The organism is Pseudomonas sp. B21-012 (genome assembly GCF_024749305.1).
Taxonomy (GTDB): Bacteria; Pseudomonadota; Gammaproteobacteria; order Pseudomonadales; family Pseudomonadaceae; genus Aquipseudomonas.
The window spans coordinates 55,016-111,014 of the sequence record NZ_CP087197.1 but is presented as its reverse complement, the minus strand read 5'-3'; the positions used below and the strand labels follow the sequence as shown (position 1 = coordinate 111,014).

Below are 55,999 nucleotides of genomic sequence, written 5' to 3'. Positions count from 1 at the left end.
GAGCGGGCGCGAGCGCAACGACGCCAGCGTCGGCAAGGCCAACAACACCCTGCAGCAGATTCTCGCCAACAGCGGCTTTCTCAGCCGCCCGGCCGAACTGCTGGGCAGCAGCGGCTACGGTCTGCCCCAGGCCAGCGAGCGCGAGAAACTGCTGAGCGAAACCCGCCAGCGGCAAAAACAGCTGCAAACCCTCAGTGCCGACCTCGACAAAGAGGTGCGGGCCTTGCTCGGCCCGGACCGCGCCGCGCAAATCAAAGCGGTCGAGGCCAACATCAAGCAGGTCGGCGACCACCTGCGCGCATTGCACAAAGCCGCAGGCGGGCTGCAATTGCCCTGAGCCGGTGGTTGACTTTGTAACTGTCTGTGCCACTATTTCGCCGCTATAAAAATGGCGTTTTGATGCCATTTTGCTAGATGAAGGCCTCGCTTCGGGGCCTCTCGCAAAATCTCTTTCTATCGACGTGACAGCCTGGCTGTGAAGGGCAGGGCTGCGCACGAACGACCGTTGGCATGGTGGGATTATATGGACGTAGTCGGAGACGACCGCGAGTACGAGTGGTCGCTGGATGGGCAACGCTGGTTGCAGGATGCCCACGGCAGGTTCTCCCTGACCCACGTCGCTGGCAAGGCGCTGGAAGGCGATCAGCCTGACCTGGATTTCCTCGTCGGGGCGCAGCAGGCGCCTGACGGGCAGTCCTGGCTGCCGGCCAGCTTCCGCCATTGCCCGCAGACCGGCGCGCCCCTTGAACCTGTTCGTTACGCTCCCCAGCAGCGCTGGTTGCCACCTTATGGCAACGGTAGCGGCCGGCGGGTGGTGGAGGGCAGTTGCAAGCTCGATGCTGCCGAGCAGACTGTCGCCGCCGTGTACCAGCGCCTTGATCGCGCCAGCCCGCGCAACCTCAATGCCGCGCGCAAGTTCGACCAGTTGCCGCGCAGCAACGGTTTGAATTTCCTCGTCGCTAACCTCGGCGGCCATCGCGAAGCGCTGTTTGCGCTGGCGCGCGATGGCAGCCTGTTCCGCTGGCAGCGCAAGGCCGAAGAATGGGTCGGAGTGCTGCCGCACAGCACCCCGATCGGTCGCTGCAGCCTGCAAAGCTGGGCCTGGGGCGTGAGCCTGCGCGAGCAGGGCAGCCAGCAACATCTGCTGCTGGCTTGTGACGAGGGCGCGACTGAAGTGCGCGTCGATCCGCTCGCTGGCCGCTACCACCTGGAGCGCTGCCCTGGCCGCGCTATCGCCGCCCCCGGCGAACTTGAAGAGCAGGTGCTGATTCCCCAGCAGATGCCCGATGGCAGCTTCTGCGTGGTCGCCCGCCAGAATGATCAGTGGCTCGCACACCCGATTGCCCTGGCCAATCCGCAACACCTGCACAATCTCTCGGCGCCGCTGCGCGACCCGGCCTCGCGGCGCCTGCTGTGGATCGGCGCCCACGGCTACTTGAGCGTCAAGCTCGGTGAAAGCCTCGAAGCCCAATGGCTGAGCTGGCCGCCCGGCGCCCAGGCGCGCCCCGAATATGGCCCGCCGTTCGTCAATGGCTACGGCATCTGGCAGCAACTGTTCGAAGGCAGCGAGCAGTACTGTCTGCGCCTGGACTCCGACGAGCGCAAGGAAGTCAAAGGCTCGCGCCTGAGCACCGGGCAGCTGAACTACATGTTCAACGTGCGCCTGGACGCGCCGTGGGGTGAACACGACGTCGACAACAACCCCGCCGACCGCGAAGTGGTGTACCCGTTCATCGAGTTCAGCGACAACCCGCACCTGCTGTCGTGCCGAGTGCGCTGGCCCTCGAGCCTGCAGCAGTTCTTCGGCAATGAGCAGCCCGTCGATACCGAGTACTGCCTTGAGCGCATCGGCCAGCCGGCCTTGAGCCTGCTGCTGAAGGTGGCGCAACCGTGGAACGCGCAGTGGTTCTGCTACGACAACGCCCTGTGGCTGTACATCGATTCGACTGGAGCGCTTTACCGATGGAACGCCTGAACCGCCTGCTACGCCACAGCCTGCTGCTCGTCCTGAGCCTGGTCTGCATAAGCGCCCATGCGGCGCCACTGCGCCAGGTGTTGCTGGTACAGAACTCCGGCTGGATGGAGCCGTTCTACCTCGACCCGGCCTCGGGCTTCAAACCGCTGGTCACGCAACTGGCGGCCAGCGCCGCCGGCAGCGGCGAAGTGGTGATTGGTGCCTTCAACCAGGCCGACAGCAGCCACCCCTCGCCGCAATGGACCTACCGCGGGCCAGGCACCCACGCCAAGCTCGCCGATAGCGTCAATGCCCTGAGCCTGGCCCGCAAGGCCAGCGGCGCCTATGCCGATACCGATTTCAAGGAAGCCTTGCTGGCGGCGATCAACACCGGCCTGGAAGGGCGCGAAGGCATTATCTGGATCGTCACCAACAACAAGAACAGCCCCAACAACAGCAACGAAACCCAGCTCAAGAACCGCGAGTTCTACGACCTGCTGCACAAGGAAGCAGTGATCAGCCGCATCGCCGCCTTCCCGCAGAAAATGCCGGTCAAAAGCAGCAATTTCGAGGCTAACGGCCTGATGATCTACGCCCTGGCCTATGGCGCCAACGCCGGTGCCGCGCTCGAGCAGGTACTGGCCCAGCCGGCCCTGGCAACACTGCTCAAAGACGCTGGGGTGCGCCTCAAGCCACTGACCCAGGCGGCCGTGCGCTTTATTCCGACCGGGGTAAAAGACACCCCGGACGTCAGCGCCGAGCTCGCACCCGACCAGCAAACCGTGGTGCTCAACATCGATGTCGACGGCTCGCCGAAAACCGCGGTGTTGCTGGGCCGCTTCGAGAACCAGTTCAACCCCTACCAGATTCACTCGGCCAAGGTCGCGATGAGCCTCGATATGCCGGGCGAAGCCCTGCAATCGTCGATCTCCCTGGACCGCATCGAAAACCTCGAGCCAGGCGCCCGCTCCGAAGAGCTGTCGATCAGCCTGCAACTGCCGCCGCTGCCTTCGCAGTGGTCCAGCGAAGTGCTGCTGTCCAGCGGCTACCAGCGTGCCGGCGCCATCGAAGTGCGCCTGAGCGAACAGCAGTTGCAGATTTCCCAGCAGTTCATCGAGCGCATGAACGAACTGTTCCCCAACGATGCCTTGCCGGACGTGTTCCTGCCCTCCAGCGAGGCCAGCGCCTCGGCTACCCGCCTGCCGATCGTCTTGCAAATCAGCTACCCGCTGGGCCCGGTGCTGCTGTTGCTGGCTCTGTTCGTGTTCGCGCTGTTCGGCCTGCTGCTGGCCAAGAGCCTGGTCGGCGGCAAGAAGCCGGTCACGGTCATGGTCGAAGGCGTGGCCCAGCAGTACCCGCTCAAGCCGTTCAGCAGCGCCAGCGTCTACGACGCCCGGCAGAACAAAGTCGCGACGGTAAAGCGCGGCCTGTTCGGCGCCACCCTTGAAAAGCTCGCCGCCGACGTCGCCGTGCGCCTCAAATAACCTTAGGACCCTGTCATGACCCAAACCAGCTCCCTGCCAGCCCCAGTAGAAAACGAAGCCGCTCCGGCCACCAGCACCTCCACCCTGAGCGTGCCGACGCCAGTGCTGGACCTGGGCCCGAAAAAAGTCGACAGCCGCGATGCCCTGGTCGGCGTGGCCGTGCTGGTGGTGCTGGCGTTGATCTTCTTCGTGATCAAGAACGCCTACGCCAACTGGCGCGTGCGTGAGCGCGTGGCGCCAAGCCGTGCCAACGCGTCTGGCTGGTTCCTGTTCCTCGGCCTGCTGCTGGTTTCGGCCATGGCGGTGCTGGCAGTAATCAACTCCGGGCAGTTCCTCACCCCGCTGTACCTGGCGCCACTGGCTGGCGTGGCCGGCATTTCGCTGGTGGCCTGGCTGATGACCTTCTCGGCCAAACGCTGAGCCAGGATTGCTGCGCCCGCGTCAGGCCAGGCCTGACGCTTCAACCGATGATGGATTTAGTACGCCGAGCTGACTCGGCCAGCCCAGCCAGGGCTCATGGAGTTTGAAGATGAACGAGAATGCACAACCTTCCGGCCCGGCGGCGCTGAACGCGGTCAGCGAGAAGATCCACCCGACGCTGTTCATCGCCCTGGGCGGTACCGGCATGAAGGTGAACATCCGCCTGCGCCGGCGCATTCTCAATGCGATCTGGGGCGGCAACAACCAGGTTCAGCAGATTGCCGATTTCCCCCTGGTACAGTTCGTCAACTTCGACCTGGATGCCGGCGAAGTCACTCAGGACGGCAAGTCGATCAAGACCGACGTGCTCGCCGAGCAGGTCGCCTTCACTTCCGAAGAAAAGATCATCGAGCCGCTCAACCTGAGCAAATACACCCACTCGATGGACGAGCTCAACCGTCATCGGGAAGTGGCCGAGTGGTTCCCGCTGACCCCGGACAAGATTCGCGCCCTGGGTATCGACCCGTCCAAGGGTGCCGGGCAGATCCGCGCGCTGTCGCGCCTGTACTTCTACGACAAGTACCCGGTGATCCGCGACAAGCTGCGCGACAAGGTCAACCGCCTGCTGGCCAACATCGGTGGCCATGCCGACAAGCTGAAAAAGCTCGGCCTGGAAATCGACCCGGGCAAGATCCGCATCGTCATCAGCGGTTCGGCCGCCGGCGGCACCGGTTCCGGCTCGTTCCTCGACATGGGTTACCTGGCCAAGGCGATCCTCAAGGAGAACAACATTGCCGGCAAGGTCGACCTGTTCTTCGTCCTCCCCGGCGGCTTCCATGCCTTCAACACCGAGCGCGTGCAGGCCAACGGCTACGCGGCACTGATGGAGCTGGAAACCAGCATGCGCGGCAACCGCCTGGTCAAGCACTGGGACGCAACCGACAACCTGTTCATCGACAGCCGTCCGTACGACGACGTCTACATCGTCGACAACAGCAACGTCGCCCAGGCCAAGACCAGCGACCAGGAAGACATCTACGAGATGCTGTCGGACGTGCTGTTCACCGACTTCACCTCCCAGGACTTCGCCAACAAGAAGCGCTCGATCGCGGTCAACCAGAACCAGCACAAGATCCGCTCCTACACCGTGCGCCTGCCGCAGGACTACGGCGACGATACCGAGCTGCGCTTCCCGTGCTCGTACTCCGCGCTGGGCCAGGCGGTGCTCGACACCCAGATCGATGCACGGCAGAACGTGCGCCTGAGCCGTCAGGTGCAGCAGATGCTCAAGGCCTTCTTCGGCATCGCCAACGCCGCGGCCAACGACAACCGGCCAACCGATCGCGAGCGCGATGACTTTCTGCGCGAGCAACTCAATGTCACTGCGCGCACCTTCACCGAGCTGCCGGACTTCCTTTCCAAGGTCGAGCTGACCCTGGCCACCGGTGAGTTCACCCACTATCAGGTGGCCGACGACCTGCTGCTGGTCGAGGGCGACAACAGCGTCACCGCGCAGATCGAGCAAAAGGTCGAGATGCTCTTCGAGCGCCTGCAAAATGGCGGCGCCGACAAGGACCAGTGGCTGACCCACGTGCGCGAAATCCAGCAGCAGCTGGAGCGCGACACCAAGGGCAGCAACATCGACAGCGCCGAACGCAACCACGAAGTGCGCATCAAGGAAAACCGCCAGCGCCGCCTGGCCGAACTGGTACGCGAAGACGCCCTGCCGGAAAAACTCTTCCGGCGCCTGGACGACGATGAGCGTGGCGGCCTGGATTACACTCTGGCGTTGGTCGAGATGCTCAAGGACCGCCTCGAAAACGAAGGCAGCGGGATCATCCCGGCGCTGGAAAAGAACGCCGCGCGCTTCAAGGAACTGGCCGAGAAGCTGGAGTCCTCGGAGCTGGCTCGCGAGTTCGAACGCCTCAAGGAAACCACCGGTGGCGGCCTGATGGCCCGCCTGAGCGGCAAGGACAAACAGGCCGAGACCGTACTCACCCAGGTCAAGGACACCCTACGCGACAGCCTGCTGTTCTACGTGCGCCATGTCGCTGCCCGTGAAGCGGCGCAACTGCTGCGCGAGCTGTCCGAGTGGCTGGGCCGCAAGGAGTCGGTCGACCACAACGGCCGTGCGGTATGGAACGGCTTCGTTGGCCGCCTGCAGGACGGACGCAATGCGGTTGACCAGCTGTTGCGCCGGATCGAAACCGATATCAGCAAGATCGACGCCAGCATCAAGGAAAAACACGCCACCCTGATCCCGCTGGCACTGGTGCAAAGCAGCGAGGAACAGGTCGTCGATGGCGCCCAGGTGCGCGAGTGGGCCAAAGACGCCTTCAAGGACTTTGGCGGCTCCAAGGTGCTGTTCGGCAAACTGCAGGACGAAGAGGGCCAGGAAGAATTGCTGGGCAAACTGCGCAGCAAGGCCGTGCAGCAGTTGCCCAAGCAAAACCAGGGCATCGACCCGCTGCTCAGCGCCCTGGCCGCGCTGACCCCGGACGAACAGCGGGAAAAATTCCGCCAGCTACTGCAACGGGCCATGCCTTGGGCGCCGCTGAACCTCACCGGCGGCTTCGGCATCGTCAAGGACCGCTACACCTGCCTGGTGGGCGTGCAGGATGCCAACGAATTCAAGCGCACCTACGGCGCCATGCTCGCCCAGTGCCTGCCGCAGGGCACCGGCATGACTGCCGGGCAGATCCAGTTCGTCGAGTCCGGCACCCCGGGCAAGCTGATCTGCTTCACTGAGCTGAGCGGCTTCCCGCTGCCGGCCCTGACCCCGCTGCCGACCTACCTGGCCAGCTACCGCAAGGAAAGCACGACGATTCCGCTGCACAGCCACAAGCGTATCAGCCAGTTCGTACAGCCGATCCAGTTCACCCAGGAGCAGTACCGCCAGTTCGCCGAAGACTTCAAGCTGTACCTGCACGCGGTGGCCGTTGGGGTGTTGCGGCGCAACCCGTCGGAACGTTACGAGCTGATGATCGACCAGGACTACTTCAGCATCGGTGACGAGTTTGCGATCCGTCAGAACGGTCTGAACCAGGTGCAACGCAAAGACATCGAAGACCAGTTGCGCCAGCGTTACGAGCAACTGCGCAGCCCGCAGCAGCTGGCGGCCATGGTCGCGCTGTTCGAAGACCTGCGCCGCGGCGCCTACAAGCCGCAGATGCGCCAGAACGAGCTTGGGGTGTCGTCGCTGTACCAGACCTTCCCGTACAAGATCGCTGAGCTGCTGAAGAACGAGTACGACAACCGCCTCAAGCGCCAGGCCCCGGATACCGCAGAACGCCTGGTAGAGCAGGCGCGAGCGCTGCTGGAGCAATTCGCCGAACCGGTCAACGGCTCACGCGCCGACGTCTATCGCGACGAAGTGCATGACGAGCACAGCGAAAAACGCACCCTGCGCAAGGAGTGCTTCAGCAGCGGCTGGCTCGACGCGCTGTTCCAGCCGGCCGCCAGCGCCGCACCGGCACCGATGCCGGGCATGGCTGCGCCACCGCCAGGTGTTGCCGGTATCGCGCCGCCACCGGTGGCTACGCCGCAGTTCAGCTATCACCTGAGCGTGGCTGGCAGCAACTACGGCCCGTACACCAGCAGCCAGCTGCAACAGTATGTGCAAACCGGCCAGATCACCCGCGACAGCCTGCTGTGGCGCGAAGGCATGGCCGCCTGGCTGAGCGCCGGGCAGATCCTCGAACTTGCCCATCTGTTTGCCCCGGCCCCTGCTGCGGCGCCGCCGGTAGGCACGCCACCGCCCGTCGCGCCGATGGCGCCACCGCCTGTGAACTGAGGAAGGCCTGAGCCCTATGTCCGCATCTGCGAAAAAACCGGCCTTCCCCCTCAACTGCGCCAATGGCGAGTGTGGCAAGGCCCTGTGTGGCCCGGTGCTGTTCTGTCCATATTGCGGTGCCAGCAGCCAGGTGGTGACCAGCGCACCGGTTGCCGCTCCGGCAGCCGTGGCAGCGGCCGTTGTCGCGAGCGAAACGCCGACAGCCCCAGCACCGGTGGCCAAAGCGCCCGAGCCGCCACGGCAGGTGACCATCTCCAGCGCCGAGATCGAGCGCGCCGTGACAGTCGCAGCGCCGCCGCAAGCGCCGGTCGTGGCCCAGGTGAGCAAACCACGCAATGTCGCGCGCCAGGCCGCGCTGGCCATCGCCGTGCTGGTTGCGGTGGGTGGTTATGCGGCCTATCAGATGAACGCTCGCAAGGCCTTGCAGCAGTTCGAGGCAGAACTGGCCGCAGGGCAGGGCTGCCTGCGCCTGAACCAGTACAACTGCGCACTGGAAAAGGCCGAAAGCGCCCTGCGCATCGAAAGCAAGGACCCGCGCGCCATCAGCTTGCTGCAACGCGCACAGGCCGGGCTAGAGGGTCAGCAACGCGATCAGCAGGCCCAAGCCCAGGCCGCCGCCGCTGCCGCAAGCGCTGCAGCAACGCGCAAGGCAGCAGCCGAACAGGCGCAGCGCGAGCAGCAAGCCCGTGAGCTGGCGGCCAAGGAGCAACAGCTTCATGACGAACAGACCCAGCTTGCCAAACGCCAGCAACAACTGGAGCAGCAGGCGCGCTCGGCACCGCCAGTACAGCCGCGGGTGGCACCTGTTGCCCGGCCGGTGCAACGACCGGTGGCGCCGGCAGCCAACGCCGGGTTGGTGGGCCAGCAGCTGAGCCAGGCGCGTAGTGCCCTGGCCCGCCGCGACGGCGCCACCGCGCGCTCACTGGCCAACCGGGTGCTCAGCCAGGATCCGGGCAACCGTCAGGCGCAGATCATCCTGCGCCAGGCCGAACAGCTGCGCGGTCAGTCGTTCAACACTCCCAAGGGCCTGGGCGGGGTGATCATCGAGTAAGCCGCTGAAAGCCTAGAGCGTCTCCCCGGGCTCGCCGGGCAGATGCTCGTCCAGGTGCAACCAGGGTAGGCGGCTATCGATCCAGATATGTCGGTTCGGTGCCGCCAGCTGCGGCTGGTCGAGAGTGGTCACGGTAACATCGATGCTCTGCGGGCTCAGATCGGTGGTCAGCGCCACATGCGCCCCGCACCGGCTGCAGAAATAGCGCACGCAACTGGCAGACGAGTCGTAGCGCTGCGGCGTACCGCTCAACCATTGGAAATCCTCGCAACTCACCGTCAGCCAGGTGATCAGCAAACCACCACTGACCCGTCGGCACACCGAGCAATGGCAGTGGGCAACATCCGTCAACGGACCTTGAATCCGGTAGCGCAGGGCGCCGCAATGGCAGCCGCCTTCGTACGTATCACTCATCGCTCCCTCCTGTTGCCTACAGGCTGATAACCAACAATGCACCTCTCGTCGGCTTTGGGCCAGCGAAAGCTGGCTGAAAGCTTCCCACCTTAGGATTGCCACCACTACCGGCACAAGACCGGTCAGCCAGGGCCCCGTTCGTTGCATGCGGCGCCCGGCCCAATTAACAACAACAATGGTGATACTGATGCTTTCCTACGCCCGCCTCCCTGCAGCAATCCCTCCGTTATTCCACGCGCTGCGCCCTGTGCGCTGATCCGCCCGAATCGTTCTTCCTTCGCCGCGCTACGCCTGGAGTACTCCCATGCTGACCTTCCTCGGCTTTGCCATGGTCATCACCTTCATGTACCTGATCATGACCAAGCGCCTGTCGGCCTTGATCGCGCTGATCCTGGTACCGATCCTGTTCGCCCTGTTCGGTGGTTTTTCCGCCAAGATCGGCCCGATGATGCTCGAAGGCATCAGCAAACTGGCGCCGACCGGGGTCATGCTGATGTTTGCGATTCTGTATTTCGCCCTGATGATCGACTCCGGCCTGTTTGACCCGGCCGTGCGCAAGATCCTCAAGCTGGTCAAGGGCGACCCGCTGAAAGTCTCGGTCGGCACCGCGGTGCTGGCCCTGGTGGTGTCGCTGGATGGCGACGGCGCCACCACTTACATGATCTGCGTGGCCGCCATGCTGCCGCTGTACAGCCGCCTGGGCATGAGCCCGCGGATCATGGCCGGCCTGATCATCCTTGCCGGCGGCATCATGAACATGACCCCCTGGGGTGGCCCGACCGCGCGCGCCGCCAGCGCCCTGCATGTCGACCCCTCGGATATCTTCGTACCGATGATTCCGGCGATGCTCGCCGGTGTAGTGGCGCTGCTGGTTATCGCCTATATGTACGGCAAGCGTGAACGCGCACGTCTGGGTGAACTGCACCTGCCGGGCGATGAAATCGATCACAGCGAGATCAGCGTTTCACAGTTTCCGGACGCCCGTCGCCCGAAACTGCTGTGGTTCAACGGCGCGCTGACCGCCGTGCTGATGGTTTCTCTGATCATGGGCCTGCTGCCGCTGCCGGTGCTGTTCATGATCGCCTTCAGTATCGCCATGATCGTCAACTATCCGTGCCTGCAACAGCAGAAGGACCGCATCGCCGCCCATTCGGGCAGCGTGCTGGCGGTGACCGGGCTGATTTTTGCCGCCGGTATCTTCACCGGCATCCTCTCCGGCACCGGCATGGTCGATGCCATGTCCAAGAGCCTGCTGGCGGTCATTCCTGATGCGCTGGGCCCTTACCTGGCGGTGATTACCGCAGTCGTAAGCATGCCGTTCACCTTCTTCATGTCCAACGACGCCTTCTACTACGGGGTGTTGCCGGTACTCTCGGAAGCGGCCAGCCACTATGGCATCTCGCCGGTGGAAATGGCCCGCGCGTCGATCGTCGGCCAACCCGTGCATCTGCTCAGCCCGCTGGTACCCTCTACCTACCTGTTGGTGGCCCTGGCCGGCATCGAGTTCGGCGATCATCAGCGCTTCACCCTGAAGTGGGCAGTGCTGATCTGCCTGTGCATAATGCTCGCCGCGCTGCTCATGGGAATTTTCCCCCTGTTCAGTAGCCTATAAGACAACAGAATCACCTAACCGCTGCCGCGCCCCATCGCCTGGGGCGTTGTGCTTACATCGTTCGAAGGAATACACATGGAATGGCTGACCAGCCCAGAGATCTGGGTTGCCTTTTTTACTCTGACGGCGCTTGAGATCGTTCTCGGTATCGACAACATCATCATGATCTCGATCCTGGTCAGCCGCATGCCCAAGCACATGCAGCAGCGCACCCGGATCTTCGGCCTGGCGCTGGCCATGGTCACCCGCATCCTCCTGCTGCTGTCGATCACCTGGGTCATGCGCCTGACCGCCGACCTGTTCGTGGTGTTCGGCCAGGGTATTTCCGGGCGCGACCTGATTTTGTTCTTCGGCGGCCTGTTCCTGTTGTGGAAAAGCTCCCAGGAGATCTACCACGGCCTGGAAGGTGAAGACGAAACCAGCGACGAGCCAAGCGGCGCCGGCGGCAAGTTCTTCTACACCATCATCCAGATCGCCATCATCGACATCGTCTTCTCCCTGGACTCGGTGATTACCGCGGTGGGCATGGTTTCCCACGTACCGGTGATGATCGCCGCGATCGTCGTCGCCGTGCTGGTGATGATGCTCTGCGCCGGCGCCATCAGTAACTTCATCGACAAGCACCCGTCGCTGAAGATGCTCGCCCTGTCGTTCCTGATTGTGGTCGGTACCGTGCTGATTGCCGAGTCCTTCGACGTTCACGTACCCAAAGGCTACGTCTACTTCGCCATGGCGTTCTCGCTGGCGGTCGAGGCGATCAACATCAAGATGCGCACGGCCATGGCCAAGAAGAAGCAACAGAGCGATCCGGTGAAACTTCGCAAGGACATCCCGGGTCAGTAATCCCGGTGCTGGTGAAAAGGGCCCTGCGCAGGGCCCTTTTTTTCATCTTGCGTCATGACAGTTTTGTTTCAAAGGCTGGCGTGGCTATGCGATGCTGGCGCCACGGCCATTGGCCGACTACAGCTTAAGTGAGCACTGGGAAAAACCGCCTGGCAGCAGGACAGGCTCACGGCATCATCCATTTTGCCCCGCTGGGGCGCATAACAGGGGGCCTTTTCAATGCTGACCCTGCTCAATCTGCTTTCCGCCGTGGCGTTGCTGATCTGGGGCACGCACATCGTGCGTACCGGTATCCTGCGGGTGTACGGCTCGAACCTGCGCCGGGTACTGAGCCAGAACATGTCCAAGCGCCCGCTTGCGTTTATCGCCGGCATCCTGGTGACGGCGATGGTGCAAAGCAGCAACGCCACGGCGATGCTGGTGACCTCGTTCGTCGGCCAGAGCCTGATGGGCCTGACCCCGGCGCTGGCGATCATGCTCGGCGCCGATGTCGGTACCGCGCTGATGGCGCGGGTGCTGACCTTTGACCTGTCATGGCTGTCGCCGCTGCTGATCTTTCTCGGGGTAATCTTCTTTCTTTCCCGCAAGCAAACCCGCGCCGGGCAACTGGGCCGCGTCGGTATCGGCCTGGGACTGATCATCCTCGCCCTGCAGCTGATCGTCGAAGCGGCGGCGCCGATCACCCATGCCCAGGGGGTGAAGGTACTGTTCGCCTCGCTGACCGGCGATATCCTCCTCGATGCCCTGGTCGGTGCCCTGTTTGCTCTGATTTCCTACTCCAGCCTTGCCGCCGTGCTGCTCACCGCCACCCTGGCCGGCGCCGAGCTGATCAGCCTGCCGGTGGCCATCGGCCTGGTCATTGGCGCCAACATCGGCAGCGGCCTGCTGGCCTTTCTCAGCACCAGCATGCAAAACGCCGCCGGCCGCCAGGTGGCACTGGGCAGCTTGCTGTACAAGCTGATCGGCCTGGTGCTGATCATTCCCGTGCTGCATCCGCTGGTGGCGTGGATGGACAGCCTGAGTTTCAGCCCCCAGGAGCTGGTGATCGGCTTTCACCTGCTCTACAACACCCTGCGCTGCCTGATCCTGTTGCCGACGGTGACGCCCATGGGCCGCCTGTGCAGATGGTTGCTGCCCGAGCGCGAAGAAGCCAACGGCCGCGCCCGTGCGCGTCACCTCGACGCGACCGCACTGACCACGCCAAGCCTGGCCCTGGCCAACGCGGTGCGCGAAACCCTGCGCATGGGCGACCTGGTCGACAGCATGCTCGATGCCATGCTCAACGTGCTGCGCGGTACCCAGACCGCCATGACCCAGCAGATGCGCGGCCTGGGCGAAGACGTCGAGGCGCTATACAACGCCATCAAACTGTACCTGGCGCAAATGCCCCGCGAAGACCTCAGCGAGCAGGACAGCCGGCGCTGGGCCGAGATCATTGAGCTGGCAATCAACCTCAAGCTGGCTGCCGACCTCATCGAGCGCATGCTGCGCAAGGTCCAGCAGCAGAAGACTTCGCAGCGCCGCGAGTTTTCCGAGGTGGGCCTGGAAGAACTTACCGGCCTGCACAGCCAGTTGCTGGCCAATCTGCGCCTGGGCCTGTCGGTGTTTCTCAGCGCCGACCCGGAAAGCGCCCGCCAGCTGCTGCGGGAAAAACGCCGCTTCCGCGCCCAGGAGCGGCGCCTGGCCCATGCCCATGTCAGCCGGTTGCAACGTAAAGTGGTGCAAAGTATCGAGACCAGTTCGTTGCACCTGGAGCTGATCGCCGACATGAAACGATTGAACTCCTTGTTCTGCAGCAGTGCCTATGTGGTATTGGGCGGCGCCGATACTGGCGGCCTGCTGCTCGACAGCGTGCCGGACGACGCTCATTCACCGTGATCGCGACACCCCAAGAACTCCCGCAAGGAAGCTCGCCATGCGTTGCCTGATGTTCATTTGCCTGCTGCTGGGCTGCGCGCCCGGCTTTGCCCTCGACCGCTCCCAGGTCGAGGGCTACCTGCTGCCCAACGGTCTGCAGGTGGTGCTCAAGTCAGGTTACGAACGCAACCATGTGTCGATTCGCCTGGTGGTCGGCGTTGGCTTCGATGATTTTCCCTGCGAGCGCCAGGAGCTGCCACACCTGCTCGAACACCTGCTGTTCAGCGGTATCGACGAGAGCGGTGAGGGCGGCCTGGAAGAGCGCATGCAAGCCCTGGGCGGGGAGTGGAACGCCTATACCAGCAGCGCCGATACCACCTTCGTCATCGAGGCGCCGGCACGCAACCAGCGCAAGGTGCTCGACCTGCTGCTGGCGGTGATCAACGACACCCAGATCGATGAAAAAGCCCTGCAGCTGTCCAAGCGCATCGTCGAGCGCGAAGACGGCGGCCATTACTCGCACCTGCAGCGCTGGCTCGATCGCCAGGACCTCGGCCATCGCGCCAGCGACCAGCTGGCCGTGGAGTTGGGGCTCAAATGCGCCGAACGTTCGTCGATCGAGGACATGACCCTGGAGCAGGTCAACGACCTGCGCCAGCACTGGTACGCGGCCAACAACATGACCCTGATCGTGGTTGGCGGCCTCGACCGCCTGCTGCCGGCTTATCTGGAACGCACCTATGGCGAGCTGCCAGCGGTCGAACCAGGCGAGCGCCGGGTACTGGACGGCGTCACCCACAAAGCCGAGGCACGCCGGGAGTTGATTCGCGGCTGGCTGGGCGACAGCGCCCGCCTGCACTGGCTGTTTCTCGAACCGGTGCTGAACAACGACCACAGCCAGACCTGGGACCTGCTGCAGCGCTACCTGGATTGGGCGCTGTACGACGAATTGCGGCTCAAGCACGGGTTTTCCTACGGCCCGTTCAGCCAACGCGAGAGCTTCGGCGATACCGGGCTAATGGTACTCAACGCCGACCTCGACCGCGCCGATGTCGATGCCGCCGAGCAAGCCCTGGCGGCCATGCTCGAGCGCCTGCGCAAAAACGGCCTGGACCCGGCGACCTTCCAGCGCATCAAGCAGGCTGCCATCGACCGCGAAGCCTGGTCGACCCAGGGCAACAGCGCCCTGGCCGATTACTACTGGGGCGCCTTGAACGACTTTGACGAAGGGCGCTTTGCCGATCCGGCGCGGGCCTTGCGCCGGATCAGCCTGGAAGATGCCAACCAGGCCCTGCAGCAGTTGCTGGCCGAGCCCGGCTATGTGCGGATCGAGAAGCCACTGCTCAGCTACGACGAGCTATATGGCTGGGTGGCGCTGGCGGTGGGGGTGTTGTTGGCCGGGGTGCTTATCTGGGGGCGGCGGCGTTCGCGCTGAAATCATCGCGGGGCAAGCCCGCTCCTACAGAGTATCCTGTGCAGGTTTTTACCTGACCTTGCGAACACCTTCATGCCTCTTTACCTCCAGCGCTTGATCGAGCTGATCAAGCGCTACCCCGGGGTCATCGCCCTCGGCGGTTTCATCTCCGGTGTCGGCAGCTTCATCCTGGTCGATCGCCAGGAAAGCCTGGCCAGCTGGATTGCCATCGTCATGCTCATCAGCTGGATCTGGCTGATGCTCGAGAACACCTTCACCAAGGTCTTCGCCAAAGTCTTCAAGCGCGAAATCCCCCAGCCGCTGTTGCGCTACGCGACGCAGATGATTCACCAGGAAAGCCTGTTCTTCGTCCTGCCGTTTTTCTTCGTCACCACCACCTGGAACAGCGGCCAACTGGTGTTCACCGGCATTCTCGCCGCCGCCGGGCTGATCTCGATCATCGACCCGCTGTACTACAAGTGGCTGGCCCCGCGGCGCTGGCTGTACCTGGCGCTGCATACCCTGACGCTGTTTGCCGCGCTGCTCACCGCGCTGCCGATCATCCTTCACCTGACCACCTCGCAGAGCTTCAAGCTGGCCCTGGGCATCGCCATGCTGCTGTCGTTCCCAAGCCTTGCCAGCAGCTTCCCGATCAGCCACTGGCGCCGGGGGATCATGCTGGTGGTGATGACCCTGACCGTCGGCGCCGGCGGCTGGATGCTGCGTTCCTGGGTGCCGCCGGCAACCCTGTGGATGACCGAAGTGGCAGTCAGCACCCAGGTCGAGAACCGCACCCCGGGCAAGAGCCTGGAGCAGATCAAAGCCAGTGAAATACGCGCAGGCCTCTATGCCTTCACCGCGATCAACGCCCCACGCGGGCTGAACGAGCGGATTTACCACGTCTGGCAATTCGAGGGCAAAGAGGTTGACCGCATTGCCCTGGACATCCATGGCGGGCGCAAGGAAGGCTACCGCGCCTGGACCCACAAGCAGAACTTCCCCGGCAACCCGGTGGGGCGCTGGCAGGTGCGGGTGCTCACCGAAGACGGCCAGGTCATCGGTGTGCTGCGCTTCAAGGTGGTTGACGATGGTCAAGCACCCGCGGCCGAGTAACGCTATGCTCTGAGGCTGCGAACCGTTGGTCGGACTGCATGGAGCCTATGACTACACACGCCAGCGCCACCCTGGACACTGCAAGCAGCCCGCCACGGCTGCGGATCGTCGGTGACTGGACCCTGGCCAACTACACCAGCCTCAAGCGCAGCAGCGACAGCCTGGCCGGCCAGTACGACGCCTCTACCGAGGTCGACCTCGACCAGCTCGGCAAGCTCGACACCGCCGGTGCGGCGTTGCTGGTCGAGCTGCTGGGCGCCGAACGCCTGGCGCGGCTGACCGAAACCGCCACGCACTTGCCCGCCGCCAGCCAGGCGCTGCTCAAGACCGTGTATTGCTCGGTGCAAGACTTCTGCATCCCGGAAAAACAACCCGAGCGCTCGGTACTGATCCAGCTGCTCACCCGCATCGGCCGCGCAGTTGACACCCTGTGGCAAGACACCCTGCAGATCCTCGGCTTCGTCGGCCTGATCCTGCAAACCCTGTTCCTGCGCCTGTTCCAGCCCAAGCGCTGGCGGGTCACCTCGGTGGTTGCGCATATCGAGCAGACTGGCCTGGACGCCGCGCCCATTGTTGCCTTGCTGACCTTTCTGGTGGGGGCGGTGGTGGCCTTTCTTGGCGCCACGGTGCTGGCCAGCTTTGGCGCGAGCATCTTTACCGTCGATCTGGTGGCATTCTCGTTCCTGCGGGAATTCGGCGTGCTGCTGACCGCCATCCTGATGGCCGGGCGCACCGCCAGTGCCTTCACCGCGCAAATTGGCTCGATGAAGGCCAACGAAGAGATCGACGCCATCCGCACCCTGGGCCTCGACCCGGTTGAATTGCTGGTGGTGCCGCGGGTGCTTGCACTGCTGATCGCACTGCCGTTGCTGACCTTTGTCGCCATGCTCTGCGGCATTATCGGCGGCGCGGTGGTCTGCGCGCTGTCACTGGGTATCTCGCCGGCGATGTTCCTGTCGCTGCTGCAAAGCGATATCGGCGTGCAGCACTTTCTGGTCGGCCTGGTCAAAGCCCCGTTCTTCGCCTTCCTGATCGCCGCCATCGGCTGCCTTGAGGGCTTCAAGGTCAGTGGCAGTGCCGAATCGGTCGGTGCCCACACCACCTCCAGCGTGGTCCAGTCAATCTTCGTGGTCATAGTCCTGGATGCCGTGGCGGCGCTGTTCTTCATGGAGATGGGCTGGTGAGCGAGATCCACACAAAGCCACGTGAAGCGGTGATCGAGGCCCGCGGCATCTGCAACCGCTTCGGTACCCAGAGCGTGCACGAGCAGCTCGACCTGGACCTGTACCGCGGCGAGATCCTCGCCGTGGTCGGTGGCTCGGGCAGCGGCAAGTCGGTTTTGCTGCGCAGCATCGTCGGCCTGCGCCGACCCAACGAAGGCCAGGTGCGGGTGTTCGGCCAGGACTTGAGCAGCGCCAGCGACGAGCAACGCTCGCTGGTCGAGCGGCGTTTCGGCGTGCTGTTCCAGAAGGGCGCGTTGTTCTCGTCGCTGACTGTCACCGAGAACGTCGCCTTGCCGCTGATCGAACACGCAGGCCTGAGCCGCGCCGATGCCGAGCACCTGGCCGGGGTCAAGCTGGCGCTGGCCGGCTTGCCGATTTCGGCGGCAGACAAATACCCCTCGTCGCTGTCCGGCGGCATGATCAAGCGCGCGGCCCTGGCCCGGGCGCTGGCGCTGGATCCGGACATCCTGTTCCTCGACGAACCCACCGCCGGCCTCGACCCGATTGGCGCAGCGGCCTTCGACCAGTTGATCCTGACCCTGCGCGACGCCCTGGGCCTGAGCGTGTTCCTGATCACCCACGACCTCGATACGCTCTACACCATCACCGACCGCGTCGCCGTACTGTCGCAGAAGAAGGTGCTGGTGGCCGGGCCTATCGCCGAGGTTGAAGACACCGACGACACCTGGATTCACGATTATTTTCATGGCCCGCGTGGCCGCGCGGCGTATCAGGCCGCTACAGCGCCCAAGGAGCTCTGAGATGGAAACCCGTGCACATCATGTCCTGATCGGCCTGGTCACCGTGCTGGTGGTGGCCGGCGCCATGCTGTTCGGCCTGTGGCTGACCAAGTCGAGTGTCGACAGCACCTTCAAGGACTACCAGGTGGTATTCAACGAGGCCGTGTCCGGTTTGTCCCGGGGCAGCTCGGTGCAGTACAGCGGTATCAAGGTCGGCGACGTCACCAGCCTGCGCCTGGACCCCAACGACCCGCGCCGGGTCCTGGCCCAGGTGCGCCTGAGCGCCGATACGCCGGTCAAGGAAGACACCCTGGCCAAGCTGACCCTGACCGGCATCACCGGCACCTCGTTCATCCAGCTCAGTGGCGGCACGCCGCAAAGCCCGGAGCTCAAGGGCAAGGACGGCAAGTTGCCAGTGATCGTCGCCTCACCGTCGCCGATTGCCCGCCTGCTGGACGACAGCAGCGACCTGATGACCAACATCAACGCCTTGGTGCACAACGCCAACCAGCTGTTCTCCGAAGACAACGTCACCCGCCTGAGCAACACCCTGAGCAACCTCGAACAGACCACCGGCGCCTTCAACGACCAGCGTGGTGACATCCGCGAGGGTATCCAGCAACTGGCCCAGGTCGGCAAGCAGGCTGGCGCCATGCTCGAACAGACCAGCGAACTGATGCGCAACGCCAATGGCCTGCTCAGCAGCCAGGGCAAGCAGATGTTCGGCAGTGCCGAACAAGCCATGCAGTCGCTGGCGCAAAGCACCGAAACCATCAACAAGCTGCTCAATGACAACCGCGAAGCCATCGATGGCGGCGCCCAGGGCTTCAACCAGCTGGCGCCGGCCATCCGCGAGCTGCGCGACACCCTGACCTCGCTCAAGGGCATTTCCCAGCGCCTGGAAGCCAACCCCAGCGGCTACCTGCTGGGCCGTGACAAAAACAAGGAGTTCGAGCCATGAGCCGTACCTGTCGCTACCTGGCCCTGGCCACTGCACTGAGCCTGGGCAGCGCCTGCTCGATCCTGCCCCAGGCCGAGCCTGCCGATGTTTATCGCCTGCCTTCGGCGCAAAGCACCCGCTCGCTGACACAGAGCGCGCCGTGGTCGCTGCGGATCAACAAGCCAATCGCCAGTGATGCCCTGAACAGCCCGCGCATCGCCGTGGTGCCGCAGGGCAACCTCATCAGCAGCTACAAGGGCGCGCGCTGGAGCGACCCGGCGCCGACGTTGCTGCGCAACCGCATGCTCGATGCCTTCCAGCGTGACGGCCGCGTGCAGCGCCTGAGCGCCGACGACAGCAACCTGCAAAGCGATTATGAAATTGCCGGCGAACTGCAGGCCTTCCAGAGCGAGTACAGCGCCGACGGCCTGGCCGTGGTGATCCGCTACGACGCCCGCCTGGTGCAGGGCCGTAGCCAGCGCATCCTTGCCAGCCAGCGCTTCGAAGTACGCCAGCCGTTGAGCGACAAGCAGGTAGCCGCGGTAGTCAGCGGCTTCGGCTCAGCCAGCGACCAGTTGATGAAGCAACTGGTCGACTGGACGGTAAACCAGGCCGATCAGCTTCAGGCGAAGAACCAGTAGCAGACGAAGATCGCCGCGATCACCCCGGACAGCTCGGCCAGCAGCGCACAACCCACCGCATGGCGGGCGCGCTGGATGCCGACGGCGCCGAAATACACCGCCAGCACATAGAACGTGGTTTCGGTGCTGCCCTGGATGGTCGCTGCCACCAGGGCCGGGAAGCTGTCGACGCCGTGGGTCTGCATGGTTTCGATCAGCATTGCTCGCGCCGCACTGCCGGAGAACGGCTTGACCAGCGCGGTGGGCAGGCCCTCGACAAAGCGCGTGTCCCAGCCCAGCCACGCGACTGCATGACGGATACCATCCAGAGCCAGCTCCAGGGCCCCTGAGGCGCGCAGCACGCCGACGGCGCAGAGCATGGCAACCAGGTAGGGCAACAGGCTTTTGGCGACGTCAAAGCCCTCCTTGGCGCCTTCCACGAAGGTTTCATAGACCTTCACCCGCTTCAGCGCGCCGACCACCAAAAACAGGATGATCAGGCCGAACAGGGTCAGGTTGCCGAGAATCGACGACAGCCCCGCCAGCGCGGTAGCCGACAGGGTGCCGAGAAACGCCATGAAACCGCCCAGCAGCAACGCACCGGGAATCAGGTACGCCAGCACCACCGGGTCCCACAGGCGCAGGCGCTGCATTACCGCCACCGACAGCAGGCCGACCAGGGTCGAGGCGCTGGTGGCGAGCAGGATCGGCAGGAACACCAGGGTCGGGTCCATCGCCCCCTGCTGGGCGCGGTACATGAAGATGGTCACCGGCAGCAGGGTCAGCGACGAGGCGTTGAGCACCAGGAAGAGGATCTGCGCGTTGCTGGCCGTGGTCGAGCTGGGGTTGAGCTCCTGCAGCGCGCGCATGGCCTTGAGGCCGATGGGCGTGGCGGCGTTGTCCAGGCCCAGGCCGTTGGCGGCGAAGTTGAGGGTGATCAGGCCCAGGGCCGGGTGGCCGGGCGGGACTTCCGGCATCAACCGGGCAAACAATGGGCCGAGGACCTTGGCCAGCCATTCGACGATGCCGGCTTTTTCGGCAATCTTCAAAAAGCCCAGCCACAGGGTCAGGGTGCCGAACAGCAGGACCATGACCTCGACCGAAAGCTTGGCCATGGCAAAGATGCTTTCGACCATTGCCGCGAAGATCCCGGCGTTACCGCCCACCAGCCATTGGGCCATGGCCGAAATGGCCGCGACAATGAAAAAACCAAGCCAAAGGCCGTTGAGCATCCGTTGTTCCCCCCAAAGATGGCGCAAATGATAGCGGGCCGGGTTGGCTTCGCGCCATAAACGTCGACTTACCCACGACAGACCCACAAAAAAGCCCCGACCAGGTCGGGGCTTTTCGTACAGCCAGGTTAGCGCTTACTTGCTGGCAGGCTTGCCAGCCGGTACGGCTTCCTTGCTGCGCCAGTGCGGCAGCGAGTTCCAGTAGCGCTGGCCTTTGGCATCGTCGTACATGCCTTCCCAACGAGCGATAACCAGAACCGCCAGGGCGTTGCCGATTACGTTCAGGGCCGTACGGGCCATGTCCATGATGCGGTCGACACCGGCGATGAAGGCCAGGCCTTCCAGCGGGATACCGACGCTGCCCAGGGTGGCCAGCAGGACCACGAAGGACACGCCCGGTACACCGGCGATGCCTTTGGAGGTGACCATCAGGGTCAGCACCAGCAGCAGCTGCTGGCTCAGCGACAGGTCGATGCCGTACAGCTGGGCGATGAAGATCGCCGCGATGCTCTGGTACAGGGTCGAACCGTCAAGGTTGAACGAGTAGCCGGTCGGTACCACGAAGCTGCAGATGGCTTTCGGCGCACCGTAGGCTTCCATCTTCTCGATCACGCGCGGCAGCACGGTCTCGGAGCTGGCGGTGGAGTAGGCCAGGACCAGTTCGTCCTTGAAGATGCGCATCAGCTTGATCACCGAGAAGCCGAACAGGCGGGCGATCAGGCCAAGGACCATGAAGGCGAAGAAGGCGATGGCGAAGTACACCAGCAGCACCAGCTTGGCCAGCGGCAGCAGCGAGGCGAAGCCGAAGTTGGCGACGGTCACCGCGATCAGCGCGAACACACCGATTGGCGCGTAGTTCATGATCATGTGAGTGACCTTGAACATGGCTTCGGAGACGCCCTGGAAGGTTTTCACCAGCGGGTCGCGGATGTCTGCCTGCAGGCTCGACAGGCCCAGGCCGAACAGCACCGAGAAGAAGATGATCGGCAGCATCTCACCGCGCATCAGCGCTGCGAAGATGTTCGACGGGATCAGGTTGAGGATGGTTTCGATGAACGCATGCTCATGCTGAACCTCGGCCGCCGTGGCCTGGTACTTGGAGATATCGACGGTACCCAGGGTACTCATGTCGATGCCGGCGCCCGGGTGGAACAGGTTGGCCAGGACCAGGCCGACGACGATGGCGATGGTGGTCACCACCTCGAAGTAGATAATGGTCTTGAGGCCGATACTGCCGAGTTTTTTCGCATCGCCAACCCCGGCGATACCCACGATCAGCGACGAAATCACGATCGGGATGACGATCATCTTGATCAGGCGAATGAAGATGTCACCGGCAGGTTGCAGGACGTTACTGATCCACCATGCCTTTTCTGCACTGAAATGGTTCAGTAAAGCGCCGATTGCAATCCCCAGTACCAGACCGATGAGGATCTGCCAGGCGAGGCTTAGCTTTGCCTTCTTCATGTCGTTACCTTTTCTTCAAGTGGAAACGGCCACCAGGCGGATAACCGCGACCCAGAGCTGTTGCCAGCAATCCGTATCGTTTCTTGTTATCTACCGATGGCACCGTAAAAGGTCACCGCAAGCGAGCGTAGGAACGCTCAGGCCAGCGAAAAAAGGCGCAACTATTCCCACGTGGGGGGGCTCCGTCTAATGCCGTAAACGACTACCCCATGCCGAATCGGCATGAGGTTTATCGGCCAAAACGTACGTCACAATGGGTTATTCGCCTACCGTTCGGAAATCCGACGATGGCCAAAGCGCCATAATCCGGCCGATATAGAGGTATGCGCCCGAGTGACAAAGGGCGTTGTTCGACAATCCGAATGGGTGAAATCGCCGCGACTTTGCCAGGACGGCGGGGCGAAAAAATATCGATGTACGGTCGGGCAAAAATATGCGTCGACAGCTTCGGTAGGAAAAACGAATTTGTTGCGGGGGAAAAAGCGATCGCCGTAAAGAGCGCTACGGAAGTCCGGTCGGACAGCTCTGCCTGAGGGCAGTTGTCCGACCCGCAACTTCCGCCACCGCTTCACCTGACCCGGCCCTCATCGGAGGTACTCCCTGTACCCCTAGGCCCCTCCGATCCTGAAACAATCAGAGCAGCCCGGCCCCCTGGTCATGCGCCTGCCTTCCTCGGGCGGCGCAGCATAGAAGCCTGAAATGAAAAAAGGTTCAGCTTCTATATATGTACAGAAGTGTGAGCAACACCTCAGTACCAGTTCGGATCACGCTTGAGCTGCTCCTTGAGCAGGGCCTGCATGCCTTCGTCCGGCTTGCCCAGCCAACGGTAGTCGGCGTGGCGTGTGGGCGACTTGTCGGACGGCAGGCCTTCGGGCACTTCTACCAGCATTCCGTAGGCTTCGTCTTTGTCCCAACTGAAGGCGACAATCAGACGCTTGTTCAGGCACTTCTGCTCGGATTCGCACAACGGTCCGACCAGATACTTGTCGCCATCTTCCTCAACCGCCGACATCTGTTGCTCGGAAGTACCACTCAGGTTGAGGACCCATTCGGGCAAGCGTTCTTCGTTTTTGACCACGTCCTGCCAGGTTTCCCGGTATTCGGGGTCCGAGCCAAGAATCTGGTTGGCCCGGACCTGGCCGTCATTGGCCGCCATTGCCGCTGCGCTGCCGCCCATGATCAGGACGGCAACCAGGGCTCTGCCTAGCGTTGTGCTCATACTCAGCCCCTACCGCGGCGACCAAAGAAGAAGGACACCACGAACAGCACCAGGAAGATAATGAACAGAATCTTCGCGATACCGGTAGCGGCGCCGGCGATACCACCGAAGCCCAGCACGGCAGCGACAATGGCGATAATCAGGAAGGTGATGGCCCAACTCAACATGGTGATTCTCCTTACCGTTTTTGGAAGAGGTCCTTGGGTGCTCGGTTAAAACACCCAGCGATCACGTGGTGCAGCAGTGTCGACAACGGCAGGAGTGGTCACCGGCGTAGACAGTGCGACCCTGGCCTGCAGCGCAGCTACCGGGCGTTGTGCCTGAACCTGCGCCACCAGCGCGGCCTGGGCAGCCAGCTGCTCGGCACTGCGCGCGGTTTCCCAGCTGTTGTAGAGCTGGCCGGCAATCAGGGTCAGCAGCAGCGCCAGGCTGAAAAACAGACCCTGGCGCAGCTGAAGCGAAGAAACCTGCACTAGGGTGGCGGTTTGGCGGTTCATGCCGTGCTCCTCCTGCTGCATTTATTGTTGACTTGATGTAGTCATTGCAGCCTGCATGCCAGCCTTTGAAACTATTATTTATCCTTATAATTCAATAGCTTATGCATACACATCGATTCAACCTAAAACGTATCCTGCACGATCGGGCTCATACGTTCGTGCGTTTTGCATGATCAGCCCTGCACCTTGGTTGCTACCTTGAGCATGTCGGCATCCACCCCGCGCACGCCGCGAATCTGCCGGGCGACCTCGATGGCGATGGTCTTCTGCTCGCTGCTGACCACCTCGCCGGACAACCGCACCACGCCATCCTGGGTCGCCACTTTGATGTTCGGGCCATCGAGGTTGCGGCTGTACATGAAGCTGGTCTGCACCTTGGCATTGATCCAGGCGTCGCTGAGCTGCGGATCGGTCACCTGTTGCTGGCGCTCTTCGCGCTGCCTTGCCAGATCGGCCGCACTCAGGCTGATGAGGTTGTTGACCAGGTAAACGCCCTCGGTGGAGCTGGCCAGTACCCCCGCCAGTTCCTTGGCTTCGACGCTGCTGACCTGGCCGCGCAGGGTCACCACGCCCTCACGGCTGTCGACTTCTATAGATGCTGCCTGGGTGTGGGTGCTCCACAGCAGACGCGCGCGAAGGATCGAGGCGAGGGTCGCGTCTTCCAGGCGTTGGGCATAGGCGCGCCGCTCCAAAGGTTGCTCGACCAGTTCGGCATTGACCTTGAGGTCGTTCTGCACCCCTTCGATGCCGCGGGTGGCCAGAGCAACGGCTTCGGCCAGCTGGCGCTCGACCTGGTTTTCAACCTCGCCGCGCAAATGCGCCGTACTGCCCTCGACCCTGACCTCGATCTTGTATGGGTTGAGCAAGCGGTTAAGCGCCAGCGCCGTTTGCAAGGCGCCTTCCTGGCGTGCCTGCTGCACGCTGGAAGCCGGTGATTCGGCGGCGCTGCTGGCCATCGGCAGCAGCAGGAACAGGGCAGTGGCGACTGCCAACGGATAGGGCGCGAACATGAGAAAACCTCCGAGGGCTCAGAGTCTTTTGTCTTCGCAGTACTCGTGCCAGTTCCTTGCGGATAAACAACCGCTGATTTTTCAGTGAGTTAGATAAGTGTTGGGCGAACGGCTACCATGCAGGCAACGGAATGAATCAGAATGAACCATGCAACTTGCCCGATTTTTCCGACACTAACCTAGATCATTCTCAAAGGAGCGTAGGAAATGGAGTCAGCCCAGGAACATCAAGGCCGTATTCTGCTGGTCGACGATGAGTCCGCCATCCTGCGAACCTTTCGTTACTGTCTTGAAGATGAAGGCTACAGCGTTGCCACCGCCAACAGCGCGGCGCAGGCCGAAACCCTGCTGCAACGGCAAGTCTTCGACTTGTGTTTCCTCGACCTGCGCCTGGGCGAAGACAACGGCCTGGATGTTTTGGCGCAGATGCGTATCCAGGCGCCATGGATGCGCGTGGTGATCGTCACCGCGCATTCGGCGGTCGACACAGCGGTCGATGCGATCCAGGCCGGCGCCGCCGATTACCTGGTCAAGCCCTGCAGCCCGGACCAGTTGCGCCTGGCCACCGCCAAGCAACTGGAAGTCCGTCAGCTCTCGGCGCGCCTCGAAGCGCTGGAAGGCGAAGTGCGTAAGCCCAAGGACGGCCTCGACTCACACAGCCCGGCCATGATGGTGGTGCTGGAAACCGCCCGCCAGGTCGCCACCACCGACGCCAACATCCTCATTCTCGGTGAGTCCGGTACCGGTAAAGGCGAACTGGCCCGCGCCATTCACGGCTGGAGCAAACGCGCGCGCAAAGCCTGCGTGACCATCAACTGCCCGTCGCTGACTGCCGAGCTGATGGAAAGCGAGCTGTTCGGCCACAGCCGCGGGGCCTTTACCGGTGCCAGCGAAAGCACCCTGGGGCGGGTCAACCAGGCTGACGGCGGGACCTTGTTCCTCGATGAAATCGGCGATTTCCCGCTGACCCTGCAGCCCAAGCTGCTGCGTTTTATCCAGGACAAGGAATACGAGCGCGTCGGCGACCCGGTGACCCGCCGCGCCGACGTGCGAATTCTGGCCGCGACCAACCTCAACCTCGAGGACATGGTCCGCGAAGGGCGCTTTCGCGAAGACCTGCTGTACCGCCTGAACGTCATCACCCTGCACCTGCCGCCCCTGCGCGAGCGCAGTGAAGATATCCTCACCCTGGCCGATCGCTTCCTTGCCCGCTTCGTCAAGGAATACTCGCGCCCGGCCCGCGCCTTCAGCGAGGAGGCCCGCGCCGCGCTGCTCAACTACCGCTGGCCGGGCAACATCCGCGAACTGCGCAACGTGGTCGAGCGGGCGAGCATCATCTGTGCCCAGGAGCGCGTCGAAATCAGCCACCTGGGCATGGCCGAACAACCGGCCAGCAATGCCCCGCGCATTGGCGCGGCGCTGAGCCTGGATGAACTGGAACGCGCCCATATCGGTGCGGTGCTGGCCACCAGCGAAACCCTCGACCAGGCCGCCAAGACCCTCGGAATCGACGCCTCGACCCTGTACCGCAAGCGCAAGCAGTACAACTTATGAAACTGGCGATGAAGCTGCGCACGCGGCTTTTCCTCAGCATTTCGGCGCTGATCACCGTCGCCCTGTTCGGCTTGCTGCTGGGCCTGGTCAGCGTGCTGCAGATGGCCAGCGCGCAACAGGCGCTGGTGCGGGAAAACTCGGTAACCCTCGACCTGGGCCTGAAGCTGCGGCAGAACCTGGGCGAGCAGTTGACCCTGCTGCTGGATGACGCCCCGGACAGGCCAGCCCTCGAAACCTTGCAACGCCAGTTCCAGCAACTACTGGACGAAGGCATCAACCATGACGACGAAAGCCCGGGCGACCAGGGTTTTGCCAAGGCCAACCTCGACTACCAGGCCTTTTTGCAGGCTTACCGCAACAGCGCTGAAACCTCGAAAAGCCTGGGCGCCGACCAGCCCCTGGGCCATGCCTTCAACCTGTTGCGCAGCGACCTGGTCGAATCGCACAAGCGCGCCTTGCAGCACATTAATGAAAGCGAGCAGAAAGCCCATGACCGCGCCCTGCTGATTGGCGGTTTGCTCGGCCTGGTGGGCCTGACAGTATTGATTCTCGGTTTTGTCACCGCCCATGGTATCGCCCGCCGGGTCGGCCAGCCGATCGAAGCATTGGCCAAGGCGGCCGACCAGATCGGCCAAGGCAACTTCGAGGTCACCCTGCCGGTGTCCCACGCCCTGGAGCTGAACCAGCTGACCCGCCGCTTTGGCCTGATGGCCGAGGCTTTGCGCAAGCATCAGGCAACCAACATCGACGAAGTGCTGGCCGGCCAGCAGCGCTTGCAGGCGGTGCTCGACAGTATCGACGACGGCCTGCTGATCATCGATCGCCAGGGTCATCTGGAGCATCTCAACCCGGTCGCCCAGCGCCAACTGGGCTGGGAAGATACGCGTCTGGGCACAGGCCTTGGCGATGCCCTGCAACGCCCGGAGCTGGACGAGCAACTGCGCCTGGTACTGCGCGGCGGCACCCTCGACCGCGTGCCTGACGACCTCAGCCTGGAAATAGATGAAGAAACCCGGCTGCTTTCCTACAGCCTGACGCCGGTATGCCACCCACAAGGGCAAATCCTCGGCGCGGTGATGGTACTGCACGATGTCACCGAGCAACGTGCCTTCGAACGGGTACGCAGCGAGTTCGTCCTGCGCGCGTCTCATGAACTGCGCACGCCAGTGACCGGCATGCACATGGCCTTCGGCCTGCTGCGCGAACGTCTGAAGTTTGCCCCCGGCTCGCGGGAAGCCGATCTGTCCGACACCATCGGCGAAGAGATGCAGCGCCTGAACCAGCTGATCAACGACCTGCTGAACTTCTCTCGTTACCAGAGCGGCCTGCAAAAACTCGACCTGACCCCCTGCGCCATCGACGAACTGCTCGGCCGGGCCTGCGAACGCTTTGCCGCCGCGGCCAACGACAAACAGATCGAGCTGCAGGTCGAGCTGACTGCGCCGCTACCGCGTATCCAGGCCGATCCGGCGCAATTGGACCGGGTCATGGACAACCTGCTCGACAACGCCGTGCGCCATACGCCAACCGCCGGGCGCATCCGCTTGCATGCACGCCGCCACGCCGAGCGGGTGATTATCAGCATCGAAGACAACGGCGAGGGCATTGCCTACGGCCAGCAGGGCAGAATCTTCGAACCTTTCGTCCAGGTCGGACGCAAAAAGGGCGGTGCCGGCCTGGGCCTGGCGCTGTGCAAGGAGATTGTCCAGTTGCACGGCGGGCGCATGGGTGTGTACTCGCGGCCCGGGCAAGGCACTCAGTTCTATATGGCCTTGCCAGTCTGAATCGCCTGCGGCTCAGGCTTCGTCGTCGATGCGCCGGGGCCCGAGCCGCCGGCCGCGGGTGATCAGCTCGATGAACTGGCGTGCATTGAGCGGATGGGCGAACAACCAGCCCTGGCCATAATTGACCCCTTCGCTATTGAGCAGCAGGGCCTGGTCTTCGTACTCGATGCCTTCGGCAATCACCCTTAGCTGCAGGGCATGGGCCATGCGGATGATGTGCGGGGCCACGCCGCTGCTGGCTGCGTCATGGCCCAGAGCATCGATAAAGGCCTTGTCGATCTTCAGGCAGTCGACCGGCAAGGTTTGCAGGTAGGCCAGGCTGCAGTAGCCAGTACCAAAATCATCGATCAACACCTGGTGCCCGACCGCGCGCAAGGCTTGCAGGTTGTCCCGGGCCACCACCACATCGATCAACCCACGCTCGGTAACCTCGAAGGCAATCTGGCTGGCCGCCACGTGGTGCATGGCCAGCAGGCGTGCCGCCACCCGGCCGATTCTCGGCACCATCACATCGCAAGCGGCAAGGTTGACCGAGATGTACAGCTGGCGGTTGGCGCGCAGCAACTGACCGAGTTGCTCGAGCACCCGCTGCAGGACGAAATCGGTGATCTGGCGGATCTGCCCGGTGTTCTCCGCCAACGGGATGAACAGGTCCGGGCTGGTTAGCGTGCCATCCGAGCGACGCCAGCGCACCAGTGCTTCGGCTCCGACACAGCGGCGGCTGTTGAGCTCGAAAATAGGCTGGTAAAGCACCTGCAATTCGCCCCGGCGCAGCGCGCCCTGCAGCTCCGAACTCATCGAGCGACGTTGGCGAATCAGCTGTAACACCAGCCAGCCAATGCACCAGGCCAGTACCAGGCTACCGGGGAACAACAGCCAGAGAATGCCGTTCATCTTCAGCGGCATGCTGGCCCTGGGCGCGATCAGCACCAGTTGATAGTCCGGTGACTTGGTCGGCATGCGGTAGATCAGCCGATCCGGGAGCTCCAGCAGCGAACCACTTGAGGCCGGCGGCCAATCGGCGGACGGCGGCCAGACCTGCGGCGGGCCCAGCACCGGTACCGCCCGTGTGCCGTTGTCGAGCACCACCAGCAGGCTGCCTTCGGGCGGCAGGTCAACCACGTCGGTGATGTGCCCGCGTGAGGTGGCGACCAGGAACTTGCCCCGGCCCAGCATCAGCGCCGCCAGGTTGTCATCCGGCTCGGTGGTAGTGTTAAGCCAGTAGCTATAGGTCGGGCCCTGGATATCCGCAGGCCGCAGCGGGTTGATGGTGCGCTCGCCAACCCGGTTGGAACAGGCAACATTACCATCGACGTAAGCGGCTTCGTAGACGAAGCGATAATTGAAGGCGACCTGCTGCAAAGCCGTCAGCATGCTGGCATCGCACCCGCGCACGGGTTGCGACTGCAATTGATCGACGCCTTCGCGCAGCTGACCGAAGATCTGCTCCAGGCGCACCAGAAAGCGCTCGCCCTTGGCGTTCATCTGCTCGATTTCGCTTTGCTGCATCTGGTGCATGGCCACACCGACGCTGGCCATGAGCAGCAGGATCGCGCTGGCCGTAGCCGCGAGTGTGGCCAGTAACCAGGGACGATAGAGCAAATGGCGCAACACCGAGAGGGCAGCTGACATCAATAATTATCCAGTTGAATACCAAGAGGTATAGCAACTGCCAGTCAAGTCAGCCTGCCCGTTGGGCGGTGGGGGCTCAACGACGGCTGTTGAGCACCTGCAACATGGCCGCCGTCTGGGCATCCGGCACGCCATCGAAACGCTGCGGGCGAAAGCGCATCTGGAAGGCTGCCAGCACGTGCTTGGTGCTGACATCATTCTCGCCGGTTTGCTCGATGGCGTAGCCGAAGCGCTTCAACTGCTGCTGATACCAGCTGATGCTCGGTGGATTGACGCTGAAGTACGCCTGCTGCTGGGCCACGGCCTGGGCATTCGGCCAGACCCCAAGGCCTGCGTCCGCCAGGCGCTTCCAGGGGAACATCGGGCCCGGGTCGAGCTTGCGCAGCGGGGCGATGTCGCTGTGGCCGATGATGTAGCGCGGCTTGATGTTGTTGCGCTTGACGATGTCCTTGAGCAGGACGATCAGCGCCTGGACCTGCGCCTCGGTGTAGGGGTGCCAGACCCGCCCGGTCGGCGTGTCGGTATAGCCGGGGTTGACGATCTCGATGCCGATCGAGGTGGAGTTGAGCCAGGTGCGGCCATCCCACTGGCTGTCACCGGCGTGCCAGGCACGACGGCTCTCGTCCACCAGCTGGTAGACATTGGCCGGCGAGTCGCCGATCAGGTAGTGGCTGCTGACTTCGCCGTGGGTGAGCAAGTTCAGCGAACGCTCCAGCGAAGCATTGGTGTAATGCAGGACGACGAACTGGATGCGTTCGTCCTGGTTGACCGAAGTATGGCTGCGGTCGATCCGCAAACCGCTGGTGCAACCTGCCAGCGTCAGCAGCAGGAGGGCGGTGAAAAACGCTTTCATGAAGAGGGCACTGTGATGAGAGTCTGCAAAGCGTAAGCTTAACGTATCCTCGCCCTTGCCACTCAGCCCTGTTCGACGCGATTTCGACCAAGATGTTTCGCCCGGTACAGCGCTTCGTCTGCCCGCTTGAGCACCACCTCGCTGCGCTCACCGCTGCGAAACGCGCTGATGCCGATCGACAGGGTAATGGTCACCCGCTCGCCCTTGAAGTGGAACGGGCAGGCTTCAATGGCTGCCCGCAGAGCTTCCGCCAGCTGACAGCCAGCTGGCAGCGAGGTTTGCGGGATCAGCAAAACAAACTCCTCACCACCAAAGCGGGCGATGAAATCCTGGCTGCGCAGGCGCTTGCGCAGCACGCTGGCGACAATTTTCAAAACCTTGTCACCGGCCAGGTGGCCGTAGCTGTCGTTGATACGCTTGAAATGATCGAGGTCGAGGATCGCCATCAACAGATGGCCGCCGCTTTCCTGCCATTGCAGTACTTCCTGATCGACCCGCTCCGACCAGGCGGCGCGGTTGGGCAGCCCGGTGAGTGGATCGATCAGGGCTTTCTGGCGCTGCTCTTCAAGGTGCTCGCGGTAGCCCAGGGCTTCCTGCTCCATGCTCGCCACCCGCTCGGCCAGGCCTTGCAGACGGCTGGCCATGTCCTGCTCGCGCTGGTCACGCTGCTGCTGGTGCTCGTCCATGGTGCCGAGCAAGCCTTCGAGGCGGTTTTCCAGGATGTGCTTGAGGCTGCCCAGGTCGGCCGCGCCCTGCACACTGCTTTGCAGCCCATCGACCTGTTCGCGCAGCTGGCTGTCGAGGTCGCGGGCGGCCGAGGTGTTGTCGGCATGGCCTGCGCTGGCTTCGTGCAGGTGGCTCTGGAATGACTCCAGGCGTTCGTTGAGTTGCTGCAGGTAGGCTTCGAACTCGTGCTGGCCGCTGTCGTTGATTGCCAGCATCAGCACCGCCAGGTCATCCAGCACCGGCAGCAGCTCGTACCAGTTCAGGCCGTGCTCCAGGCGCTCGCGCATCGACTGCGCCTGGGCCTTGTGGCGTTCGGGCAGGGTCAGGTCGTCGAGCAGGCCGAGCAGGGTGTCTTCGATATGCGCCGCGACCGAGCTATAGGTGGGCTCGGTGCCGTCGGGCAGGGCGTACTGGGCCTCTTCGTCATCTACCGGCTCTGCTTCTGCCAGGTCAGCCTGCGGCTCGTCCGGGCTGTGCTCGAGCAAGGCCAGTACATCCTGCTCGGAGTCCAGTGTGACCGGCTCGGCTAGCGCTGGCAGTTCAACTTCAGCTGCTGGCTCGATTGGCAGCTCGGCAACCGGCTCAGGCTCGGATGTACCTTCAAACTGCGGCTGCGCGCTGGCTTGAGGCTCCACGGCTGCAGACTCATACGCCTCGGCAACGACCTCTGCAGCAACCGGCAAGGGCTGCAGCTCATCAACATCGACAGCGGCGGGTTCGGGCGCCACGGCCACGGGCTGTTCTCTGACCTCAGTAGCCGCCGGTACCGCAACGGCGAGAGCCGGTTGCAGGGCTTCTTCCGGCTCGCCGTCGCGATTACCGAACAGGCGCTGCAACAAACCCGGGCGTTGCGCTTCTTCAGGCCGCTCCAGCGCCGACAGCGCCTGGCCCTGCAAGCCGCTCAACTCTCCCAGCAGCAGGGGCATCTCGCGCGACTGGCTGGCGCGGGCCTCGACCTGCTTGGCGAACTTTTTCAGCGGCCGGCTGACGTCGCTGGGCAAGGGCAGGGTTTGCAGTTGGCTGACCAGTGAGGTGAGGGCGGTGGTGACCTGGGCGATTCGGGTTTCCCGGCGCTGCTCGGAATCGAGCACGGCCTTTTCCAGGCGCGGGATCAAGCCTGCAAGGGCGGCGTCCATGTTGTCGGTGCGGATCACCTCGCGCATTTCCTTCATGCACTGGTCCACCGCGCGGTCACTGCCTTCGGCGGCCAGCGTGCTGCGCACCAGACCACGGCGCAACAGGTCGAGACGAGCCTCCCAACGGCGCTCCAGCTTCTCTTGCTGTTCGATACTCTTGAGGTATTTTTCTTTCCAGCGCTGGGCTTCGTCGGTCATGCCTGGGTCCGCAGAGGGTAATGGCAATTAGCTCAAAGCGGGCAGCGTATCCACAGCAAGGGCATCAGGCAAACGAATCTCAACCGCGACCGGTAGATGATCGGAAATAGGCTGGGCCAGAACCTCGACCCGCTCCAGGGTCAGGCTCGGGCTGAGCAGAATATGATCAAGGCAGCGTTGCGGCCGCCAACTGGGGAAGGTGGCTTGAACCTGGGGCGCGATCAGGCCCAGGTCGCGCAGCGGCGAGTGCTCTAGCAGGTCGGTGGCATGGGTGTTCATGTCGCCCATCAAAACCTGATGGCGGTAGCCGCCGATCAGTTCGCGAATGTAGGCAAGCTGCCGGGCGCGGGTCTTGGAACCCAGGGCCAGGTGCATCATTACCACCACCAGGGCGTCTTCACCCTCGCCGAAACGCACCAGGATCGCCCCGCGGCCAGCCGGGCCGGGTAGCGGGTGGTCTTCAAGCAGTTGCGGCTTCAGGCGGCTGAGCACACCGTTGCTGTGCTGGGCCAGGCGCCCGAGGTTGCGGTTGAGCTGCTGGTACCAGTAAGGGAAGGCGCCGAGCTGGGCCAGGTGCTCAACCTGGTTGACGTAGCCTGAGCGCAGGCTGCCGCCATCGGCCTCCTGCAGGGCAACCAGGTCGAAGTCGGCGAGCAGGTCGCCGATTTTCTGCAGGTTGCCGGCCCGCCCGGTGTGCGGCAACAGGTGCTGCCAGCCACGGGTCAGGTAATGGCGGTAACGCTCGGTGCTGATGCCGACCTGGATGTTGAAACTGAGCAGCCGCAGCCGGCCGTCCTCTGGCAGGCCGTTAGCCTGCAGGTGATGTTCATTGACCTGCGGATCACACAGGCCAACGCCTCGCTCGGTTCTCCAGCGGCGCATGGCTGGCGCCGCTTACTTAGCGGCGCGCTCCTTGGCGATCAGGTAGTCAGCGACATTCAGCACGCCCTGCGGACCTTTGGCGGTGCCCAGGTCAAAGCGGTACTTGCCGTTGACGACCATGCTCGGTACGCCGGTGATGCCGTACTTCTTCGCCAGGTCCTTGGCCTGCCTCACCTGGCCCTTGATGGCAAAAGAGTTGAAGGTGGCGAGGAACTTGGCGCGATCAACGCCTTGGGTTTCGAGGAAGTCAGCCATCTCTTCCGGCTTGGTCAGGCGCTTGCGCTGAACCTGGATCGCCTCGAACACGGCAGCATGAACCTTGTGTTCGACACCCATGGCTTCGAGAGTCAGGAACATCTGCCCGTGAGCATCCCAAGGGCCGCCGAACATGGCCGGAATGCGCTTGAAGTTGACGTCTTTCGGCAGCTTCTCGACCCACGGGTTGACCACTGGCTCGAAGCTGTAGCAGTGCGGGCAGCCATACCAGAACAGCTCGACCACCTCGATTTTGCCAGGGACCGACACCGGAACCGGGTTGCTCAGCTCGGTATACTGGTCGAAGGCTACCGGTTCGGCGGCCTGGGCAGTCATGCCGAAGAGGCTGGCGGTGACCAGCGCGGCGCCGAGAATCAGATTACGCATGCTTTACTCCTGAGCAGTCTATTGAGTCGCCTTGGCGCGACCGGTCGTAGGACAGGCCGAGGCTGGCCCGAGTTCGTTAGTGTAACGGCAGCGGGCACAAAAAAGGGCGGCCGAAGCCACCCTTTTCATCTTTGCGCCGCAGTATTAACCCAGCGTTAAAGCACGGATCAATGCAGACCCTGGATGTAGCTGGACAGTGCTTCGATGTCCTTGTTGCTCAGCTTGGCGGCGATGGTGCGCATGGTCGTGGCGTCGCCATCGTTGGTGCGGTTGCCTTCGCGGAAGTCGGTCAGCTGCTTGGCTACGTAGCTGGAGTGCTGGCCACCCAGGTGCGGGAAACCGGCCAGGGCGATGCCTGCACCATTAGGCGAATGGCAGCCGGTGCAGGCCGGCAGGCCTTTTTCGACGTCGCCGCCATTGAACAGCGCGCGACCGCGCTCGACCAGCTTCGGATCAGCCGCGCCAACGCTGCCTTTCTGGCTGGAGAAGTAGGCGGCGATGTCGGCCAGGTCCTGGTCGCTGAAGGCGGCCAGCATGCCGGTCATTTCCAGCACGGTGCGCTTGCCCGACTTGATGTCGTGCAATTGTTTTTCCAGGTACTTCTCACCCTGGCCTGCAAGTTTCGGGAAGTTCGGCGCCAGGCTATTGCCGTCCGGATTGTGACAAGCGCCACATACAGCAGTTTTGGCCTGACCAGCAGCGGCATCCCCTTTGATAGGCTCTGCGGCATTGGCTGCACCGGTGATGCCCAAGGTCAACAGCAGACTCACGAGTAGTTTGTTCATCAGCTAATCCAACTACGGCTAAGGGTGAAAGAGTTATGTATCGGGACTCCGGCTCATCCACTGGATGATCGCCTGGTAGTCCTCGGCACTGCAGTCCATGCACAATCCACGCATTGGCATAGCCTTGAAACCCTGGGTGACATGCACCACCAGTATCTCCATACCCTTCGCCAGTCTTGGCTCCCAAGCCGCACGATCACCCGCTTTCGGTGCCTGTGGCAGCTGCCCGGCGTGACAAGCCGCACACGTGCGGTTGTACAACGCCTCGGGATCCTGTGTAGCCTGAGCGCTGAATAACGGTATCAAGACACCGACAACAAGCAGCCATTTCGTCATGCGAACGACCTTTCAGGGTTGGGGGCTGCACTGCGTTCTAATGCGCAAGCTTGAATCCGATGCCCCCGTGCACATCCTCCTACGCTGGGATAATGCGCACACAAAATCTGGGGCATTATATACTCCCGTTACTGAAACGGAAACGACACCGCTTGCCGAGCCCGCCTCTGGCAACGCCCACACCGGATATCCCATGCAAGTCAAAAACCCCATCCTCGGCCTCTGCCAACAGGCCAAATTCGCCATCAGTGCTGCCAAGGTCGACCAGTGTCCGCCCGACCAGGGCTATGAAGTGGCCTTTGCCGGCCGCTCCAACGCTGGCAAGTCCAGTGCCCTGAACACCCTGACCCACGCCAGCCTGGCGCGCACCTCGAAAACCCCGGGGCGCACCCAGCTGTTGAACTTCTTCAGTCTGGACGATGAACGGCGTTTGGTCGACTTGCCGGGCTACGGTTATGCCAAGGTGCCGATCCCGCTCAAGCAGCACTGGCAGCGCCACCTGGAGGCCTACCTGGGCAGCCGCGAGGCCTTGAAGGGCTTGATCTTGATGATGGACGTGCGCCATCCGATGACCGACTTCGACATGATGATGCTCGACTGGTCGCGCGCTTCGGGCATGCCGATGCATATCCTGCTGACCAAGGCCGACAAACTGACCTTCGGCGCGGCCAAGAACACCCTGCTCAAGGTGCAGGCGGAAATTCGCAAAGGCTGGGGCGACAGCGTCTCGATCCAGCTGTTCTCGGCGCCCAAGCGCCAGGGCCTGGAAGAGGCTTACGGCGTTTTGGCACGCTGGATGGAACTGGCGGACAAGCCCGCAGAATAAGGGCTGCCCGGCAAACGCCGGGCAAAAAAAACCCCGGACTTCGTATGGGGAGGGGGAAGTTCGGGGTCCAAGTTCCGGACCGCTAGGGCGGGGTCCAGATATCTGCCAACACTTAACACAACATAGGAGCATCGAAGGGCTTCACCAGCCATTCAGTTACTCTGAGTCGCGGTTCACCGGTTTAGTTCCTGACGTTTAAAAACTATTTGCGATAGATGGGAAATTTCCGGCGCTAATGGCATCAGGCCAGCTAAAAAGCCGCGACGATATGCCGCAGCTTTTCCCCGAATTTCAGCGCATTTTTAGTGCGCTTCGTCCCAATTTGACCCCACACCGACCTCAACCAGCAGCGGAACGTCCAACTGCGCGGCACCGCTCATGTGCGGACGGATTTGTTCGCGCACTTGCTCGATCAGGTCTTCGCGCACCTCCAGCACCAATTCGTCGTGCACCTGGAGGATCACCCGGGCATCCAGCCCCGAATCGCTCAGCCAGTTATCCACAGCGACCATCGCGCGCTTGATGATGTCGGCTGCCGTGCCCTGCATCGGCGCGTTGATCGCCGTGCGCTCGGCACCTTTGCGCAGGGCCGGGTTCTTGGCGTTGATCTCCGGCAGGTACAGGCGCCGGCCAAACAGGGTTTCGACATAGCCTTGCTCGGCAGCCTGGGCGCGGGTGCGCTCCATGTAGGCCAGCACGCCCGGGTAACGGGCGAAGTAACGATCGATGTAGGCTTGGGACTGTTTGCGGTCGACGCCGATCTGCTTGGCCAGGCCAAAGGCGCTCATGCCGTAGATCAGGCCAAAGTTGATGGCCTTGGCGCTGCGGCGCTGGTCAGTAGTGACCTGCTCCAGCTCGACGCCGAAAACCTCGGCAGCGGTGGCGCGGTGCACGTCCAGGTCGTTGCGAAACGCGTGCAGCAGGCCTTCGTCCTGGGCCAGGTGGGCCATGATCCGCAGTTCGATCTGCGAATAGTCCGCCGCCAGCAGTTTGTAGCCCGGCGCAGCGACGAAGGCCTGGCGAATACGCCGGCCTTCAGCGGTACGGATCGGGATGTTCTGCAGGTTCGGGTCGCTGGACGACAGGCGCCCGGTGGCCGCCACCGCCTGGTGGTAGGAGGTGTGGATACGCCCGGTGCGCGGGTTGATCTGCTCCGGCAGGCGGTCGGTGTAGGTGCTCTTGAGCTTGCTCAGGGAGCGGTACTGCATCAGCACCTTGGGCAGCGGGAAGTCCATGTCGGCCAGTTCCGCCAGCACCGCTTCGGCAGTGGAAGCCTGGCCCTTGGCGGTCTTGTTGAGCACCGGCATGCCGAGCTTGTCGTAGAGGATCACACCAAGCTGCTTGGGCGAACCGAGGTTGAATTCTTCGCCAGCGATTTCGAAGGCCTGGCGCTCCAGTTCGGCCATTTTCTCGCCCAACTCGATGCTCTGCACGCCCAGCAGCTTGGCATCGACCAGCGCACCCTGGCGCTCGATCTTGGCCAGCACCGGCACCAGCGGCATTTCGATGTCGGTCAGTACCGACTGCAGGCTTGGAATGCTCGCCAGCTTCTGCTGCAGGGTCTGATGCAGGCGCAGGGTGACGTCAGCGTCTTCGGCGGCATAGGGGCCGGCCTGTTCCAGGCTGATCTGATCGAAGGTCAGTTGCTTGGCACCTTTGCCGGCGATGTCGGTAAAGCCGATGGTGGTGTGGTTCAGGTACTTGAGCGCCAGGCTGTCCATGTCGTGACGGGTGGCGGTGGAGTCAAGCACGTAGGACTCGAGCATGGTGTCGTAGGCCACGCCCTGCATCTGGATGCCATTGGCAATGTCGCCACCGATGGCGCAGTTGGCCAGGATGTTCATGTCGTACTTGGCGTTCTGCGCCACCTTGACCTTGGCCGGGTCTTCCAGCAGCGGCTTGAGCGCCAGCAGCACGCTGTCGCGGTCAAGCTGCTCGGGCACGCCCATGTAGGAGTGAGTCAGCGGCACATAAGCGCCTTCATGGGCCTGGACCGCGAACGACACACCGACCAGTTGCGCCTGCTGGGCATCGAGGCCGGTGGTTTCGGTGTCGAAGGCAAACAGCGGCGCCTGGCGCAGCTTCTCCAGCCAGGCATCGAAACGGGCCTGGTCGAGGATGGTTTCGTACTGGGCCTCGACCACTTCCTGCGGCGCTTCGACCACCACTTCCTGGCCGGCGCGCTTGGCGTCGCGCTGGACTTCGTCGACCCAGCTCTTGAACTCCATCTCGGTGTACAGCGCCAGTAGCGCGTCACGATCAGGCTCGCCGCACACCAGCGCATCGACTTCGACGTCCAGTGGCACGTCGATCTTGATGGTGGCCAGCTCGTAGGACAGGAACGCCGCGTCGCGGTGTTCTTCCAGCTTGGCCGGCAGGGTCTTGGCGCCGCGAATGGCCAGGGTCGGCACCTTGTCGAGGTTCTGGTACAGGTCGCTCAGGCCGCCACCGATACCGGTCAGCAGGCCCACCGCGGTCTTTTCACCCACGCCGGGTACGCCTGGGATGTTGTCGACCTTGTCGCCCATCAGGGCGAGGAAGTCGATGATGTGTTCAGGACCGACGCCGAATTTCTCGTGCACGCCAGCGACGTCGAGCACGGTACCGGTCATGGTGTTGACCAGCGTAATGTGGCCGTCGACCAGCTGGGCCATGTCCTTGTCGCCGGTGGAGATGATCACCGGGCGCCCGGCCGCGGCGCTGCTGCGCGCCAGGGTGCCGATCACGTCGTCGGCTTCTACGCCTTCGACGCACAGCAGCGGATAGCCCAGGGCGCGTACGCTGGCGTGCAGCGGCTCAATCTGCACGCGCAGGTCGTCGGGCATGCTCGGCCGGTTGGCTTTGTATTCGGCGAACATTTCGTCGCGGAAAGTGCCGCCCTTGGCGTCGAAGACCACCGCGAACAGGCTGTCCGGATACTGCTTGCGCAGGCTCTTGAGCATGTTCAGCACGCCCTTGACCGCGCCGGTCGGCAGGCCCTTGGAGGTAGTCAGTGGTGGCAGCGCGTGAAAGGCGCGGTACAGGTACGAGGAACCGTCCACCAGGACGAGGGGAGCTTGGCTCATGTGCAGAATCAACCTTTTCGACGGGCCCGGCGCTAGAATGTCCGGAACATTGACGACAAAGGGACAAGGTTATCATGCGTACACTAAATCGCCTGTTGCTGCTCAGCCTGTTGGCAGTCACTCCGGTCGTCGCCGTGGCAGCGGATGACGCGCCATCGGCTGATCCAGAGGTAACCATTCGCACGGAAGGCGACAAAACCATCCAGGAATACCGGCAAAATGGCTTCCTGTATGCAATCAAGGTGACGCCCAAAGGCGGCAAACCTTATTTCCTGGTACGTGCCGATGGCTCGGACGGCAATTTCGTCCGCTCCGACCAGCCGGACATGCTGATCCCGTCGTGGAAAATCTTCGAGTGGAAGTAGGCCGTACCCTTTACATCAACCTGGCACTTCCCTGCTGAAGTGCCCGTATGGGCAATTTTTGATCATGTCAGTCTTCACCCCCCTGACCCGGCCTGAGCTGGAAACCTTTCTGGCGCCGTACGGCCTGGGCCGCCTGCGGGACTTCCAGGGCATTGCCGCCGGTACCGAGAACAGCAACTTCTTTGTCAGTCTGGAACAGGGCGAGTACGTGCTGACGCTGGTCGAACGCGGGCCGATCCAGGACCTGCCGTTCTTCATCGAACTGCTCGACGTACTGCATGAGGCCGACCTGCCGGTGCCCTACGCCTTGCGTGGCAACGACGGCGTAGCCCTGCGCGAACTGGCCGGCAAACCTGCGCTGCTGCAACCACGGCTGCCGGGCAAGCACATCAAGAGCGCCAATAATCAGCACTGCGTACAGGTTGGCGAACTGCTCGGGCACCTGCACCTGGCCACCCGCGACAAGGTCCTGGAACGCAAGACCGACCGCGGCCTGGACTGGATGCTGGAAACCGGCGCCGAACTGATGCCGCGCCTGAACGCCGAACAACGCCAGTTGCTGCAGGCGTGCCTGGACGAAGTTGTCGAGCACAAGGCGCAGATCATGGCCCTGCCGCGGGCCAACCTGCATGCCGACCTGTTCCGCGACAACGTGCTGTTCGAAGGCACCCACCTGACCGGCCTGATCGACTTCTACAACGCCTGCTCGGGGCCGATGCTCTACGACCTGGCGATTACCCTGAACGACTGGTGCTGCGACGACGCCGGCATCATCGATGGCCCCCGGGCGCGGGCGTTGCTCGGCGCTTATGCAGCGCTGCGACCGTTCACCTCGGCCGAGGCCAACCTGTGGCCGGTGATGCTGCGCATTGCCTGCGTGCGCTTCTGGCTGTCGCGCCTGATTGCCGCCGAATCGTTTGCCGGGATGGACGTGCTGATTCACGACCCGGCCGACTTCGAAGTACGCCTGGCGGCGCGCCAGCAGGTAGAGATAGCGTTGCCGTTCGCGCTGTGAAACATCGCGGGGCAAGCCCGCTCCTACAATAGGTTGGAGCGGGCTTGCCCCTGCGATCGGGGCGTCACAACTTCTCCAGGCACCCCGCCAGATCATTCCCCAGCGTCTCCAGCAACTGCTCGTAGCCCTGGGCACTGGCCGGCGCCGTACCACCCAGCGCGTCCAGCTCCGCCAGGGTCACCGGCAGCCCCGCCGTCAGCGTCTCAGCCAAACGTGGGCGCAGTGGCGGCTCGCTGAACACACAGGTCTTGCCCACTTCCTGCAGGCGCTTGCGCATCGCCGCCACGTGTTGGGCACCCGGCTGCACTTCGGCGGCCACGCTGAACACCCCGGTGTGTTTCAGACCATAGGCCGACTCGAAGTAGTCAAATGCCTCGTGAAAAACGAAGAACGGTTTGCCGCTGACACCGCTCAAGCGCTTTTTCAGGCGCCCGTCCAGCGCATCCAGACGCTCGCCGAAGGCCTTGAGGTTGCTCTGGTAGCGCGCGGCATTGGCCGGATCGGCAGTGCTGAGGTCTGCGGCGATCCTGGCGGCGATCACCCGGGCGTTGACCGATGACAGCCAGAGGTGGGCATCGAGACTGCCGGGGCGGTGATCATGGTCATGATCGTCGCCATCTTCGTCATGGGAGTGGCTATCTTCGCCAAAATGGCGCAGGTGCAGGCCGGGCAGTTCCTGCACGGCAACGCTTGGCTTGCTGCGGCCTTTGAGCACACGCGGCAGAAAGCCCTCCATGTCCGGGCCGATCCAGTACAGCAGGTCGACGTCGGCCACCCGCCGTACGTCGGAAGGACGCAGGGCGTAATGGTGCGGCGAGGCGCCTGGCGGCAGCAGCACTTCAGGCGTACCGACGCCGTCCTGAACCGCCGCAGCGATCTGTTGCAGGGGCTTGATGCTGGTCAGCACACGCACTTCGGCCTGTGCCTGGGCCATCACCAGAGTGGCGATAAAAGCGACAAAAAGGGCAAAAATTCGGGACACGATGACCACTCACAGGGGCTGAAACAGGTAACATAATAACGTCTCCAATCAGAACCGTCGCCGCTCATGCCTAAAACCCCGCTGGCCAACCGCCCCCACGACCACTCCCATTGCGTACACAGCGCCCTGGCCGAGGCCGATGCGCTGTGCGCACGCCAGGGTGTGCGCCTGACCGCTTTGCGCCGCCGCGTGCTGGAGCTGGTGTGGCAGAGCCACAAGCCGCTGGGCGCCTACGACATCCTCGCCGTGCTGAGCGAGCAGGACGGTCGCCGGGCCGCGCCGCCGACCGTATACCGCGCGCTGGATTTCCTCCTGGAAAACAGCCTGGTGCACCGCATTGCCTCGCTCAACGCCTTTATCGGCTGCAGCCACCCCGAGCACGCGCACCAGGGCCAGTTCCTGATTTGCCGCGAATGCCACGTGGCCATCGAGCTTGAGCAGCGCAGCATCAGCGACGCCATCGTCGCCAGCGCCAAAGACGTCGGCTTCAGCGTCGAAGCACAAACGGTCGAAGTGGTCGGCCTGTGCAGCAACTGCCGGAGCGCCTGATGAGCAATGCGCTGATTCGCCTCGAACAGGTGGGCGTGAGCTTCGCCGGCCAAGCGGTGCTCGACAGCATCGACCTGGCCGTGGAACCGGGGCAGATCGTCACCCTGATCGGCCCCAACGGCGCCGGCAAGACCACCTTGGTACGCGCCGTGCTCGGCCTGCTCAAGCCGCATACCGGTACGGTCTGGCGCAAGCCGCGGCTGCGCATCGGCTACATGCCGCAAAAGCTTCAGGTCGATGCCACCTTGCCGCTTTCGGTACTGCGCTTCTTGCGCCTGGTGCCCGGTGTTGATCGCGCCGCAGCGTTGTCGGCACTCATGGAAGTCGGCGCCGAAAAGGTCATCGACAGCCCGATCCAGGGGATTTCCGGCGGCGAGATGCAGCGCGTGCTGCTGGCCCGCGCACTGCTGCGCGAACCCGAGCTGCTGGTGCTCGATGAGCCGGTGCAGGGCGTCGACGTCGCCGGCCAGTCCGAGCTGTACAGCCTGATCACCCGTCTGCGCGACCGCCATGGCTGCGGCGTGCTGATGGTTTCCCACGACCTGCATCTGGTCATGAGCACCACCGACCAGGTGGTCTGCCTCAACCGTCATGTCTGCTGCTCCGGCCACCCCGAGCAGGTCAGCGGCGACCCGGCGTTCGTCGAGCTGTTCGGCAGCAACGCGCCGAGCCTGGCGATCTATCACCACCATCACGACCACGCCCACGACCTGCACGGCTCGGTGGTTGCCCCCGCCAAAGGCGGCCACGTTCATGGAGATCACTGCAAGCATGGCTGATTTTCTGCTTTACGCCCTGCTCGCAGGTTTGGCCCTGGCACTGGTCGCCGGCCCTCTGGGATCCTTCGTGGTCTGGCGGCGCATGGCCTATTTTGGCGACACCCTGTCCCACGCTGCGTTGCTCGGCGTCGCCCTGGGTTTCGTGCTGGATGTCAGCCCGGCGCTGGCGGTGACTGTTGGCTGCCTGTTGCTGGCGATCTTGCTGGTGACCTTGCAACAACGCCAGCCGCTGGCCTCCGACACTCTGCTGGGGATTCTGGCACCGAGCACGCTTTCACTTGGCTTGGTGGTGCTGAGCTTCATGCACGATGTGCGCATCGACCTGATGGCCTACCTGTTCGGCGACCTGCTGGCGATCAGCCCGGGGGATCTGGCCTGGATTCTCGGCGGCAGCGCTGCGGTGCTGCTGTTGCTGGTGGTGCTGTGGCGCCCGCTATTGGCAGTCACCGTGCACGAAGAACTGGCCATGGTCGAAGGCTTGCCGGTCGCCGCGCTGCGCCTGGCGCTGATGCTGCTGATCGCGGTGGTGATTGCCGTGGCGATGAAGATCGTCGGCGTCCTGCTGATTACCTCGCTATTGATCATTCCCGCCGCTGCGGCGCAACGTCACGCCCGCTCACCGGAACAAATGGCCCTGGGCGCCAGCCTGCTGGGGGTTACCGCGGTGTGCGGCGGCCTGGCGTTGTCGTGGTTCAAGGACACGCCGGCCGGGCCGTCCATCGTGGTCTGCGCCGCAGTGCTATTCTTGCTGAGCCTGGCACTGCCCCGGCGCTGAAGACGTGGGGTGCGGCCAAAGCGGTTGCACCCTGCGACATTTAAAAACGCGCGGGGTCCTGAAGAGTTATTTTCGAGTCTGCGGACTGGGTGTAGACTTGCTCGCTTTTTGCGCAAATAGAGAGTCGCAGGAATGAAGCCGTTCGCCTCCCGTTATCTGCTCCTTGCCGCGTTTTCACTGATCCTCGCCGCGTGCTCCAGCACCCCGGCCGACAACGCTGCCGTGCCTGCCCAGCCTGATGCCTGGCAGCAGTTGGAGCAAAGCATCGCCAGCAGCGAGCTGGCCACTGCCGAAGATCAACTCGCCACCCTGCAAAGCCAGGCGCCGAATGACAGCCGGATCGAGCAGTACCAGCGTCAATTGGCCGAAGCCTATCTGCAACGCAGCCAGATCGTCCTGCAAAAGGGCGATGTGAACGCGGCGGCCACCGCCCTGGCCCGCGCCCGTGCGCTGATGCCCAAGGCGCCGGCGCTGACGGGCGGCGTCAACGGTGCTATCGCCCAGGCGCGCAAGGCCGAGCTCGACAAAGCCGAGGCCGCCCTGAAAGCCGCCGAAGCCCGCCCTGCCGCCAAGCTGATCGACCCGACCGCGCCAAGCACCGTGGTTGCGTTGAAAACCACCAATATTCGCGAAATGCGCAAGCAACTCGATGACATCGCCAGTGATGTGATCAATTACCAGTGCGATGTGGTGTTCCAGGTGCCGCGCAAGCAGGACGCACCCTGGCTGCAAACCTTGCTGGGCAAACGCGTTAAAAAACTCGACGGTGATTTTGCCTTGCAGCAAAGCCACGAGATACACCGCAACCAACCTGCCCAGGCGGTGCTGATCCCACGCCGCCCATGACGAAACAGGGTGCCCTGATGGGCACCCTGTTTGTGCATCACGCCGGAATGGCTTTCGCCGCGGCCTCACGCTCCCACACCCGATGCTTGCTGATTGCCGTGATGAAGGCCTTGTAGGCTTTGTCATCATTGCCCAGCAGCAAACCACTGTCGGCCTTGAGCCCCAGCTTGTCGAGCACGGCTTGCGCCTCGCTGGCCAGGCCAATCGGCTTGAGGTGCTTGTAGGCTTCAAGCAGAAAGTGCAGCGCCACGCCGTCACCGGCCAGGGCCTGAAGCGAAGCCTTGCCGCCCGGCACCCAGGCCGCATCGAAGATCACCGACGGCATGCCTTCCATCGAGGCATCCACGGCCAGCGCCTTGCCCTGGGCGGTTTTTACCGGCGCCGAGCTCGGGCCAAGGATCTTGATCTGCGCGCTCTCGGCTTCCAGCGCCTTGACCAGGCTATCGACACTGTCGCCATCCACGCCATCAGCCACCAGCACTGCAACCTTGCGGCCCTTGATGCCTTCGCCGAGCAGGTTCATCTGGCTCAACGCCGGTGACTCCTTGAGGCTGGTTTGGGGCACATCCACCGTACCTTTCTTCGGCGCCGGCAGGCCAAGATTGGCAGCCACTCGCGCCGCCAGCTTGAGGTCGATGTTGGCAAGAATTTCATTGACCTCACGGGCGCGGATGAACTCCCGCTCAACTTTGCCCAGTTCGAAGCTGTAGGCGCTGATGATGTGCTCCTGCTCGGTCGGGCTCATGCTCTGGAAGAACAATCGCGCCTGGGAGAAATGGTCGGCGAACGAAGGGCTGCGCTGGCGCACCTTGTGCGCCTCGATGCGCTCCGGATACGACTCGAAACCACCATCGCTGGCTGCCGGCGCAGTCTCCTTGGGCCAGCCGCCGTCGATCGAGTTGGGCTCGTAAGAGGCACGGCCCTTGTCCAGCGTGGTGCGGTGCTGCGCATCGCGCTGGCCGTTGTGGTTAGGGGCCAGCGGACGGTTGATCGGAATCTCGTGAAAGTTCGGCCCGCCTAGCCGGCTGATTTGGGTATCGGTGTAGGAAAACAACCGGCCCTGCAGCAGCGGGTCGTTGGAGAAGTCGATGCCGGGGACAATATGCCCAGGGCAGAAGGCAACCTGTTCGGTTTCAGCAAAGAAATTGTCCGGGTTGCGGTTGAGCACCATCTTGCCCAGCGGCGTCACCGGTACCAGCTCTTCGGGGATGATCTTGGTCGGGTCGAGCAGGTCGAAGTCGAACTTGTGCTCGTCCTCTTCGGCAACGATCTGCACGCCAAACTCCCATTCCGGGTAATTACCGGTTTCGATCGCTTCCCACAGATCGCGGCGATGGTAATCGGTGTCTTTGCCCGCCAGCTTCTGCGCTTCGTCCCACAACAGCGAACACACGCCGGCCTTGGGCTTCCAGTGGAATTTGACGAAGCTGGATTTGCCCTCGGCATTGATCAGGCGAAAGGTATGCACGCCGAAGCCCTGCATGGTCCGCAGGCTTTTAGGAATGGCGCGGTCGGACATCGCCCAGATCACCATGTGCGCCGACTCCGGCACCAGCGAGACGAAGTCCCAGAAGGTGTCGTGGGCCGAGCCGCCGGTGGGCATTTCGTTGTGCGGCTCAGGTTTTACTGCATGGACGAAGTCGGGGAACTTGATCGCATCCTGGATGAAAAACACTGGCATGTTATTGCCGACCAGGTCGAAGTTGCCTTCGTCGGTGAAGAACTTCACGGCAAAACCGCGCACATCGCGCACGGTATCACCCGAGCCACGCGGGCCCTGAACGGTGGAAAAGCGCACGAACACCGGGGTGATTTTCTCCGGGTCCTGGAGAAAACCGGCCTTGGTCAGCGCGGCATGCGATTCATAGGCCTGGAAGTAGCCATGGGCCCCGGTACCGCGGGCATGGACGATGCGCTCGGGGATGCGCTCATGGTCAAAATGCGTGATCTTTTCACGCATGATGAAGTCTTCCAGCAGCGACGGGCCACGGTCACCGGCTTTCAGGGTGTTCTGGTTGTCGGCAACCTTGACCCCCTGGTTGGTGCGCAGCGCCTGGCCAGTGGCGTCACGGCGAAATGTTTCCAGGCTTTGCAGCTTGGCGTTGGTATTGGCGCGGTCCGGGGTCTGGGTACCGGCGAGTTGGCTTTCCTTGGGTGGGTTCTTCTTGCTGGGCATCAGTGTGCTCTCCTCACTCAATCAGTCCTACGGTTCGACCCCACGGCGGGCCCTATTCAGTAGTGACTGATGGCCCCTGCAGGCGTTCCTTCGGATTGACCACTGATCGCGTTATTCCAGTAGCATTGGTCAATTGCGAAATAAATGCTAAGAACCTCTATACGAACAGGCTAAAATGCGCGCCCGGCTAACCGCTGACCCCATTCCCATGCGCCCCACAAGGTTCGCTACGTGATCGAGTTTCAAAATGTTCATAAAACCTACCGCGTAGCCGGTAGGGATATCCCCGCACTGCACCCGACCAACCTGAGCGTCGAAGACGGCCAGGTGTTCGGGCTGATCGGCCATTCCGGCGCCGGTAAAAGTACCCTGCTGCGCCTGATCAACCGCCTTGAAGCGCCAAGCGGCGGCAAGATCATCGTCGACGGCGAAGACGTCACTGGGTTCAACGCCAACGATCTTCGTCGATTCCGCCAGCAAGTCGGGATGATCTTCCAGCACTTCAACCTGCTGGCCTCCAAGACCGTTGCCGATAACGTAGCCTTGCCGCTGACCCTGGCCGGCGAGCTGTCACGCAAGGAAATCGACACCCGCGTCAACGAGTTGCTGGCCCGCGTCGGCCTGGCCGATCACGCGAAAAAATACCCGGCACAGCTTTCCGGCGGCCAGAAGCAGCGCGTCGGCATCGCCCGCGCCCTGGCCACCAAGCCGAAGATCCTGCTGTGTGACGAAGCCACCAGCGCCCTCGACCCGCAGACCACCGCCTCGGTGTTGCAACTGCTGGCCGAGATCAACCGCGAACTGAAGCTGACCATCGTGCTGATCACCCACGAAATGGACGTGATCCGCCGGGTCTGCGACCGCGTGGCGGTGATGGATGCCGGGCAGATTGTCGAGCACGGCCCGGTGGCCGATGTGTTCCTGCACCCGCAGCACCCGACCACCAAGCGCTTCGTCCAGGAAGACGAGCAGATCGACGAAAACGAACAGCGCGACGACTTCGCCCATGTGCCAGGACGCATCGTGCGCCTGACCTTCCAGGGCGATTCGACCTACGCGCCGCTGCTGGGCACCGTCGCCCGGGAAACCGGTGTGGACTACAGCATCCTCGCTGGCCGCATCGATCGCATCAAGGACACCCCGTATGGGCAGCTGACCCTGGCCGTCACTGGCGGCGACATGGAAGCGGCGTTCGCCCGCTTCACTGCGGCTGATGTTCATATGGAGGTACTGCGTTGATGGACGCCTTGAGTTTCTTTGCCAATGTCGACTGGGCCGAAATCTGGCTGGCTACCATCGACACCATGATCATGCTGTTCGGCTCGCTGTTCTTCACCGTGCTGCTCGGCCTGCCGCTGGGCGTGTTGCTGTTTCTTTGCGGCCCGCGCCAGCTGTTCGAGCAGAAGGGCGTGTACGCGCTGCTGTCGCTGGTGGTAAACGTCCTGCGCTCGCTGCCGTTCATCATCCTGCTGATCGTGATGATTCCGTTCACCGTGCTGATCACCGGCACCTCGCTGGGCGTCGCCGGGGCCATCCCGCCCCTGGTGGTCGGAGCCACGCCGTTCTTCGCGCGCCTGGTGGAAACCGCGCTGCGTGAAGTCGACCGCGGCATCATCGAAGCCACCCAGTCGATGGGCGCCACCACTCGCCAGATCATCACCAATGCCTTGCTGCCCGAGGCCCGTCCGGGCATCTTCGCGGCCATTACCGTCACGGCCATTACCCTGGTGTCGTACACCGCGATGGCCGGTGTGGTGGGCGCTGGCGGCCTCGGTGACCTGGCGATCCGCTTCGGTTACCAACGTTTCCAGACCGACGTGATGGTGGTCACCGTGGTCCTGCTGCTGGTACTGGTTCAAGTCCTGCAGAGCGTGGGCGACAAACTGGTTGTGCATTTTTCCCGTAAGTAACCCCATGGGTCGGCACTGCCGACGCACCGGGGGCCGGACTGGCCCTCACAAGGAGTGATTTGATGAAAAAGCTGCTTGCTGTTGTCGCCGCCGTCGCGGCCTTCTCGGCCCAGGCCGAGACCCTGACCGTCGCCGCCACCCCGGTGCCGCACGCCGAGATCCTCGAGTTCGTCAAACCGGCCCTGGCCAAAGAAGGCGTGGACTTGAAGGTGAAGGTGTTCACCGACTACATCCAGCCGAACGTGCAAGTGGCCGAGAAGCGCCTGGACGCCAACTTCTTCCAGCACCAGCCGTACCTGGATGAGTTCAACAAGGCCAAGGGCACCCATCTGGTCAGCGTTGCCGGCGTGCACCTGGAGCCACTGGGCGCCTACTCGAGCAAGTACAAGAAGCTCGACGAGCTGCCGTCGACCGCTACCGTGGTCATCCCCAACGACGCCACCAACGGCGGTCGCGCCTTGCTGCTGCTGGACAAGGCCGGTGTGATCAAGCTCAAAGACAACAGCAACATCCTCTCGAGCGTCAAAGACATCGTTGAGAACCCTAAGAACCTGAAGTTCCGTGAACTGGAAGCGGCAACCATCCCGCGGGTACTGACCCAGGTCGACCTGGCGCTGATCAACACCAACTACGCGCTGGAAGCCAAGCTCAACCCTGAGAAGGACGCACTGGTCATCGAAGGCAGCGATTCGCCTTACGTGAACATCCTTGTTGCCCGCCCGGACAACAAGGACTCGGAAGACATGAAGAAGCTGGCGGCTGCGCTGCACTCGCCTGAGGTGAAGAAGTTCATCGAAGAGAAGTACAAGGGCGCGGTCAAGCCGGCGTTCTGATTCAAACACCTATCGCGGGTCAAGCCAACTCTCACAGGTCAGGTGATCTCTGTGGGAGCGGGCTTGACCCGCGATGCTTTTAGTCGCGCTTAACCAGCCCAGGCAACTGCGCAACCAGCTTCTGGTTGTTGAACGGCGCGCGGATAAACCCGCGCTGCTTGCCGTCCGGCCCCAGCAGCGCCAGGTTGCCGCTGTGATCGACCGTGTAGTTCGGCTTGCTGGTATCGGCCGGAATGAACGGAATGCTCACCGCATTGGCCAGCTTCTGGATGTTTTCCAGCGAGCCGGTCACCCCGCGAAAATCCTTGTCGAAATAACCCAGGTACTGCTTCAGCTGTGCCGGGGTGTCGCGGTTCGGGTCGACGCTGACCAACACCACCTGCAAACGGTCTACCGCTTCCTTGGGCAGCTCGCTTTTCACCTGGCGCAGCTGGGCGAGGGTGGTCGGGCAGATGTCCGGGCAGAAGGTGTAGCCGAAGAACAGCAGCGACCACTTGCCCTTGAGCTCGTCCATCACCACAGGCTGGCCCTGTTCGTCGGTCATTTGCACGGCAGGCACGGTGCGGCTCTGCGGCAGCAGGATGATGCCGGCATCGATCAGCTCGGTCGGGTTGCCTTCGCTGCGGCCATTGAGCACCTTGTTGACGGTAAGCCCGAGGATCACGGCGACCAGGGCAACGAGAATAAAGACGGTTTTCTGGGTTCGAGTCATAGGTTCAACAGTAGGTAGTGGTCAACAAGCAGCGCGATGAACAGCAGCAACAGGTACCAGATAGAGTACTTGAAGGTCTTGATCGCCGCGTGCGGCCGACTGCCACGGTACAACACCCAGGCCCACTGCAGGAAGCGCCCGCCCAGGGCCAGGGCACAGGCCAGGTACAACGGCCCGCTCATGTGGATGGCGTAGGGCAACAGGCTGACCGCCAGCAACACCAGGGTGTACAGGAGGATATGCACCTTGGTGTAGTGCTCGCCGTGGGTCACCGGCAGCATCGGAATATCAGCCTTGGCGTACTCTTGCTTGCGGTGAATGGCCAGGGCCCAGAAGTGCGGCGGGGTCCAGGCGAAGATGATCAGCACCAGCAGCAATGGCTCGGCGCTGATGTGCCCGCTGATCGCCACCCAGCCCAGCAACGGCGGCGCAGCGCCGGCCAGGCCGCCGATAACGATGTTCTGCGGCGTGGCGCGCTTGAGAAAGCCGGTGTAGATCACCGCGTAGCCGAGCAGCGAGGCCAGGGTCAGCCAGGCGGTCAGGGCGTTGGTGAACACCAGCAGCAATGCCATGCCCAGGGTCGCCAGCAGCAGGGCGAAGGTCAGCGCCGCCGCCGGTGCCACGCGGCCCTCGGCAATCGGGCGTTTATGGGTACGCGCCATCAAGGCATCGATGCGCCGGTCGACCACATGGTTGACCACTGCCGCACCACCGGCGCAACAGGCAATGCCCAGGTTGCCGAACAGCAGGATGGTCCACGGCACCCCGGCACGGGTGGCGAGGAACATGCCGACCAGCGAGGTGATCAGCATCAGCACCACCACCTTGGGTTTGGTCAGCTCGAGGTAATCGCGCCAGCCTGCCTGCAGCCTGCGCTCGCTCAGAAGCGTCGCCATGAATTATCTCCCAGATAATGAACGACTCCGCCGCTCGCCAGCGGGGTCAGGCGCCAGCCCTGGCTGACCCGGCGGACCTTGGCCTGGGCAACCAGGCGAATGCGGTAATTGACCAGCACCATGCTCAGCAACAGCAGCGCGCCACCGGCGTTATGGGCCACGGCCACGGCCAGCGGCAGATGGAACAACACGTTGCTGATGCCCAGGCTCACCTGCAGCGCCAGCGCCGCCAATACCAACCCGGCCAGCCGGCTCAAACCATGACGGTGCAGCTTCCAGCTCAAGACCAGCATGACCGCCGTCACCAGCAAAGCGCCCAGGCGGTGACTCATATGGATCGCCGTGCGCGCGTCACTGTCGAGCTGGCCACCGAGGTAATTGGGGCCGATATGCTGGGTCAGGTGGAAGCCGTTGGCGAAGTCTGCCTGCGGCCACCACTGGCCATGGCAGGTCGGCAGGTCGATGCAGGCCACTGCCGCGTAGTTGGCGCTGACCCAACCGCCCAGGGCGATCTGGCCGATCACCACCAGCAAGCCCAGCGCCGCCACCCGGCGCACGCTCAAAGGCAGCTTGGGCAACGGCGCAAAGGCCCGTGACAGGCGCAGGCTGAGCAAAAACAACAGGCTCAAGGTGGCAAAACCGCCCAATAGATGTGCCGTGACCACCTGCGGCCACAGCTTGAGCGTCACCGTCCACATGCCGAAAGCCGCCTGGGCGAACACCACGCCAAGCAACAACAGCGGCAGGCGATAGGGCTGGCCGTCGCGGCCATGGCGGCGCCAGGCCTGCAGGGCGAGCAGGGTGATCACCAGGGCCAGGGTGCCAGCAAAGTAGCGATGGACCATTTCGTTGCGGCCTTTGTGCGCTTCCACCGGAGTGTCGGGAAAGTGCAGCTCGGCGTGGGCCAGCTGTGCTTCAGTCTTGGGCACGCTGATAAAGCCGTAGCAGCCGGGCCAGTCAGGGCAGCCCAGGCCGGCATGGGTCAGACGGGTGTAGGCACCGAGCAACACGACAACCAGTGCCAGCAGGGTGGCGAAGACAGCGAGGCGAAATCCAGGTCTGGCCATGGCAATGTCCTACCCGATATTGGACAGCTTCAGCAGGTGGCGCAGGTCATTGAGCAAGTCCTTGCCCTTGACCCTGGCGTCGTAGCGCAGCACCAGGTTGCCGTGCGGGTCGACGATCCACAGCTGGGCATCCTGTTTGCCCTGGCTGAGCGCGCCATAGCGCGACAGGTCCAGGGGGTAGCGTTGCAGTTGCGGGTACTCGCGCTCGAGCTTGGCCTGGTAGTCCGCCGTCAGTGGCTGGGCGGTGGCCAGGGCATGGCTGGCACGGCTGGCATCGCGGCCCAGGCCGATCTGGATCTGCCGGGCCAGGTACACCAACTGTTGGCAGTCCAGCCCGCACTCTTTGGGCGTGCTCACCAGCAGTTGCCAGCGTCCTTCCTCAGCGCTGACGCCGAGGTCGGCGAGGGTCTGGCCGTTGCCAATCATTTCGCCGTGGTAGCTGCGGCTGTCGGGCACCCAGAATTTGAGTTTGTACATGCTGGTGGCGAGAATCATCGGGCCGAGGACCACCAGCAGGATCAGCAGCAGTTGCAGGCGCCCACGCGCACGATTGCGCGGTTGCCTGCCCTCAGACATGTTGAGTGGACTTGTGGCGGCTCCCATGCTGTTTCTCCTTGTTGTTATGCCAGCCGAAGTAGAGGTAGAGCAGCACCAGGGCCAACGCCAGGGCAAACCACTGCACGGCGTAACCCAGGTGTTTTTCCGGGCCCAAGGCGACCACCGGCCAGTCCAGCCGGTAGCTGGCCGGGCCTGGTTCCAGGCGTAACTCATGGGCAAAACCTTCGCGGCCCAGTTGCGGCCACAGTGCACCGGCGTCAATCGCCGTGATCAGCCGCGGCCAGCTGCCGCCTTGCGGGTCGGCATGCAGCTGGAAGGTGGTGCCCGGAGCGACATACACCGAGGCGTCCAAGCTCAAGGCTTGCTCCGGTGTGCTGAACTGCACCGGGATGCGCCGGTCCGGCCACGGCAGCCAGCCGCGATTGATCAACAGCCACAGGCCGCTGGCCTGGTCGAGAAAGGGTTGCAGCAGCTCGACGCCGACCTGGCCATCGCGCATGCGGTTATCCAGTAACAAGCTGTGCTGGCTATCGAACTGGCCGTAAAGGTGCACCCGGCGATAGGCCGGATCGGCGATCTGCAGCAACTGCGTACTGCCCACCGTGTCGCCGGCACTGCGTTCGGCATACACCTGCAGCAACTGGCGCTTCTGTTCGGCGCGTGCCAGCTGCCAGCAGCCCAGTGCGATCAACCCCGGCAGCAGCAGGAGCACCACCAGGGTCGGCACGATGCCGGGGCGAAAGCGCTTCACCGGGCCCTCGAAAGGTCAGTCGCTATACTTATACTCATCACTGCATCCCCCCGGAGTTTCGCCATGCTCAAAGCCGCGATTGTCCTGATGCTGTTGGCGACCATCGCCAGCCTGTTCAGCGGCCTGTTCTTTCTGGTCAAGGACGACGGACAGTCGACTCGCCTGCTCAAAGCCCTGACTATTCGTGTCACCCTGGCCGCCTTGACCCTGGCCCTGGTGACCTGGGGTTTCTACAGCGGCCAGTTGGTTTCCCACGCGCCGTTCTGAACCCGGCTACAGCACGTAAACGAAGATAAACAGCCCCACCCAGACCACATCGACGAAGTGCCAGTACCAGCTGGCCGCCTCGAAACCGAAGTGTTTGTCGGCGTTGAAATGCCCGCGCAGGATGCGCACCAGCATCACGATCAGAATCAGGGTGCCCATGGTCACGTGGGCCCCGTGGAACCCGGTGAGCATGAAGAAGGTTGCGCCATAGATACCCGAACCCAGGGTCAGCCCCAGTTCGGTATAGGCTTCGTGATACTCGTAGGCCTGCAGCACCAGGAACGACAAGCCAAGGAGGATGGTCAGCGCCAGCCAGGCCTTCAGTGGCCCGCGATGGTTCTTGCGCAAGGCATGGTGGGCGATGGTGATGGTGACACTGGAGCTGACCAGCAAAATGGTGTTGATCAGCGGCAAGTGCCAGGGGTCGATGATGTCTTTGGGCGGCGGAAACAGTTTCGGGTCTGGCGTGTGCAGTAGCGGCCAGGAGAACTCGAAGTTCGGCCACAGCATGTGCGCCACGCCCTTGGCGCCATCGCCCCCAAGCCAGGGCCCGGCCAGGTTGCGCACGTAGAACAGCGCGCCAAAGAAGGCGATGAAAAACATCACCTCGGAAAAGATGAACCACGACATGCCCCAGCGGAACGAGCGGTCCAGCTGCGGGCTGTAGAGCCCGGCGCGGCTTTCCTTGACCACCGCGCCGAACCAGCCGAACAACATGTAGGCCAGGCACAGGGCGCCGAAGAAAAAGATCCACGGCCCGTGGGACTCCGGCCGCCCGGCCTTGAGGTCGTTGAACCAGGTGCCGAGGCCGAACACAGTGATGAACATGCCGACCGTGGCAATGATCGGCCACTTGCTTTGCGCCGGTACGTAATAGTGCTCATGGGAAGCCATCGTGGTGTTCTCCTTATCGGGCGCCCTGTGCAACCGGGTCCGCCAGGTGTGCGACCGGCGGGTGGCGAGCGGTGATATCGAACAGCGTGTAAGCCAGCGTCAGGTGTTTCACATCCTTGGGCAGGTCGCGGTCGACGATGAAACGCACCGGCATTTCGATGCGCTCCCCCGGCTGCAGCACCTGCTGGGTAAAGCAGAAGCATTCGGTCTTGTGGAAATACGCCGCCGCCTCGGCCGGGGTAATGCTGGGGATGGCCTGGGCGCTCATGGGTTTGTCGGTCGGGTTGCGAGCGATGAACACCATCTGGTTGACCGCCCCCGGGTTGACGTCGATCTGGTCGGCGGTGGAATAGAAGTCCCAGACCATGTCGCTGGCGTTGGTCGACATGAACTGCACCTTCACCGTGCGGTTCAGGTCGCTGACCTGGGTGCCTTCGTACTGGCCGCCGGTCTTGCCGTTGATGCCGAACGCCTTGCACATCACGTCGTAGATCGGCACCAGGGCAAAACCGAAGGCGAACATCACCACGGTCAGCAGCATCAGCCGCCACACCAGGCGCTTGAGCGAGGTCCCTTCACTCATGGCTGCATCCTCAGGCCGAAGCGGTTCATTTCACTTCCGGTGGAGTCTGGAAGGTGTGGTAAGGCGCCGGTGACGGCACCGACCATTCCAGCCCTTCGGCGCCATCCCAGGGTTTGGCCGGCGCCGGAGCGCCGCCGCGAATGCACTTGATGACGATGAACAGGAAGAAGATCTGCGTGGCGCCGAAGGTGAAGGCGCCAATCGAGGAGATCATGTTGAAGTCGGCGAACTGCAGGTTGTAGTCGGGGATCCTGCGCGGCATGCCGGCCAGGCCGACGAAGTGCATGGGGAAGAAGGCCATGTTCATGCCGATGAACGACAACCAGAAGTGCAGCTTGCCCAGGGTTTCGTCGTACATGTGCCCGGTCCACTTCGGCAGCCAGTAGTAGGCCGAGGCGAAGATGCCGAAGATCGCCCCGGGCACCAGCACGTAGTGGAAGTGAGCCACCACGAAGTAGGTGTCGTGGTACTGGAAGTCCGCCGGAGCAATCGCCAGCATCAATCCGGAGAAGCCGCCGATGGTGAAGAGAATGACGAAGGCGATGGCGAACAGCATCGGGGTCTCGAAGGTCAGCGAGCCTTCCCACATGGTGCTCACCCAGTTGAACACCTTCACCCCGGTGGGCACCGCGATCAGCATGGTCGCGTACATGAAGAACAGCTCGCCGACCACCGGAATGCCGACCACGAACATGTGGTGGGCCCAGACGATAAACGAC

At 63.0% G+C, this 55,999-nt stretch carries 53 protein-coding genes (2 of these 53 cut by a window edge); 28 read left to right on the top strand and 25 right to left on the bottom strand.

What is annotated here, in order from left to right; genetic code table 11:
- The 6 genes from LOY37_RS00530 to LOY37_RS00505 all read left to right on the top strand — a co-directional run.
- Positions 1 to 337, top strand: partial view of a DUF4105 domain-containing protein gene (locus tag LOY37_RS00530; RefSeq protein ID WP_258716115.1) — the 3' portion only. The gene continues 1,622 nt to the left of window position 1, outside the view; the window shows 337 of its 1,959 coding nt (coding positions 1,623-1,959); the start codon falls outside the window, past its left edge; its stop codon occupies positions 335 to 337.
- A 186-nt stretch (positions 338 to 523) separates the two neighbouring features.
- Entirely contained in the window at positions 524 to 1,975 is a 1,452-nt protein-coding gene (locus LOY37_RS00525) for a hypothetical protein (protein ID WP_258716114.1), read from the top strand.
- Entirely contained in the window at positions 1,963 to 3,438 is a 1,476-nt protein-coding gene (locus tag LOY37_RS00520; protein ID WP_195885392.1) for a hypothetical protein, read from the top strand. Before LOY37_RS00525 ends, LOY37_RS00520 begins: the two co-directional genes overlap by 13 nt.
- 15 nt (positions 3,439 to 3,453) lie before the next feature.
- A complete protein-coding gene (locus LOY37_RS00515; RefSeq protein ID WP_045200613.1) occupies positions 3,454 to 3,858 on the top strand; it encodes a hypothetical protein in 405 nt (134 codons plus the stop codon).
- Between the two features lie 109 nt (positions 3,859 to 3,967).
- Positions 3,968 to 7,651, top strand: a complete 3,684-nt coding sequence (locus LOY37_RS00510; RefSeq protein WP_258716113.1) for a tubulin-like doman-containing protein — start codon at positions 3,968 to 3,970, stop codon at positions 7,649 to 7,651.
- Positions 7,652 to 7,667: 16 nt separating this feature from the next.
- Positions 7,668 to 8,702 carry a hypothetical protein gene (locus LOY37_RS00505; RefSeq protein ID WP_258716112.1) on the top strand — a complete coding sequence of 345 codons (1,035 nt, stop codon included), beginning with the start codon at positions 7,668 to 7,670 and terminating at the stop codon, positions 8,700 to 8,702.
- 12 nt (positions 8,703 to 8,714) lie between these two features.
- On the opposite strand, the gene LOY37_RS00500 is transcribed toward LOY37_RS00505, so the two are convergent.
- A complete protein-coding gene (locus LOY37_RS00500) occupies positions 8,715 to 9,116 on the bottom strand; it encodes a GFA family protein (protein ID WP_093377550.1) in 402 nt (133 codons plus the stop codon).
- Between the two features lie 304 nt (positions 9,117 to 9,420).
- Between LOY37_RS00500 and LOY37_RS00495 the strand changes: the two genes are divergently transcribed.
- From LOY37_RS00495 to LOY37_RS00455, 9 genes are all read left to right on the top strand, one after another.
- A complete protein-coding gene (locus LOY37_RS00495) occupies positions 9,421 to 10,728 on the top strand; it encodes a CitMHS family transporter (protein WP_258716111.1) in 1,308 nt (435 codons plus the stop codon).
- A 75-nt stretch (positions 10,729 to 10,803) separates the two neighbouring features.
- Positions 10,804 to 11,571 carry a TerC family protein gene (locus tag LOY37_RS00490; RefSeq protein ID WP_045200621.1) on the top strand — a complete coding sequence of 256 codons (768 nt, stop codon included), beginning with the start codon at positions 10,804 to 10,806 and terminating at the stop codon, positions 11,569 to 11,571.
- A gap of 219 nt (positions 11,572 to 11,790) precedes the next feature.
- On the top strand, positions 11,791 to 13,449 hold the full coding sequence (locus tag LOY37_RS00485; protein WP_258716110.1) for a Na/Pi cotransporter family protein: 1,659 nt from the start codon (positions 11,791 to 11,793) through the stop codon (positions 13,447 to 13,449).
- 37 nt (positions 13,450 to 13,486) lie between these two features.
- Positions 13,487 to 14,863, top strand: coding sequence for a pitrilysin family protein (locus LOY37_RS00480; protein ID WP_258716109.1), 1,377 nt, complete (start codon positions 13,487 to 13,489; stop codon positions 14,861 to 14,863).
- A gap of 72 nt (positions 14,864 to 14,935) precedes the next feature.
- Positions 14,936 to 15,955, top strand: a complete 1,020-nt coding sequence (locus LOY37_RS00475) for a DUF2914 domain-containing protein (protein ID WP_258716108.1) — start codon at positions 14,936 to 14,938, stop codon at positions 15,953 to 15,955.
- 38 nt (positions 15,956 to 15,993) lie between these two features.
- Positions 15,994 to 17,139: an ABC transporter permease gene (locus LOY37_RS00470; protein WP_045200628.1), complete on the top strand. Its 1,146-nt coding sequence runs from the start codon at positions 15,994 to 15,996 to the stop codon at positions 17,137 to 17,139.
- Positions 17,140 to 17,144: 5 nt separating this feature from the next.
- Positions 17,145 to 17,939, top strand: coding sequence for an ABC transporter ATP-binding protein (locus LOY37_RS00465; protein WP_258717231.1), 795 nt, complete (start codon positions 17,145 to 17,147; stop codon positions 17,937 to 17,939).
- A gap of 1 nt (position 17,940) precedes the next feature.
- Positions 17,941 to 18,879, top strand: coding sequence for an MlaD family protein (locus tag LOY37_RS00460; RefSeq protein ID WP_045200632.1), 939 nt, complete (start codon positions 17,941 to 17,943; stop codon positions 18,877 to 18,879).
- Positions 18,876 to 19,499, top strand: coding sequence for an ABC-type transport auxiliary lipoprotein family protein (locus LOY37_RS00455; protein WP_093377568.1), 624 nt, complete (start codon positions 18,876 to 18,878; stop codon positions 19,497 to 19,499). The genes LOY37_RS00460 and LOY37_RS00455 overlap by 4 nt, the downstream gene beginning before the upstream one ends.
- Here the strand turns inward: LOY37_RS00455 and LOY37_RS00450 are convergent.
- The 6 genes from LOY37_RS00450 to LOY37_RS00425 all read right to left on the bottom strand — a co-directional run bounded on the left by LOY37_RS00450 (position 19,481) and on the right by LOY37_RS00425 (position 24,903).
- On the bottom strand, positions 19,481 to 20,710 hold the full coding sequence (locus LOY37_RS00450) for a nucleoside recognition domain-containing protein (RefSeq protein ID WP_045200636.1): 1,230 nt from the start codon (positions 20,708 to 20,710) through the stop codon (positions 19,481 to 19,483). The genes LOY37_RS00455 and LOY37_RS00450 overlap by 19 nt on opposite strands.
- A gap of 135 nt (positions 20,711 to 20,845) precedes the next feature.
- The gene (gene gltP / locus LOY37_RS00445; protein ID WP_038997805.1) at positions 20,846 to 22,177 is read right to left on the bottom strand and encodes a glutamate/aspartate:proton symporter GltP; all 1,332 of its coding nucleotides are present in this window, start codon (positions 22,175 to 22,177) and stop codon (positions 20,846 to 20,848) included.
- Positions 22,178 to 22,925: 748 nt separating this feature from the next.
- Entirely contained in the window at positions 22,926 to 23,396 is a 471-nt protein-coding gene (locus LOY37_RS00440) for an inhibitor of vertebrate lysozyme family protein (RefSeq protein ID WP_258716107.1), read from the bottom strand.
- A 2-nt stretch (positions 23,397 to 23,398) separates the two neighbouring features.
- The gene (locus LOY37_RS00435) at positions 23,399 to 23,563 is read right to left on the bottom strand and encodes a DUF1328 domain-containing protein (protein ID WP_010222609.1); all 165 of its coding nucleotides are present in this window, start codon (positions 23,561 to 23,563) and stop codon (positions 23,399 to 23,401) included.
- A gap of 45 nt (positions 23,564 to 23,608) precedes the next feature.
- Positions 23,609 to 23,893 (bottom strand): hypothetical protein, encoded by a 285-nt coding sequence (locus tag LOY37_RS00430; protein WP_093377582.1) that lies wholly within the window; start codon positions 23,891 to 23,893, stop codon positions 23,609 to 23,611.
- A gap of 173 nt (positions 23,894 to 24,066) precedes the next feature.
- On the bottom strand, positions 24,067 to 24,903 hold the full coding sequence (locus LOY37_RS00425) for a BON domain-containing protein (RefSeq protein WP_408980677.1): 837 nt from the start codon (positions 24,901 to 24,903) through the stop codon (positions 24,067 to 24,069).
- Between the two features lie 207 nt (positions 24,904 to 25,110).
- Here LOY37_RS00425 and algB point away from each other — a divergent pair, with 207 nt between their 5' ends.
- Both algB and LOY37_RS00415 read left to right on the top strand, forming a co-directional pair.
- The gene (gene algB, locus LOY37_RS00420) at positions 25,111 to 26,457 is read left to right on the top strand and encodes a sigma-54-dependent response regulator transcription factor AlgB (protein ID WP_045200647.1); all 1,347 of its coding nucleotides are present in this window, start codon (positions 25,111 to 25,113) and stop codon (positions 26,455 to 26,457) included.
- Positions 26,454 to 28,241 carry a KinB sensor domain-containing domain gene (locus LOY37_RS00415; RefSeq protein WP_258716106.1) on the top strand — a complete coding sequence of 596 codons (1,788 nt, stop codon included), beginning with the start codon at positions 26,454 to 26,456 and terminating at the stop codon, positions 28,239 to 28,241. The genes algB and LOY37_RS00415 overlap by 4 nt, the downstream gene beginning before the upstream one ends.
- 12 nt (positions 28,242 to 28,253) lie before the next feature.
- Here the strand turns inward: LOY37_RS00415 and LOY37_RS00410 are convergent, their stop codons facing one another.
- From LOY37_RS00410 to LOY37_RS00380, 7 genes are all read right to left on the bottom strand, one after another.
- A complete protein-coding gene (locus tag LOY37_RS00410) occupies positions 28,254 to 29,873 on the bottom strand; it encodes an EAL domain-containing protein (RefSeq protein WP_045200651.1) in 1,620 nt (539 codons plus the stop codon).
- Between the two features lie 76 nt (positions 29,874 to 29,949).
- Positions 29,950 to 30,726, bottom strand: a complete 777-nt coding sequence (locus tag LOY37_RS00405) for an N-acetylmuramoyl-L-alanine amidase (RefSeq protein WP_258716105.1) — start codon at positions 30,724 to 30,726, stop codon at positions 29,950 to 29,952.
- A gap of 62 nt (positions 30,727 to 30,788) precedes the next feature.
- Complete coding sequence (locus LOY37_RS00400; protein ID WP_258716104.1) at positions 30,789 to 32,786, bottom strand: diguanylate cyclase; 1,998 nt, start codon at positions 32,784 to 32,786, stop codon at positions 30,789 to 30,791.
- 27 nt (positions 32,787 to 32,813) lie between these two features.
- A complete protein-coding gene (locus LOY37_RS00395) occupies positions 32,814 to 33,668 on the bottom strand; it encodes an endonuclease/exonuclease/phosphatase family protein (protein ID WP_045200657.1) in 855 nt (284 codons plus the stop codon).
- A 12-nt stretch (positions 33,669 to 33,680) separates the two neighbouring features.
- Complete coding sequence (dsbA, locus tag LOY37_RS00390) at positions 33,681 to 34,310, bottom strand: thiol:disulfide interchange protein DsbA (protein WP_258716103.1); 630 nt, start codon at positions 34,308 to 34,310, stop codon at positions 33,681 to 33,683.
- A 167-nt stretch (positions 34,311 to 34,477) separates the two neighbouring features.
- A complete protein-coding gene (locus tag LOY37_RS00385) occupies positions 34,478 to 35,095 on the bottom strand; it encodes a cytochrome c (protein WP_045200661.1) in 618 nt (205 codons plus the stop codon).
- A gap of 33 nt (positions 35,096 to 35,128) precedes the next feature.
- Positions 35,129 to 35,431, bottom strand: coding sequence for a cytochrome c5 family protein (locus LOY37_RS00380; RefSeq protein WP_045200664.1), 303 nt, complete (start codon positions 35,429 to 35,431; stop codon positions 35,129 to 35,131).
- 193 nt (positions 35,432 to 35,624) lie between these two features.
- Here LOY37_RS00380 and yihA point away from each other — a divergent pair, with 193 nt between their 5' ends.
- Positions 35,625 to 36,257 (top strand): ribosome biogenesis GTP-binding protein YihA/YsxC, encoded by a 633-nt coding sequence (yihA, locus tag LOY37_RS00375; protein ID WP_045200667.1) that lies wholly within the window; start codon positions 35,625 to 35,627, stop codon positions 36,255 to 36,257.
- A 302-nt stretch (positions 36,258 to 36,559) separates the two neighbouring features.
- On the opposite strand, the gene polA is transcribed toward yihA, so the two are convergent.
- On the bottom strand, positions 36,560 to 39,322 hold the full coding sequence (gene polA / locus LOY37_RS00370) for a DNA polymerase I (protein WP_258608745.1): 2,763 nt from the start codon (positions 39,320 to 39,322) through the stop codon (positions 36,560 to 36,562).
- A 74-nt stretch (positions 39,323 to 39,396) separates the two neighbouring features.
- On the opposite strand from polA, the gene LOY37_RS00365 reads away from it, so the two are divergent.
- Positions 39,397 to 39,687, top strand: a complete 291-nt coding sequence (locus tag LOY37_RS00365) for a DUF2782 domain-containing protein (protein ID WP_045200671.1) — start codon at positions 39,397 to 39,399, stop codon at positions 39,685 to 39,687.
- 64 nt (positions 39,688 to 39,751) lie between these two features.
- Positions 39,752 to 40,702, top strand: coding sequence for a homoserine kinase (locus LOY37_RS00360; RefSeq protein WP_045200673.1), 951 nt, complete (start codon positions 39,752 to 39,754; stop codon positions 40,700 to 40,702).
- Positions 40,703 to 40,766: 64 nt separating this feature from the next.
- On the opposite strand, the gene LOY37_RS00355 is transcribed toward LOY37_RS00360, so the two are convergent.
- The gene (locus LOY37_RS00355; protein WP_045200771.1) at positions 40,767 to 41,684 is read right to left on the bottom strand and encodes a zinc ABC transporter substrate-binding protein; all 918 of its coding nucleotides are present in this window, start codon (positions 41,682 to 41,684) and stop codon (positions 40,767 to 40,769) included.
- Positions 41,685 to 41,750: 66 nt separating this feature from the next.
- Between LOY37_RS00355 and zur the strand changes: the two genes are divergently transcribed.
- The 4 genes from zur (at position 41,751) to LOY37_RS00335 (ending at position 44,633) form a co-directional block, all read left to right on the top strand.
- The gene (gene zur / locus LOY37_RS00350) at positions 41,751 to 42,233 is read left to right on the top strand and encodes a zinc uptake transcriptional repressor Zur (RefSeq protein WP_045200675.1); all 483 of its coding nucleotides are present in this window, start codon (positions 41,751 to 41,753) and stop codon (positions 42,231 to 42,233) included.
- The gene (gene znuC, locus LOY37_RS00345; RefSeq protein WP_045200677.1) at positions 42,233 to 43,012 is read left to right on the top strand and encodes a zinc ABC transporter ATP-binding protein ZnuC; all 780 of its coding nucleotides are present in this window, start codon (positions 42,233 to 42,235) and stop codon (positions 43,010 to 43,012) included. Before zur ends, znuC begins: the two co-directional genes overlap by 1 nt.
- Positions 43,005 to 43,787, top strand: coding sequence for a zinc ABC transporter permease subunit ZnuB (gene znuB / locus LOY37_RS00340; protein ID WP_038997827.1), 783 nt, complete (start codon positions 43,005 to 43,007; stop codon positions 43,785 to 43,787). Before znuC ends, znuB begins: the two co-directional genes overlap by 8 nt.
- 132 nt (positions 43,788 to 43,919) lie before the next feature.
- Entirely contained in the window at positions 43,920 to 44,633 is a 714-nt protein-coding gene (locus tag LOY37_RS00335; protein ID WP_045200680.1) for a PA5502 family lipoprotein, read from the top strand.
- Between the two features lie 37 nt (positions 44,634 to 44,670).
- On the opposite strand, the gene katE is transcribed toward LOY37_RS00335, so the two are convergent.
- On the bottom strand, positions 44,671 to 46,809 hold the full coding sequence (katE, locus tag LOY37_RS00330) for a catalase HPII (protein ID WP_258716102.1): 2,139 nt from the start codon (positions 46,807 to 46,809) through the stop codon (positions 44,671 to 44,673).
- A gap of 231 nt (positions 46,810 to 47,040) precedes the next feature.
- Here katE and LOY37_RS00325 point away from each other — a divergent pair, with 231 nt between their 5' ends.
- The 3 genes from LOY37_RS00325 to LOY37_RS00315 all read left to right on the top strand — a co-directional run bounded on the left by LOY37_RS00325 (position 47,041) and on the right by LOY37_RS00315 (position 49,552).
- Positions 47,041 to 48,048, top strand: a complete 1,008-nt coding sequence (locus LOY37_RS00325; protein WP_045200684.1) for a methionine ABC transporter ATP-binding protein — start codon at positions 47,041 to 47,043, stop codon at positions 48,046 to 48,048.
- A complete protein-coding gene (locus LOY37_RS00320) occupies positions 48,048 to 48,719 on the top strand; it encodes a methionine ABC transporter permease (protein WP_045200686.1) in 672 nt (223 codons plus the stop codon). Before LOY37_RS00325 ends, LOY37_RS00320 begins: the two co-directional genes overlap by 1 nt.
- A gap of 62 nt (positions 48,720 to 48,781) precedes the next feature.
- Positions 48,782 to 49,552, top strand: coding sequence for a MetQ/NlpA family ABC transporter substrate-binding protein (locus tag LOY37_RS00315; RefSeq protein ID WP_093377617.1), 771 nt, complete (start codon positions 48,782 to 48,784; stop codon positions 49,550 to 49,552).
- Between the two features lie 79 nt (positions 49,553 to 49,631).
- Here LOY37_RS00315 and LOY37_RS00310 read toward each other — a convergent pair whose 3' ends face one another.
- The 5 genes from LOY37_RS00310 to LOY37_RS00290 are packed head-to-tail and all read right to left on the bottom strand — an operon-like array spanning position 49,632 to position 53,536.
- Positions 49,632 to 50,264, bottom strand: a complete 633-nt coding sequence (locus LOY37_RS00310) for an SCO family protein (RefSeq protein WP_045200691.1) — start codon at positions 50,262 to 50,264, stop codon at positions 49,632 to 49,634.
- Positions 50,261 to 51,160, bottom strand: a complete 900-nt coding sequence (cyoE, locus tag LOY37_RS00305) for a heme o synthase (RefSeq protein WP_195885379.1) — start codon at positions 51,158 to 51,160, stop codon at positions 50,261 to 50,263. The genes LOY37_RS00310 and cyoE overlap by 4 nt, the downstream gene beginning before the upstream one ends.
- Positions 51,145 to 52,227 carry a heme A synthase gene (locus tag LOY37_RS00300; protein ID WP_045200695.1) on the bottom strand — a complete coding sequence of 361 codons (1,083 nt, stop codon included), beginning with the start codon at positions 52,225 to 52,227 and terminating at the stop codon, positions 51,145 to 51,147. Before LOY37_RS00300 ends, cyoE begins: the two co-directional genes overlap by 16 nt.
- A 9-nt stretch (positions 52,228 to 52,236) precedes the next feature.
- Positions 52,237 to 52,830 carry a hypothetical protein gene (locus LOY37_RS00295; RefSeq protein WP_093377627.1) on the bottom strand — a complete coding sequence of 198 codons (594 nt, stop codon included), beginning with the start codon at positions 52,828 to 52,830 and terminating at the stop codon, positions 52,237 to 52,239.
- On the bottom strand, positions 52,796 to 53,536 hold the full coding sequence (locus LOY37_RS00290) for an SURF1 family protein (RefSeq protein ID WP_258716101.1): 741 nt from the start codon (positions 53,534 to 53,536) through the stop codon (positions 52,796 to 52,798). Before LOY37_RS00290 ends, LOY37_RS00295 begins: the two co-directional genes overlap by 35 nt.
- Before the next feature lie 63 nt (positions 53,537 to 53,599).
- Here LOY37_RS00290 and LOY37_RS00285 point away from each other — a divergent pair, with 63 nt between their 5' ends.
- Positions 53,600 to 53,803, top strand: a complete 204-nt coding sequence (locus LOY37_RS00285; protein WP_045200700.1) for a twin transmembrane helix small protein — start codon at positions 53,600 to 53,602, stop codon at positions 53,801 to 53,803.
- A gap of 6 nt (positions 53,804 to 53,809) precedes the next feature.
- Here the strand turns inward: LOY37_RS00285 and LOY37_RS00280 are convergent, their stop codons facing one another.
- The 3 genes in view from LOY37_RS00280 to ctaD are tightly spaced (at most 25 nt apart) and all read right to left on the bottom strand, a layout consistent with a single transcriptional unit that may run on beyond the window.
- Positions 53,810 to 54,697, bottom strand: coding sequence for a cytochrome c oxidase subunit 3 (locus LOY37_RS00280; protein WP_195885376.1), 888 nt, complete (start codon positions 54,695 to 54,697; stop codon positions 53,810 to 53,812).
- 13 nt (positions 54,698 to 54,710) lie between these two features.
- Positions 54,711 to 55,280 (bottom strand): cytochrome c oxidase assembly protein, encoded by a 570-nt coding sequence (locus tag LOY37_RS00275; protein WP_038997842.1) that lies wholly within the window; start codon positions 55,278 to 55,280, stop codon positions 54,711 to 54,713.
- A gap of 25 nt (positions 55,281 to 55,305) precedes the next feature.
- Positions 55,306 to 55,999 carry the end of a cytochrome c oxidase subunit I gene (gene ctaD, locus LOY37_RS00270; RefSeq protein WP_045200704.1) on the bottom strand. 896 nt of this gene lie beyond the right edge of the window, so only the last 694 of its 1,590 coding nucleotides appear in the window; its start codon lies off the right edge, out of view; it ends in the stop codon at positions 55,306 to 55,308.

What these genes read in the sequence shown, in the direction of transcription:
- LOY37_RS00495 (WP_258716111.1), top strand. Translation starts at nt 9,421, where the DNA reads ATGCTGACCTTCCTCGGCTTTGCCATGGTCATCACCTTCATGTACCTG.
- LOY37_RS00400 (WP_258716104.1), bottom strand. Translation starts at nt 32,786, where the DNA reads ATGACCGACGAAGCCCAGCGCTGGAAAGAAAAATACCTCAAGAGTATC.
- LOY37_RS00425 (WP_408980677.1), bottom strand. Translation starts at nt 24,903, where the DNA reads ATGTTCGCGCCCTATCCGTTGGCAGTCGCCACTGCCCTGTTCCTGCTG.
- LOY37_RS00385 (WP_045200661.1), bottom strand. Translation starts at nt 35,095, where the DNA reads ATGAACAAACTACTCGTGAGTCTGCTGTTGACCTTGGGCATCACCGGT.
- LOY37_RS00410 (WP_045200651.1), bottom strand. Translation starts at nt 29,873, where the DNA reads ATGTCAGCTGCCCTCTCGGTGTTGCGCCATTTGCTCTATCGTCCCTGG.
- polA (WP_258608745.1), bottom strand. Translation starts at nt 39,322, where the DNA reads ATGAGCCAAGCTCCCCTCGTCCTGGTGGACGGTTCCTCGTACCTGTAC.
- LOY37_RS00505 (WP_258716112.1), top strand. Translation starts at nt 7,668, where the DNA reads ATGTCCGCATCTGCGAAAAAACCGGCCTTCCCCCTCAACTGCGCCAAT.
- LOY37_RS00510 (WP_258716113.1), top strand. Translation starts at nt 3,968, where the DNA reads ATGAACGAGAATGCACAACCTTCCGGCCCGGCGGCGCTGAACGCGGTC.
- LOY37_RS00430 (WP_093377582.1), bottom strand. Translation starts at nt 23,893, where the DNA reads ATGAACCGCCAAACCGCCACCCTAGTGCAGGTTTCTTCGCTTCAGCTG.
- LOY37_RS00300 (WP_045200695.1), bottom strand. Translation starts at nt 52,227, where the DNA reads ATGGCCAGACCTGGATTTCGCCTCGCTGTCTTCGCCACCCTGCTGGCA.
- LOY37_RS00405 (WP_258716105.1), bottom strand. Translation starts at nt 30,726, where the DNA reads ATGAAAGCGTTTTTCACCGCCCTCCTGCTGCTGACGCTGGCAGGTTGC.
- LOY37_RS00475 (WP_258716108.1), top strand. Translation starts at nt 14,936, where the DNA reads ATGCCTCTTTACCTCCAGCGCTTGATCGAGCTGATCAAGCGCTACCCC.
- LOY37_RS00415 (WP_258716106.1), top strand. Translation starts at nt 26,454, where the DNA reads ATGAAACTGGCGATGAAGCTGCGCACGCGGCTTTTCCTCAGCATTTCG.
- LOY37_RS00440 (WP_258716107.1), bottom strand. Translation starts at nt 23,396, where the DNA reads ATGAGCACAACGCTAGGCAGAGCCCTGGTTGCCGTCCTGATCATGGGC.
- katE (WP_258716102.1), bottom strand. Translation starts at nt 46,809, where the DNA reads ATGCCCAGCAAGAAGAACCCACCCAAGGAAAGCCAACTCGCCGGTACC.
- LOY37_RS00285 (WP_045200700.1), top strand. Translation starts at nt 53,600, where the DNA reads ATGCTCAAAGCCGCGATTGTCCTGATGCTGTTGGCGACCATCGCCAGC.
- LOY37_RS00280 (WP_195885376.1), bottom strand. Translation starts at nt 54,697, where the DNA reads ATGGCTTCCCATGAGCACTATTACGTACCGGCGCAAAGCAAGTGGCCG.
- LOY37_RS00360 (WP_045200673.1), top strand. Translation starts at nt 39,752, where the DNA reads ATGTCAGTCTTCACCCCCCTGACCCGGCCTGAGCTGGAAACCTTTCTG.
- LOY37_RS00460 (WP_045200632.1), top strand. Translation starts at nt 17,941, where the DNA reads ATGGAAACCCGTGCACATCATGTCCTGATCGGCCTGGTCACCGTGCTG.
- yihA (WP_045200667.1), top strand. Translation starts at nt 35,625, where the DNA reads ATGCAAGTCAAAAACCCCATCCTCGGCCTCTGCCAACAGGCCAAATTC.
- znuB (WP_038997827.1), top strand. Translation starts at nt 43,005, where the DNA reads ATGGCTGATTTTCTGCTTTACGCCCTGCTCGCAGGTTTGGCCCTGGCA.
- gltP (WP_038997805.1), bottom strand. Translation starts at nt 22,177, where the DNA reads ATGAAGAAGGCAAAGCTAAGCCTCGCCTGGCAGATCCTCATCGGTCTG.
- LOY37_RS00315 (WP_093377617.1), top strand. Translation starts at nt 48,782, where the DNA reads ATGAAAAAGCTGCTTGCTGTTGTCGCCGCCGTCGCGGCCTTCTCGGCC.
- LOY37_RS00450 (WP_045200636.1), bottom strand. Translation starts at nt 20,710, where the DNA reads ATGCTCAACGGCCTTTGGCTTGGTTTTTTCATTGTCGCGGCCATTTCG.
- LOY37_RS00500 (WP_093377550.1), bottom strand. Translation starts at nt 9,116, where the DNA reads ATGAGTGATACGTACGAAGGCGGCTGCCATTGCGGCGCCCTGCGCTAC.
- LOY37_RS00365 (WP_045200671.1), top strand. Translation starts at nt 39,397, where the DNA reads ATGCGTACACTAAATCGCCTGTTGCTGCTCAGCCTGTTGGCAGTCACT.
- LOY37_RS00435 (WP_010222609.1), bottom strand. Translation starts at nt 23,563, where the DNA reads ATGTTGAGTTGGGCCATCACCTTCCTGATTATCGCCATTGTCGCTGCC.
- LOY37_RS00525 (WP_258716114.1), top strand. Translation starts at nt 524, where the DNA reads ATGGACGTAGTCGGAGACGACCGCGAGTACGAGTGGTCGCTGGATGGG.
- LOY37_RS00335 (WP_045200680.1), top strand. Translation starts at nt 43,920, where the DNA reads ATGAAGCCGTTCGCCTCCCGTTATCTGCTCCTTGCCGCGTTTTCACTG.
- LOY37_RS00520 (WP_195885392.1), top strand. Translation starts at nt 1,963, where the DNA reads ATGGAACGCCTGAACCGCCTGCTACGCCACAGCCTGCTGCTCGTCCTG.
- LOY37_RS00275 (WP_038997842.1), bottom strand. Translation starts at nt 55,280, where the DNA reads ATGAGTGAAGGGACCTCGCTCAAGCGCCTGGTGTGGCGGCTGATGCTG.
- LOY37_RS00295 (WP_093377627.1), bottom strand. Translation starts at nt 52,830, where the DNA reads ATGGGAGCCGCCACAAGTCCACTCAACATGTCTGAGGGCAGGCAACCG.
- LOY37_RS00490 (WP_045200621.1), top strand. Translation starts at nt 10,804, where the DNA reads ATGGAATGGCTGACCAGCCCAGAGATCTGGGTTGCCTTTTTTACTCTG.
- LOY37_RS00480 (WP_258716109.1), top strand. Translation starts at nt 13,487, where the DNA reads ATGCGTTGCCTGATGTTCATTTGCCTGCTGCTGGGCTGCGCGCCCGGC.
- dsbA (WP_258716103.1), bottom strand. Translation starts at nt 34,310, where the DNA reads ATGCGTAATCTGATTCTCGGCGCCGCGCTGGTCACCGCCAGCCTCTTC.
- LOY37_RS00380 (WP_045200664.1), bottom strand. Translation starts at nt 35,431, where the DNA reads ATGACGAAATGGCTGCTTGTTGTCGGTGTCTTGATACCGTTATTCAGC.
- znuC (WP_045200677.1), top strand. Translation starts at nt 42,233, where the DNA reads ATGAGCAATGCGCTGATTCGCCTCGAACAGGTGGGCGTGAGCTTCGCC.
- LOY37_RS00515 (WP_045200613.1), top strand. Translation starts at nt 3,454, where the DNA reads ATGACCCAAACCAGCTCCCTGCCAGCCCCAGTAGAAAACGAAGCCGCT.
- zur (WP_045200675.1), top strand. Translation starts at nt 41,751, where the DNA reads ATGCCTAAAACCCCGCTGGCCAACCGCCCCCACGACCACTCCCATTGC.
- LOY37_RS00320 (WP_045200686.1), top strand. Translation starts at nt 48,048, where the DNA reads ATGGACGCCTTGAGTTTCTTTGCCAATGTCGACTGGGCCGAAATCTGG.
- LOY37_RS00485 (WP_258716110.1), top strand. Translation starts at nt 11,791, where the DNA reads ATGCTGACCCTGCTCAATCTGCTTTCCGCCGTGGCGTTGCTGATCTGG.
- LOY37_RS00395 (WP_045200657.1), bottom strand. Translation starts at nt 33,668, where the DNA reads ATGCGCCGCTGGAGAACCGAGCGAGGCGTTGGCCTGTGTGATCCGCAG.
- LOY37_RS00455 (WP_093377568.1), top strand. Translation starts at nt 18,876, where the DNA reads ATGAGCCGTACCTGTCGCTACCTGGCCCTGGCCACTGCACTGAGCCTG.
- cyoE (WP_195885379.1), bottom strand. Translation starts at nt 51,160, where the DNA reads ATGGCGACGCTTCTGAGCGAGCGCAGGCTGCAGGCAGGCTGGCGCGAT.
- algB (WP_045200647.1), top strand. Translation starts at nt 25,111, where the DNA reads ATGGAGTCAGCCCAGGAACATCAAGGCCGTATTCTGCTGGTCGACGAT.
- LOY37_RS00470 (WP_045200628.1), top strand. Translation starts at nt 15,994, where the DNA reads ATGGAGCCTATGACTACACACGCCAGCGCCACCCTGGACACTGCAAGC.
- LOY37_RS00310 (WP_045200691.1), bottom strand. Translation starts at nt 50,264, where the DNA reads ATGACTCGAACCCAGAAAACCGTCTTTATTCTCGTTGCCCTGGTCGCC.